The following is a 57671-nucleotide window of genomic DNA, read 5'->3' on the forward strand; positions in this document are numbered from 1 at the left end:
GGCCGATCATGCTGACCACCTGCCCGATCTCCGACGCCGCCGCGGCCAGCCGCTCGATCTGCTCGGCGGCACCGTCCACGTCGGCCATCGCCGAGGCGGAGACGCTGGCGGCGGTGGACACCTGCCGCGCGATCTCGGCAATGGAGGCGGACAGTTCCTCCGCCGCCGCGGCCACGCCCTGGATGCGCCCGTTGGTCTCGGCCGCGGCGTCGGCGACGATCATGGAACGCGACGCTCCCGTTTCCTGGCGGCGCGCCATGCCGTCGGAGGAGGCGTGGATGTTCTGAACGGCCTCGACCACCTGGGCGATGACGGCGGCGACCTCGCGCTCGAAGCTCTCGGCCATACGCACCTGCTCGGTCACCAGTTCCCAGGTGAGCAGCGGCCCCGTGTAGTTGCCATGCCGGTCGCGAATGGCGCTGACGCGCAGCTCCGCCACCTCGTCGCCGATGCGGATTCGGGTGGTGTGGGGCAGGCGCGCCGGGTCCTTCAGGATGGTCCGGGCACCCTGCGGGTGCTTGTGGAAGATGTCGATGCTCTGGCCGGTCACGCTCTCGGCCGGCACCGGAAGATGCGCCTCCAGCCGCTTCAACAATTCCTGGCTGGCCTTGTTCACGTAGGTGATGGTGAAGTCCGGTCCTTCCGCCATCATGACATGGGCCGCCATCTGGTCGAGCATCTGGCTCTGGCGGAAGGCGGCGGCCACCGTCTGCTTCAGCCGCTCCACGGCCTGGGTCAGGCGGGCCAGCTCGCCCCGCCCCGGCACGACCTCCACCATCACGGAATCGTCGCCTTCGGCAAGGCGGGTCATGGTGCCGGCCATGCGGGCGATCGGCAGCACCAGCCCGGCGTAGAGAAGCCCGAGCGCCACCGCCAGCACGGTCAGGCCGCCGCCGACCGCCGCCGCCAGCAGCGTGGAATAATGGGCCTGGACCGTCCGTGCCTCCGCCTCCTGGGCGTTCAGATCGGCCTGTGCCAGGGTGACGATCTCGTCCACCACCCGGCGGTGCGCCTCGTAGGCGGCCGAGACGGCCGCGTAGGCTTCGGCGCGGTCGCCGCGGTTCTGGGTCACCGCCGGCACCAGCCGCTCGTTGACCGCCTTGAAGAAGGCCCGCACGTGCCCGTCCGAGGTCCGCAGCATCAACTCGCCGATCCGCCCGGACAGCCCCGCCCCGGTCCAGAACCCGTGCCGGTCGGCGTAGTCCTTCTCCAGCGTCCGCAGCCGGGCGAGGTAGGGCTGGGCGGCGGCGCCGTCCGCCTCCTTCAGCTTCGTCGCCATCAGGTAGGCTTCGATCACATAGGCCGGCGGCGGCAGGATGTCGGCGATCAGATCCTTGCCCAGCACGATCCTGTCGTACCGGGATCCGTTTATTTCCGTCTCCGACTGCGCATGGTAGAAGATCGTCGCCAAGGCGATGAAAGCCGCGGCAACCATTGCCGAAAAACCGAGCAGGAATCGGATCGCCGGCCCACCCCTCAAGATCTTCAACACCTTCGACCCTCCATTCCGATCGGCGTCGGGGGCGGTGGCCTTTACAGCGAGGCCGGCCGCCTGGAACACGGAACTCTTGTCATGGATAATGAAAGGCGTTTTTTGAGGAAAGCGTAAAGTTCGCCTCTGCGTCACATTGTGCGGCCGTGACATCGCTGCGACCGGCGCTCCCGCTGGCCCGCAGGATCGCGCGCGGACGACGAGCGGGGGTGTCGGGGGACAGCCTCCGGATGAAATCCTGTGACGCTTTTTCGGGAGACAATCAAGAAAAACCGCGCGGCTCCGGCCGGGGCCTGTCGCCGCGGCCGTTCGTGCGCGTCGCCGTCACCGATCGGACGGCGGCACGCTCCCCGGCTTCGGTGCGATGCGCAGAACGGCGCCATCGGGGCGGGCGATCTCGACGATGGTTTCGAGCCGCACGACCCGGCGGTCGAGGTCGCGCATGTCCGTGGTCAGCCGTTCCACCGCACCGGCGACGGCAACGACCTTGCCGTTCAATTCGATGGCGGTCTTCAGCCCGGCGAGGATGTCCTTGATGGCGCTCACGCCGCGGACCGGTCGAGCTGCGCGCGCGTTTCGGCGATGCTCGCCAGGGCCCTGTCGAGCGCCGAAGATGCCTCATCGTTGCTGCGCTTGAGTTCGACGGCCAGTGCCTCCAGCTCCGCGAGCAGGGCTGCCTCCTCCGGATCATAGGCATCGACCGATCGGCGGACGAACTCGCCAACCGATACGCCCGCCTGCCGTGCCTTCTGTTCGAGGGTGGCTTTTTCCGTCGGCGTCATCAGCGTGATCACGCGCTCGGTGGCGGTTTCGATCGAAGGCATCCCATCCTCCATGATCATACCCTGTGCATGATCATGGGATATCCGGGCGGGAGGCGCAAGGTCCTCCCGCCCGGCCGGGTCACGGCGCGATGCGGTTGCGCAGCACGCCCTCCTCCAGCAGGATCCGCACGGTCCAGGCGGCGTTGGAGCGCATCTCCAGAGCCGCGGCGTCGGAGTGGAAGGCGTTGTGCGGGGTGATCACCAGACGCCCCTGCAGCCACGGCTCCCGCGCGCGCCAGGCGTCGATCAGCGGGTGCGGGGCGGGCGGCTCGCTGGGCAGCACGTCGAGCCCGGCGGCGGCGATCCGGCCGCTGCGCAGCGCCGTCTCCAGCGGGTCGAGCCCGGCCAGAAGCTCGCCGCGGGCGGTGTTCACCAGGATGGCGCCGGGCTTGAAGCGCTCCAGCCGCGCGGCGTCCAGCAAGCCGCGCGTCGTCCCGTCGAGCGGGCAGTGGAAGGTGACGATGTCGGATTCGGCCAGCAGCTCGTCCAGATGCCGCACGCGGGTGTAGCCGACGGCCTTTTCGTGCCCGGCCGGCTGGTGGGGGTCGTGGCCGAGGATGCGGTAGCCGAAGGGCTTCAGCCGGTTTACCACGGCGGTGCCGATGCGCCCCACCCCCACCACCCCCACGGTGGCCTTCGAGCCGCGGTGCAGCGGCGACAGCGTGTTGGTCTGCCAGGTCGCGCCGTAGGTGCGGGAGCGGGCGTCGTGCTCCCACAGCCGGCGTTGCAGCGACAGCAGCAGCGCCACCGCGTGGTCGGCCACCTCCTCGGTGCCGTAGTCGGGGTTGTTGGCGAATGGGATGCCGACCTCGGCCAGCGCCGCCACGTCCACCTTGTCGTAGCCGACCCCGAATCGGACGACGCCGCGGCAGCGGGTCAGGTGCGGGATGATGCGCCGGGTGACCGGGGCCCCCCACACCATCAGCGCATCCACCCGGGCCAGCCGCGCCGGGTCCATGGCGTCCTCCCGCCGGGTATCGAAGAAATCCACGTCTGCCAGACCCGCAAGGATCTCGGCTTCAATTGTTGGTGGACCCATCATATGGTCGGTGATCCCGACAACGAACCGCGCCGCGGTGTCCACGCCCGTCTCCGTCACGTTCCCTTCCCCTCTCGTCTTCGTTGGTGAGTGATCCGATGCCCCGACTGTACGCGCCCGACCGGCTGACCGCGACGCTCGACGCCATCCTCCGCGCGTCCGGCAGCTCCCCCGAGGAGGCGGCGACCGTCGCCCGCAACCTGGTGGAGGCCGATGCGAAGGGCCACGCCAGCCATGGCGTTTGCCAGATCGCGGTCTACATGACCAGCCTGGAACGCGGGCATCTGACCGCCAACCGCCACGCCCGCATCCTGCGCGACGACGCGCCGTTCCTGGTGGTGGACGGCGGCTTCGGCTACGGGCAGGTCATCGCGAAGGAGGCTACGGAGCTCGCGATCGAGAGGGCGCGCCGCGGCGGCGCCTGCATCCTGGCGCTCCGCCACGCCCACCACATCGGCCGCGTCGGTGCCTACGGCGAGCAGTGCGTGGCGGCCGGGCTGGTGACGGTCTGGTTCGTCAACGTGGTCAGCCGCCCGCTGGCGGCCCCCCAGGGCGGCGCCCGGCCGCGGCTGGGCACCAACCCCATCTGCGTGGCCGTGCCCGGCACCCCCGGCCACCCGCCGATGGTCCTGGATTTCGCCACCAGCGCCATCGCCGCCAACAAGTGCCGCGTCGCGGCGTCCAAGGGGGTGGAGGTCGCCGACGGCCTGCTGATCGACCCCGACGGGCTGCCGACCCGCGATCCCGCTGTGATGTTCCGCGAGCCGACCGGCGCCATCCTGCCCTTCGGCGGACACAAGGGCTATGGGCTGGCCCTGGCCTGCGAAATTCTGGCGGGGGCCCTGGTCGCCGGGCTGCCGGCCCTGCCGGAGAATCTGCGGCCGGGCCGGGTGGTCAACAACGCGCTGGCCTTCGTGCTCGACCCCGCCCGCGTCGCCGAGACCGGGTGGGAGGCGCTGGCCGATGCGGCACTCGATTACATGGAGGGCACGCCGCCGGCGCCCGGCACCGACCGCGTGCGCATCCCCGGCGACCCGGAGCGCGAGCACGCGGCCCGCGCCGCGCGCGACGGCATTGCGCTCGATCCCGACACCGAGGCGGCGCTGCACCGCTACGGCACCGCCTTCGGGCTGGACGTGCCGGGGCTGCTGGGCGTCGAGGGTGCGGCGTGACGGTGCGGCTGCGCGCCCATCACCTGCTGTGCATGCTGACCTATGTCGGCCGGGGCTACAGCCCGGCCTTCACCGCCAATTACGACCGGGTGCTGGAGCGGCTGGCAGCGGGGGAGGAAATCGAGCTGGTCACCGGCCCCGATGACATCTGTGCGCCGCTGCTGGACGATCCCGGCGCCCATTGCCGGCTCGACCGCATCCGTGACCGCGATGAAGCGGCGGCGCTTGCGGTCGGCGCCCTGCTTGGCCGCGCGATCCCGCCGGGCGAACGGCTCGTCCCGACACCGGTGCTTGTGGCGCGGCTGCGCGCGGCCTTCCGCGACGGCACGATCCGCGCGGCCTGCGCCGGATGCGAGTGGTCGGAGCTGTGCACGGCGGTCGCCGCGGCAGACTTCGCCGGGGCGCGGCTCGACCGTTCTACGGACCGCGTTTTGCGGTTTGGCCCGTCGGCGCCCCGGTGTCCGTGACGGCGCCGCTGGTGGGGCGGACGGACGCGCGATGCCCGGGCCGACCGTCCAGGCCGGGGATGCTGACGGGCGTCGCGGCGGCATAGGCGCTGCGGTCATCAGGGTCCGGGCGCCGGACGCGCAGATCGTTGCGCACATGGTCCACGCCGGACACGGACCGCGCAATGTGCTCAGCGATGCGCCCGGCATCGCGCTCGGCGACGGTGCCGGTCAGGGCGACGTCGCCACCGGTGCCCTGAACCGTGATCCCGGCGGCGTCGAGCCGCGGGTCTTCGGTCAGGCGGTCGTGCAGGTCGTCAAGGACGCGCGCGTCGGACCGGACATGGCCGCGCGGTCCCGGGCCGCGGTGGTCGCCGTTGGGCGTCATGCGTTCCTCCCGATGTTGAAGTCCCGACGGGTGCAACAGCGCCGCCGCCGGAGTGTCCCGGCCCCTCTTGACGGACGCCCGGTCCTCACCACATCCCGACGCTGCCGGCTTGCCCCTTGCGGGTCCGGCGTCGAACCCAGGCCGCGCCCGCGCGGGCGCGGCGGTGTCCTGCATGTTGCTCCACGGAGGATGTGTGCGATGCTGACGAACGACCTTTCCGCCCGGCCCCCGATACCCGCCTGATCGCCGCGGCCGGCGACCAACCCCATCGACGACGCCCCGGAACGGCCCGATATTCGGGCTGAACACTGTCGCGCGCCCAAATAAAGGCCAGGTATTTGCAAGAATAACCGAAACAAAATCTCTTGACTGCTCGTGACGCTTCGAATAAATCACGTGTCATCGACAGCGCCGCCCCGGAGCGGGGGTGCTGGAAGACCAGACGACATTCGCTTGACGCAAGGAGTGTCCCAACATGACGTTCAAACCACTGCACGACCGCGTGCTGGTGCGCCGGGTCGAGTCCGACACCAAGACCCGCGGCGGCATCATCATCCCCGACACCGCCAAGGAAAAGCCGCAGGAAGGCGAGGTGCTGGCCGTGGGGCCGGGTGCCCGCGACGAGTCCGGCAGGCTGGTCGCCCTCGACGTGAAGCCCGGTGACCGGGTGCTGTTCGGCAAATGGTCGGGCACCGAGGTGAAGATCGACGGGGAAGACCTGCTGATCATGAAGGAGAGCGACATCCTCGGCATCATCGAGGGTGTGGCCGAGCCGGCGCGCAAGGCGGCGTAAGGGGAGGAACCGGACATGGCTGCGAAGGACGTGAAGTTCTCGGCCGCCGCGCGCGAGAAGATGCTGCGCGGTGTCGATATCCTGGCCGACGCCGTGAAGGTGACGCTGGGTCCCAAGGGCCGCAACGTCGTCATCGAGAAGTCGTTCGGGGCGCCGCGGATCACCAAGGACGGCGTGACCGTCGCCAAGGAGATCGAGCTCGCCGACAAGTTCGAGAACATGGGCGCGCAGATGGTGCGCGAGGTGGCGTCCAAGACCGCCGATCTGGCGGGCGACGGCACCACCACCGCAACCGTCCTGGCCCAGGCCATCGTGCGCGAGGGGGCCAAGTCGGTGGCGGCCGGCATGAACCCCATGGACCTGAAGCGCGGCATCGACATGGCGGTCGAGGCTGTCGTGGCCGAGCTGAAGGCCCGTTCCCGCAAGGTCACCACCAACGAGGAGATCGCCCAGGTCGGCACCATCTCCGCCAACGGCGACCGCGAGGTCGGCGCCATGCTGGCGAAGGCGATGGAGAAGGTCGGCAACGAGGGCGTCATCACGGTGGAGGAGGCGAAGAGCCTGGAGACCGAGCTGGACGTCGTCGAGGGCATGCAGTTCGACCGCGGCTACACCAGCCCCTACTTCGTCACCAACGCCGACAAGATGCAGGTGGAGCTGGAGGATCCCTACATCCTCATCCACGACAAGAAGCTGTCGGGCATCCAGTCGCTGATCCCGGTGCTGGAAACGGTGGTGCAGTCCGGCCGCCCGCTGCTGATCGTCGCCGAGGATGTCGAGGGCGAGGCGCTGGCGACGCTGGTCGTCAACAAGTTGCGCGGCGGCCTGAAGGTGGCGGCGGTGAAGGCGCCGGGCTTCGGCGACCGCCGCAAGGCCATGCTGGAGGACATCGCCATCCTCACCGGCGGGCAGGTCGTGTCGGAGGAGCTGGGCGTCAAGCTCGACAACGTCACCATCGACATGCTGGGCCGCGCCGGCAAGGTGGTCATCACCAAGGACGACACCACCATCGTCAACGGCGCCGGCGACAAGGCGGCCATCACCGCCCGCGTCGCGCAGATCAAGGTGCAGATCGAGGAGACCACCAGCGACTACGACCGCGAGAAGCTGCAGGAGCGGCTGGCGAAGCTGGCCGGCGGCGTGGCGGTGATCCGTGTCGGCGGCGCCACCGAGGTGGAGGTGAAGGAGCGCAAGGACCGCGTCGACGACGCCGTGCACGCGACCCGCGCCGCGGTGGAGGAGGGCATCCTGCCCGGCGGCGGCGTGGCGCTCGCCCGCGCCGCGGCGGCGCTGGCCGGGCTGAAGCCCGCCAACGACGACCAGCGCGTCGGCATCGACATCGTGCGCCGCGCCCTGACCGCCCCGGTTCGGCAGATCGCGACCAACGCCGGTGTCGACGGCTCCATCGTGGTCGGCAAGCTGGCCGACAGCAGCGACTACGGCTGGGGCTACGACGCCTACAAGGGCGAGTGGGTCGATCTGGTGAAGGCCGGCATCATCGACCCGGCCAAGGTGGTGCGCACCGCGCTGCAGGACGCGGCGTCGGTCGCCGGCCTGCTGATCACCACCGAGGCGATGGTGGCCCAGTTGCCTGAGAAGAAGCCCGCGGCCCCGGCACCGGGTGCCGACATGGACTACTGATCGGGTCGGACGTTGGCAATGATCGGGGCCGTGCCGGCGGGCACGGCCCCTTTTTTTGGGGCCGTCACCCGGCCCGGACCTGACGGATGAAGCGGTCGACTTCGGTGGAGAGATGTTCGCTGTCGCGGAACAGGCCATCGGCGGCGCTCAACGCCTCCTTGGCCGCACTCCCCGTGCCTTCGGCCATTTCCCGCACGCCGCTCATGGTGCGGGAAATCTCCATGGTCCCGACGGCGGCCTGCTGGACGTTGCGGGCGATCTCCCGCGTCGCGGCGTCCTGCTCCTCCACCGCGGCGGCGATGGTGGTGGAGATCTCGTTGATCTGATCGACGACCGCGGCGATCTCGCCGATGGCATCCACCGCGCCGCCGGTCGCCTGCTGCATGCCGGCGATCTGGGCGCTGATCTCCTCCGTCGCCTTGGCGGTCTGGTTGGCGAGGTTCTTCACCTCCTGCGCCACCACCGCGAAGCCCTTGCCGGCCTCGCCCGCGCGCGCCGCCTCGATCGTGGCGTTGAGGGCCAGAAGGTTGGTCTGGCTGGCGATCGAGTTGATGAGCTGGACCACGTCGCCGATGCCCTTGGCCTGCTCGGCCAGGACCTGGATGCTGCGCGAGGTCTCCCCGGCGCGGGAGGAGGCGCGCTGCGCGACATCCGTGGCCTCGCCGACGCGCCGCGAGATCTCGCCGATCGAGCTGGTCATCTGCTCGGCCGAGGCGGCAACGGTCTGCACGTTGGCGGAGGTCTGCTCGGCGGCGGCCATCACCATGGCCGCGCGCGAGCGGCCGTCCTCGGCCATCTCGGTGAGCTGGCGGGAGTTGTCCCGCATGTGGCCGGCGGCGGACGAGACCTTAGCCACCACGCCGCGGACGCTGGTCTCGAAATCGTCGGCCATCCGACGCAGGGCGTTGCGCTTCTCGACCTCCGCCTGCTCCTGCGAGCGGCGCACCTCTTCCTCCATCGCCCGGGTGCGCGCCAAGCCCTCCTTGAAGACCTGGACGGCGGCGGCCATCCGTCCGATCTCGTCGCGCCGTCCGGCCGCCGGAACCTCCACCGCGGTGTCGCCGTCGGCGAGACGGGTCATCGCGGCGGTCATCGCCACCACCGGGCGCGACACGTTGCGGCCGATGCCCCAGGCGAAGGCGATGCCCAGCAGCACCGCGGCCGGCGTCAGCCCCAGCGCCACCGTTTCGGAGAGGTCGGCGGCCTCGGTCGCGCTGGTCCGCAGCGTCGCCTGATAGGCGGAGGTGGCCTCCCGCACCGCCTTCACCATCTCGCCGGCGCGGACGCCGAGCGGCGCCATCCTCTTGTCGCGCAGCGTATCCACCTGTTCGATGCTGCGCTCCAGGTCGCCAAGACCGGCGGCGAAGCCGCGCAACATCGTGCCAACGGTGGCCACGCGCTCTGCCTGTCCGGCGGCGAGCGGCATCGCCGCCAGTTCCGTGAAGGCGGTGTTGGCGGCGTCGGTGCGCTTGTGCACGGCGCCGAAGTCGAACTCCTTGTCACCGGCCAGGATGCGGAAGATCAGGGCGCGGGTGGTCCAGACATCCTCGGCGACCTGGGCGGCCTTCGCCACGGTGCCGAGTGTACCGGCCTCCAGCTCCGCGTTGCGGATCTCCAGCAGCGCGGCGCGCAGCTTGTTGCCGGCGTCGTAGGCGATGCTCTGGCGCAGCTCCTCCCGGCGTTTGCGCGCCGCCACCGTCTCCTGGAAGGCGGCTTCGTACTGATCGATCGTTGCCAGGATCTCGTCGATCATGCGCAGCGTCGTCTCGCGCGCGACGAAGCCCCTGGCCTGTCGCAGCTCGTCCCGGGCGGTGGCGAGTTCGCTGGCCAGGGTTCGGGCGTTCGCGTCGCCACCGGAATAGGTGAAGCGCAACGAGGCCATGCGGGCCCGCAGGACGGTGGCGTCAACCCGTTGCGTCAGTTCCACCACCATGCCCTGGTTGGCGAAGGCTTCCAGCCGGTCGTTGAGCGCCGCGGCGTCGCGCCAGGCGTTCACACCGAGCACCGCCAGCAGCAGCAGCACCGTGGCGAATCCCGCGGCGATTTTCTTTCCGATGGTCAGATGGCCAAACATCCCGTTCCCCCACGCGCGGCGGGGAGGCGATCCGCCGCATTGACATACGATAATATGCCGGAGATAGGCCATTTGGTATACGAAAAATGGGCCGACTCAATAAGACGAAAGTTCCTACAACCTGAACCGGATGGTCACGGGTTGTCGGACTCGGAGTGGCAACCGCGCCTGCGTGTGGTGCGGGACACAGCGATGGACAGGGATGGCGAGCCGCGTTCGGCTACCCCTCCGGCACGTTCCTCTCCAGCTCCTCCAGCCACACGCGCGCGTTGCCGTCGGACGGTGCCCGCCAGTCGCCGCGGGGGGAGAGGGAGCCGCCGGCGGTCACCTTCGGGCCGTTGGGCATGGCGGAGCGCTTGAACTGGCTGAAACCGAAATGGCGGGCGATGAAGACCTTCAGCCAGGACCGGATCTCCGCCAGCTCGTAGGCGCGCCGCTTTTCCACCGGATAGCCGGCGGGCCAGTCGCCGCGCGCCGCGTCCTCCCAGGCGTGCAGGGCCAGGAAGGCGATCTTCGAGGGGCGGAAGCCGTAGCGCAGCGTGTAGAAGAGGTTGAAGTCCTGCAGGTCGTAGGGGCCGATCTTGGCCTCGGTGCTCTGCAGCGCCTGGTCGGCGCCGGCCGGCACCAGCTCCGGCGAGATCTCGGTCTTCAGGATGTCGTCCAGGGTGGCCGAGACCTCGGGCGTGAACTGGCCGGTGTGGCTGACCCATCGGATCAGATGCTGGATCAGCGTCTTCGGCACGCCGGCGTTGACGTTGTAGTGTGACATCTGGTCGCCGACGCCGTAGGTGCACCAGCCCAAGGCCAGCTCCGACAGGTCGCCGGTGCCGAGCACGATGCCGTCCTGCTGATTGGCGAGGCGGAACAGGTAATCCGTGCGCAGCCCCGCCTGCACATTCTCGAAGGTGACGTCGTAGACCGGCTCGCCGCGGGCGAAGGGGTGGGCCATGTCGGCCAGCATCTGGCGGGCGGCCGGGCGGATGTCCAGCTCGGACTGGGTGACGCCCAGCGCCCCCATCAGGCGGAATGCGTTGCGCTTGGTGCCCTCGCTGGTGCCGAAGCCGGGCATGGTGTAGGCGAGGATGTCCGTGCGCGGCCGGTCCAGCAGATCGAAGGCGCGGGTGGCCACGATCAGCGCCTGCGTCGAATCGAGCCCGCCCGACACGCCGATGACGATCCGCCGCACGCCGGTGGCGCGCAGCCGCTGCACGAGGCCGGCGACCTGGATGTTGTAGGCCTCGTAACAGTCCAGCTCCAGCCGCTCGCGCACCGCCGGCACGAAGGGGAAGCGCGGGACGGAGCGCAGAAGTCCCACATCCGCGTCCGGCGGATCGAGCCGGAAGGACTGCCGGCGGAAGTTGGCGGCGCCCCCCTGGCCGCGGCGGTTGTCGTCGAAGGTGCCCATGCGCAGCCGTTCCTGGCGCAGCAGGTCCAGATCGACGTCGGCGACGGCCATCTGGGCACCGGCCGGGAAGCGCGGGCTTTCCGCCAGCGTCTCTCCGTTCTCGAAGATCGACACCTGCCCGTCCCACGCCAGATCGGTGGTGGACTCCCCCGCCCCGGCGGAGGAATAGAGGTAGGCGGCGAGGCAGCGGGCGGAGTGCGCCTTGCACAGCAGCCGCCGCGTCTCCGCCTTGCCGATGGTGATGTTGCTGGCCGACAGGTTGGTCAGCACCGTCGCCCCGGCCAGCGCCGCCTCCGAGCTCGGCGGGATGGCGACCCACATGTCCTCGCAGATCTCGGTGTGGATGGTGAGGCCGGGCACGTCTTCCGCCTCGAACAGCAGATCCGGGCCGAAGGGCACCTCCTGCCCGGCGAGGCGGATGGTCGATCCGCCGGTGCCCGCACCCGAAGCGAACTGCCGGTGTTCGTAGAATTCCCGGTAGTTCGGCAGATAGACCTTGGGCACCACGCCCAGGATGCGCCCGCGCTGCACCGCCACCGCCGTGTTGTAGACGCGCAGGCCCCAGCGCAGTGGCGCCCCCACCAGCAGCAGCGTCCGCAGTTCCCGCGACCCCTCGACGATCGTGTCGACCGCCCGCTCCACCGCGTCCAGCAGCGGATCCTGCATCAGCAGGTCGTCGATGGCGTAGCCGGACAGCGCGAGTTCCGGAAAAGTCGCCACCGCCACCGCGCGCTCGTGGCAGTCGCGCGCGACGTGCAGGATTTCCTCCGCGTTCGCCTGCGGGTCTGCCAGCGTGCAGCGAATGGTGCAGGCGGCAACCCGCGCGAAGCCGTGCCGGTGAATGGAGCGGAAGGTCATGGATCAGCCCGGATCGTCAGTCTCTGCCCACAACATAGCAGAGTCCGGGCGGTTCCGGGTGGGCGGACGTCAAGCCCGCCCCGGCCACTGCGCCCACAGCTTCAGCGCGCACACCGCCAGCGGCACCGCCAGCCCCGCCCAGCACACCCAGTGCCAGATCCCGTCGCCGAGGATGGCCGATGCCAGCCCGATGAAGGACAGCACGGCCAGCGCCACCGGCATGCTCCAGACGCCGCTCATGCCCGTGTCCCCTGCGTGCCGCGGGCCGTCATCCCGGCGACCGCGCGCGCCCGCGGTCGCTTCAGCCACACCACGAAACCGGTGACGGTGACCACGCCGGTCACGATGGTGAAGAGCGCCCACAGGATCTGCAGCGGCAGCCCGCCGTAATCGCCGAAATGGAAGGGGCCGGACAGCAGCAGGGCGGTGATGTACCAGGGCGTCTCGGCCGTCTCCACCACCTTGCCGCTCTCGGCGTCGACCAACGCCACGCTGAGGATGCGTTGGGTCAGCTCGGTGTGGCCGCGCACCACGACGCTGTAATGCCGGTCGCTGGCGTAGTCGTTGCCGGGATAGGCGATGAAGGCGAGATCCATGCCGGGGAAGGCGGCGGTACCGGCCCGCGCCACCTCGTCGACGCCCACCACCGTCCCCGCCCGCGGCTCGGCGGCGTGGCGGGCGATCAGCGACGCCATCTCGGTGTTCTGCCAGTAGCCGACGATCAGCGGCGAGAAGGACAGGATGGCGCCGGTCAGCCCGACCACGAAGGCCCAGACCAGCGTCGCGACGCCGAACAGGTTGTGCAGGTCGGTGTTGGCGATGCGCGTGTTGCGCCCGAAGCGCAGGATGCCGAAGGCCAGCTTCTTCATGAAGGGGCCGTAGACCACCAGCCCGCTGACCGTGCTGACCACGAACAGCAGCCCCATGACGCCCACGAACATCTGCCCGGCGAAGCCGGCGAACAGGTCGACATGCAGCTTGAGCAGGAAACCGGTCAGCGTCTCGGTCGGCTGCTTGAGGATCTGGCTGGCGCCGGTGTAGGCGTTGAGGACCACCCAGCGCCCGCCTTCGAAATCGCGGGCGCCGGGCGGGCTCAGATAGATGTAGCGGGCCCCGCGTTCCTCCGGATCGAAGGAGACGAATTTCGGCTCCAGCGCCGGGTCCTGCCTGTGCGCCGTGGCGACCAGCGTTTCCAGCGGCAGCGGCGCCTGCCCCTCCGTGAAGGAGGTGTCCAGCTCCTCGGTGCCCATCAGGTGCTCCACCTCGTGGTGGAACACCAGGATGAGCCCGGTGACGCAGAGGATCAGAAGGTTCACCGAACAGACCAGGCTGGTCCAGCGGTGGACCCAGCGCCAGGCGCGCAGGCTCGCGGGTGTCATGCTCCTCTCCCTACCAGCGGTAGCGCAAGCCCGCCACGACGGTGCGCTGGTAGCCGTAGGCGCACCAGTCGCCGTAGTAGCAGGAGGCCACATACTCCTTGTCGAACAGGTTCTTGGCGTTCACCGACAGCTCCGCGCCGGTGAGCTTGGGCGACAGCACGCCGAGGTCGTAGGTGACCGCGGCGTCGACCAGCGTGAAGGACGGCACCGAGAAGGTGTTGGCGGTGTTCTTGGTCTCGCCGGTGAAGCGCACACCGGCGCCGAGGCCGAGCCCGGCCAGAGCGGTGCCCTGCGGCATGCGGTACATGGCCCAGCCCGACGCCTGATGGCGCGGCACGGCGGCGAGCTGGTTGCCCTCCAGCCCGCTGTTGTCCTTGGTGTATTCGGTGTCGAGATAGGTGTAGGTGCCGATCAGATCGAGATGCTCGGTCACCCCGACCTTCGCCTCCAGCTCGAAGCCGCGCGAGCGGGCCTCGCCGGTCTGCACCGACAGGCCGGGGAACACCGGGTCCGCCGTCAGCAGGTTGCTGCGGGTGATCTCGAAGACCGCCGCGGTGAACAGGCTGTTGGTGCCCGGCGGCTGGTACTTCACGCCGAGCTCGTAGAGCGTGCCTTCCTCCGGGTCGAAGGGCTTCCCGGTGGCGTCGGTGCCGGACTGCGGCACGAAGGATTCGGCGTAACTGACGTAGGGGGCGACGCCGTTCTCGAAGACGTAGGTCAGGCCGGCGCGGCCGGTGAAGGCGGTGTCGGTCTGGCGCGTCTCGCCGAAGGCGGTGGTGTAGGTGGCCTTGGCCCAGTCGTGGCGCCCGGCCAGCGTCAGCACGAAACCGTTCCAGCGGAGCTGGTCCTGCACGTAGACGCCGTACATGTGGCCGTCGACGTCGGTGCGGTAGGTGGCCGGCGGCGTGACCGAGATGCCGTAGACCGGGTTGAAGACGTCGATCGACGGCGCCAGCCCCCATCCGAAGGTGTAGTTGCCGTTGATCCGCTGGTAATCGACCCCCGTCAGCAGCGTGTGCTGCACCGGTCCGGTGGTGAAGCGCCCTTCGAGCTGGTTGTCGAAGGTGTACGAGTTCAGCGTCTCGCGCGATGTGGCGGCACCGCGGTAGAGGGTGCGGTAATCGGGTGCCAGCCCATTGGCGTACAGGCTGTCGTAGGCCAGTTCGGTGTGGATCACCCGGCCGTTGAGGCGCAGCGTCCAGGTGTCGCTGAGACGGCGGTCGAACTCGTAGCCGAGGGACGACTGGCGGCGGTCGAACTTCTCGTAGTTCGGATCGCCGTCGTAGAAGTCGACCGGGATCTTGCCCAGCGGGTTCGCCAGCACCGTGCCCTGGGGCGGCACGCCACCGTAGGAGTTCGCCTTCGGGTCATGCTGGTAGGAGGCCAGGATGGTCAGGCGGGTGTCGGCGTCGGGCTTCCAGGTGAAGGCCGGGGCGATCGCGTAGCGCTCGTTCTCGGTCAGCTTGAACTGCCCGTCTTCACTCAAGCCCACGGCGGTCAGGCGGTAGAGGAATTTTCCCTCGCCGTCGATCGGGCCGGACAGGTCGGCCGTGCCGCGCCAATGGTTGTCGGTGCCGTACTCGATCCCGACCTCGTTCTGCGCCTTCGCCGTCGGCCGCTTGCTCACCTGGTTGATCAGCCCGCCGGCCGGCGACTGCCCGTAGAGCACCGAGGACGGGCCCTTCAGCACCTCGACCCGCTCCAGCAGATAGGGATCGATCTGCGGCGAGATGTAGTAGAGCGACTGCAGCTTCATCCCGTTGAGGTAATAGTCCGCGTCGAAGCCGCGGATCTTGAGCTGGTCGTAGCGGGTTGCCACCGCACCGCGCGTCTCCGGCGTGACGCCCGCGGTGTAGCGCAGGATCTGGTTCAGGGTCTGGGCGTTCTGGTCCTCGATCTGATCGCGCGGGATGACCGAGATGGACTGCGGCGTCTCCAGGATCGGGGTGTCGGTCTTGGTGCCGGCCGTCGCCCGGTTCGCCACATAGCCCGGCACCGGCGACAGCGCCGTCTCGCCGGTGCCGGTCACCGTCACCGCCGGCAGGTCGATCGCAGCACCAGCCGGTGAGGAGCTGGTGGATTGAGCGCCGGCCGCCACGGGCACCGCCACCCCGGCCACCGCCAGCATCGCGAACGCCGTACGCCGCCGGCTTTTGCCTTGCCCGATTCGGCCCCGCCCCATTCTGCCCCGATCCATATCTCTCCAAGTCCCCTATCTGAAGTGCGAGTCATTCGCATTTTTCTTCGTCACTATCGCAACTGCACATCATTCGCAAACAAAAAGTGGTGCGTCGGCAGGGATTGACCGTTCCGCCGGTTCGGGTGTTTCCATGGGGTCGGCACACATGGAACGGGGCATGATGGTCCAGCGCGCAACTGAACCAACGACCGCCGACGCGGATGGGGGACGTCCGGCGCTCAAGGCCCTGCTGCGCTATGGCACCGGTGTCCTGATCCTGCTTCTGCTGGGCGGCGCGCTGTGGGTGCTCGACCGCTGGCTCGACCGCTACAGCGTGGCCGACATCCGCGAGGCCCTGGGGCGAATCGGCACCGGCCAGCTCGTCGCGGCGTCGGCCGCGGCGGCGTTCAGCTACTGGCTGCTGACGCTCTACGACGTGCTGGCGCTCACCCACCTGCGCCGCCGGATCCCGTACCGGCGGGTGGCCTTCACCGCCTTCACCAGCTACGCCTTCAGCCACAGCCTGGGCTTCGCCAGCATCATCGGCGTCACCGTGCGCTACCGGCTGTACGCCCCCTTCGGGCTCAGCATGCTGGATGTGGCGCAGGTCACGCTGTTCGTCGTCACCACCTTCACGTTGGGTCTGGCGGTGGTGATGCCGATCGTGATGATCCTGGATCCGGGCTCGCTGAAGGCGCTGAAGGTGCCGGCGGACGCCGGCATGCTGCTGGGGGTCGGGGCGCTGGTCCTGATGTCCGGCTACGGGGTGGCCGGGGCGTGGCTGAAGCGGCCGTTGCGCCTGTTCGGCCACGACATCGCCTTTCCGCGGCCGGGGATCGCCTGCGGCCAGCTCCTACTCGGCCTGTGCGACCTGCTGCTGGCGGCGGGCGTGCTGTATCTCTGCCTGCCGCCGTCGGGGGCCGTCACCTACATGGACGTGGTGGTGACCTTCGGCATCGCGCTGGTGGCCGGCATCATCAGCCATGTGCCGGGCGGGCTGGGGGTGTTCGACGCCATCGTGCTGGTCAGCCTGTCGCCGGAGATGCCGGGCGGCGACGTGATGGCCGGGCTGCTGGTGTTCCGCATCATCTATTATCTGGCACCGCTGGTCATCGCCGGGCTGATGTTCGGCGGGCTGGAGGCGTTCCAGGCGCGCCAGCGGCTGGGCGACCTGTCGCGCGCGGTGTCGGCCACCATCAGCCCGCTGGTGCCGCTGGTGCTGGCCGGCTGCACCTTCATCGCCGGCGCCTTCCTGCTGTTCGCCCGCGCCACGCCCGACACGGAGCTGCCCGCCGGCGCCGACGAGTCGACGTTGCCGCTGGTGGAGATGTCGCACTTCTCCGGCAGCATCGCCGGTGTGCTGCTGATCCTGCTGGCGCACGCGCTGCAGCGGCGGCTGCGCTCGGCCTGGGTGCTGACGTTGCTGCTGCTGGCGGTGGCGTGCCTGTCCACCCTGCTGCGCGGCGGCGACGGGCGGGAGGCGATCGTGCCGGCGTTGATCCTCCTGGCGCTGCTGCCGGCCCGCGGCGAGTTCGACCGGCGGGGCGGCCTGCTGCGCCAGCCGCCGTCGCCCACCTGGTTCTTCGCGGCCGGGGTGGCGCTGGCGAGCGCCCTGTGGCTCGGCCTCTTCTCCTACAAGCACGTGGAGTTCAGTGACGAGCTGTGGTGGCATTTCGCGCTGCACGGCGACGCCTCCCGCTTCCTCCGTGCCTCGGTCGCGGTGGGGGTGATCGCGCTGGCCGCCGCGGTGATCCATCTCGTCACCGCGGCGTCGCGCCTGCGCCACCCGGACGCCCATGTCGATGATCCATAGAACGCCCGACACGGAACCGAGCACCATGCCCAAGCGCCTGCTTCTCGTCGCCCACGCTCCTTCGCCGAACACCGCGGCCCTGCGCGACGCGGTGTTGCGCGGCGCCGGGGCGTCGGAGATCGAGGGGGTGGAGGTGGCCTGGAAAGCGCCGCTGGAGGCGGGGCCGGAGGATGTGCTGGCCGCCCACGCCGTCATCCTCGGCACGCCGGAGAATTTGGGTTACATGAGCGGCGCGCTGAAGGACTTCTTCGACCGGGTCTATTACCCCTGCCTGGAGCGCACGCAGGGCATGCCGTACGCGCTGTATGTACGCGCCGGCAACGACGGCACCGGCACCTGCCGCGCCGTCGCCACCATCACCACCGGCCTGCGCTGGCGCGCGGTGCGGGAGCCGCTGGTGCTGCGCGGCGCCTGGGACCCCGCCTTCGCCGGCCACTGCGAGGATTTGGGGATGCTGCTGGCGGCCGGTCTGGAGGCGGGGGTGTTCTAGACTGCCCTCACGCCACCAGCGCCCGGCTGATCACCAGCCGCTGGATGTCGCTGGTCCCCTCGTAGATCTGGCAGACGCGGACGTCGCGGTAGATGCGCTCGACCGGGAAGTCGTTCAGGTAGCCGTAGCCGCCATGGATCTGGATGGCGTCGGAGCAGACCCGCTCCGCCGCCTCGGACGCGAACAGCTTCGCCATGGCGGCCTCCTTCAGGCAGGGCTCGCCGGCGTCGCGCAGGGACGCGGCGTGCAGCACGAGCTGGCGGGCCGCCTCCACCTTCGTCGCCATGTCGGCCAGCCGGAAGGCGATGGCCTGATGCTGGACGATGGGCACGCCCATGCTCTGCCGCTCCTGGGCGTAGCGGACGGCGTGGTCGAGGGCCGAGCGCGCCATGCCGACGGACTGGGCGGCGATGCCGATGCGCCCGCCCTCCAGGTTCGCCAGCGCCACCTTGTAGCCGCCGCCCTCAGGCCCGAGCATCAGGTCGGCGGGGATGCGGCAGTCCTCGAAGACGATCTGGCAGGTGTCGGAACAACTCTGCCCCAGCTTGTCCTCCACCCGCGCCACCTGGTAGCCGGGGGTGTCGGTGGGCACGATGAAGGCGGTGATGCCGCGCTTGCCGGCCGCCGGGTCGCTGACCGCGAAGACGATCGCCACGTCGGCGTTCTTGCCCGACGTGATGAACTGCTTGGTGCCGTTCAGCACCCAGTGGTTGCCGTCGCGCCGCGCGCGGGTCTTGATCGCCGCTGCGTCGGAACCGGCCTGCGGTTCGGTCAGGCAGAAGGCGCCCAGCATCTCGCCGCGCGCCATCGGCTTCAGGAAGCGCTCGCGCTGCTCCTCGTCGCCGAACTTCAGGATCGGCATGCAGCCGACCGAGTTGTGCACGCTCATGATGGTGGAGACGGCCCCGTCGCCGGCCGCGATCTCCTCGATGGCGAGCGCGTAGGCGACGTGGTCGGTGGCGGCCCCGTCATACGCCTCCGGCACCAGCATGCCCATCAGGCCGAGCCGGCCCATCTCGGCCAGCTCCTCCTTGGGGAAGGCGCCGGTGCGGTCGCGCTCCGCCGCGGTGGGGGCCAGCCGCTCCGCCGAGAAGGCCGCGGCCATCTCGCGCACCATCCGCTGGTCTTCCGTGAGGTGCATGTCCGTAACTCCCCTGTCCCTGCGGCGGCTACGCCGTTTCCTTGAACAGCTCGCGGCCGATCAGCATGCGGCGGATCTCGCTGGTGCCGGCGCCGATCTCGTAGAGCTTGGCGTCGCGCAGCAGGCGGCCGGTGGGATACTCGTTGATGTAGCCGTTGCCGCCCAGTGTCTGGATAGCCTCCAGCGCCATCCAGGTGGCCTTCTCCGCGGAATAGAGGATGGCGCCGGCGGCGTCCTTGCGGGCGGTCTCGCCGCGGTCGCAGGCCTTCGCCACCGCGTAGACATAGGCCTTGGCGGCGTTCATCACCGTGTACATGTCGGCCAGCTTGCCCTGCATGAGCTGGAACTCGCCGATGGGCTGGCCGAACTGCTTGCGGTCGTGGACGTAGGGGATGACCACGTCCATGCAGGCCTGCATGATGCCGAGCGGCCCGCCCGACAGCACGGCGCGCTCGTAATCGAGGCCGGACATCAGCACGTTGACGCCGCGCCCGATGCCGCCCAGCACATTCTCCTCCGGCACCTCGCAGTCCACGAACACCAGCTCGCCGGTGTTGGAACCGCGCATGCCCAGCTTGTCGAGCTTCTGGGCGACGGAGAAGCCCGTCATTCCCTTCTCGATCAGGAAGGCGGTGATGCCGCGCGGGCCGGCGTTCACGTCGGTCTTGGCGTAGACGACCAGCGTGTCGGCGTCTGGGCCGTTGGTGATCCACATCTTGGTGCCGTTCAGCACATAACGGTCGCCGCGCTTGTCGGCGCGCAACCGCATCGACACCACGTCGGACCCGGCTCCCGGCTCCGACATGGCGAGCGCGCCGACATGCTCGCCGCTGATCAGCTTGGGCAGGTATTTGCGCTTCTGCTCCTCGCTGCCGTTCTTGCGGATCTGGTTCACGCAGAGGTTGGAATGCGCGCCGTAGCTGAGTCCCACGGAGGCGGAAGCGCGGGAGATCTCCTCCATCGCCACCACATGCTCCAGATAGCCCATGCCGGCGCCGCCATACTCCTCCTCGACGGTCACGCCGAGGATGCCGAGGTCGCCCATCTTGCGCCAGAGGTCGGCGGGGAACTCGTTCTCGCGGTCGATGTCGGCGGCGCGCGGCGCGATCTCGTCGGAGGCGAAGCTGCGCACGCTGTCGCGCAGCATGTCCGCCGTGTCGCCGAGGTCGAAGTTCAGCGACGGGTACTGGTTGGGGAGCATGTCTCCGGTCCTCCTGGTCCTGTTCTTGTCGGCCGCGTCCTGTCAGCCGCGCGCGTCCTCGATGACCTTGCCGTCGTTGGGCAGGGACCCCGGCGGCACGAATTCCACCATACCCTTGAGCTTGGTGACCGCGGCCAGCGTTTCGCGCACGGCCGCCGCGAGCGCCTCGCCGGTCTCGGCCGCGTCGCAGCGCAGGGTCATGGTGTCGCTGGCGTCCTGACGGCCGACCACCAGCCGGGCGCGGGCGATCTCGGGATGGCGGCGCAGCACCTCCGCCACCTGGGAGGGGTGGACGAACATGCCCTTGACCTTGGTGGTCTGGTCGGCGCGGCCCATCCAGCCCTTGAGCCGGAGGTTGGTGCGCCCACAGGCGCTGCCGGCCGGCAGCAGCGCCGACAGGTCGCCGGTGCCGAAGCGGATCATCGGGTAGGCCGCGTTGAAGGTGGTCACCACCACCTCGCCGACCTCGCCGTCGGGCACCGGGTCGCCGGTGCCGGGGCGCACGATCTCGACGATCACCCCCTCGTCGAGCACGAGGCCGGAGCGGGCCGGCGTCTCGTAGGCGACGATGCCGACGTCGGCGGTGCCGTAGCTCTGGTAGACCTCCAGCCCGCGCGCCTCGTAGAAGGCGCGGGCGTCCGGCAGGTACGGACCGCCGGTGACGTGGGCGATCCGCAGCGACCCGGCGTCGAGCCCCAGCGCGTCCGCCTTCTCCAGGATGATCTTCAGGAAGTCGGGCGTGCCGATGTAGCCGCGCGGCTTCAGATGCGCCGCCACCTGGGCCTGCATCTCGCTGTTGCCGGTGCCGGCCGGGATGACGGCGCAGCCGATGGCGTGCGCCCCCGTCTCGAACATCGAGCCGGCCGGGGTCAGATGGTAGGCGAAGCAGTTCTGCACGAGGTCGCCGGCGCGGAAACCCGTGGCGAAGAGCGCGCGGGCCGACCGCCAGGGGTCGCGGCCGTGCGCCTCCGGCTCGTGGATCGGGCCGGGGGAGGCGAAGACGCGGGCGAGTTGCCCGATCGCGACCGCCGCCAGCCCGCCGAAGGGCGGTGCTTCCTTCTGGAGCGCCACCAGGTCGGACTTGCGGGTGACGGGCAGGGCGGCCAGGGCCGCGCGGTCGCGGACGGAGGCGGCCTCCACCCCCGCCAGCAGACGGCCGAAATAGGGGGCGTTCGCCTGGGCGTGCGCGATCTGGCCGGGCAAGGCGGCGAACAGGGCCGCCTCGCGCTCGTCGGCGCTGCGGGTCTCGAGGCTGTCGTAATGATCGGGCACCGGTGTCCTCCCTGGGCCGCGGGGGTTCAGATCCACCGCTTGCGGCGCTTGAAGCTCTTGAGGTTCTTGAAGCTCTTGCGCTCCTCGCTGCCGCCGCCGAGGTAGAATTCCTTCACGTCCTCGTTGTTGCGCAGCTCCTCGGCGGTGCCGTCGAGCACGACCTTGCCGTTCTCCATGATGTAGCCGCGGCTGGCCGCCTGGAGCGCCATGCGCGCGTTCTGCTCCACCAGCAGGATGGTGACGCCGAGGTCGCGGTTGATCTGCCGGATGATGGAGAAGACCTCCTTCACCATCAGCGGCGACAGGCCCATGGACGGCTCGTCCATCAGGATCAGCTTGGGCCGGGCCATCATCGCGCGGCCGATGGCCAGCATCTGCTGCTCGCCGCCCGACAGGTAGCCGGCGAGGCCGGTGCGCTCCTTCAGGCGGGGGAAATAGCCGTAGACCATCTCCATGTCGCGGCGGACGTCGCCGTCGCTGCGGGTGAAGGCGCCGAGCCGGAGATTCTCCTGGCAGGTCATGTCGCCGATGATGCGGCGCCCTTCCATCACCTGGAAGATGCCCTTGCGCACGATGCGGTCCGGGTCGATGCCGTTGATCCGCTCCCCGGCGAAGGTGATGTCGCCGCGGGTCACTTCGCCGTCCTCGGTCTTGAGGAGGCCGGAGATGGCCTTCAGCGTGGTGGATTTGCCCGCACCGTTGGCGCCGAGCAGGGCCACGATCTCCCCCTCCGGCACCTCCAGGCTGAGGCCGCGGAGCACCAGGATGACGTCGTTGTAGACGACCTCGATGTTGTTGACGGAGAGCAGCGGGGCCTTCGCGACACCGGGGACGGGTGCGGGGGAAACGGCTCCGGCGACGGCCGTGGCGGCGTTCGGCATGGGGCACCTGAAACGAAGAGTGGCGGGAGGGAGCCCCTCCCCACGCCCTTGCGGGGCGGGGAGGGGGCTCGGGGCGGGCTTACCAGCCCAGCCACTCCGGCTTGCGCGGGACCTCGACGGTGGCGATCTTTTCCATCTTGATGTTGCCGGCCTTGACCAGCTCGTCCACCGTGCCGCCGGTCTCGCCCTTCACGTTGGCGCGGTAGATGTTCACCTTGTCCATGCCGCGGTGATCGGTGTCGGTCCAGGTGGACGGCACGCACACGCCCTCCAGCCCGGCCGGGACCCAATCCTTCTTCTGGTACATGCCCTTGCGGATGTTCGGGCCGGTGACGCCGCCGTTCTTGGCGGCCCAGTCCATCGCCTCCTTCATGTAATAGGCCGAGCAGATGCCGGCGACGTAATGGACCGGGCGGTAGACGGTGCCGTTCGGGTCGGAGATCTTGGAAATCTCCTTCACCGTCTTCATGCCCGGCGCGTCGTCACCCCAGATGGTGGCGGTGCGCACCGGGAAGATCACGCCGTTGGCGGCGGCCCCGGCGGCCTTCGCCGCGTTCTCGTCCATGCCCCAGACATTGCCCATGAACTGGACGTTGGCGCCCACGGTCTGGCATGCCTTCAGCACCGAGATGTTGGAGCCGGCGGTGTTGCCGAGATAGGCGTAGTTGGCGCCCGCCTCCTTCAGCGTCAGGCACTGGGCGGTGTAGTCGCCGGGGGTCAGCGCGAACTGCACGGCCGGCAGTACGTCGAAGCCGAGTTCCTTCGCCAGTGCCTCGCCCGCCGCCTTGGGCGCGTTCGGGTAGGGGTGGTTGGCGCCCATGTGCACATACTTGGGCTTGCCCGAGCCGCCCTTCTTCTTCCAGTCCTCGGCCGCCCAGGTCAGCATGGCGCGCAGGCCGTCGGAGTAGGACGGGCCGTAGAAGAAGTTGTAGGGCGCCGGCTTGGAGCCGTGCGAGCCCTTGCCCGCCGGGTCGGTCAGGTGGCCGGAGTAGGAGCCGGAGTAGTAGGGGATCTCGTCCTTGCCGACGAAGCCGGTCAGCGCCTCGGTGTCGGCGGTGCCCCAGCCCTGGATGGCCGCGACCTTGCCGCTGCCCGACGACCACTTCTTGTACTGGCTGATGGCGCGCGGCGCCTGGTAGCCGTAATCGACCGTCTCGACATCCATCTGGGTGCCGCCGACGCCGCCGTTCTTGTTGAGATAGGCGAGCGCGTCGGCCACGCCCTGGCCGAAGGGCACGCCCACGTCCGAGGTCGCACCGGACTGGTCGGCGAGGTGGCCGACCGGGATCTTCTGGGCGTTGGCGGTGCCGGCGATGCCGAGCGTCAGCACGGCGGCGGTGGCGAGCAGCGCGGTCTTCATCGTCGCGGTCTTCGTCGTCATTGTGCGTTTCTCCCTGGGGTGTTCGATCGTTCGGGACACGGCCCGATGCCGGGTCTTCGTTCAGTGCGAGAAGGGGTAGAGCTTCCAGTACGCCTTGATCTGCTTCCAGCGGTGCGCCAGCCCGTCCGGCTCGAACACCAGGAAGAGGATGATCGCCACGCCGATCGCCATCTCGCGCAGGAAGGCGATGGCCTCCTTCAGGTTCAGCGCGGTGTCGATGGCGGTGCCCTGGAGGGCCGAGGTGACGGCCTGCATCACCTCCGGCAAAAGCACCATGAAGGCGGTGCCCATCAGCGACCCCATGATCGAGCCCAGCCCGCCGATGATGATCATCCCGAGGAACTGGATCGAGAACAGGATCGTGAAGCCCTCCACCGACACGAACTGCAGGTAGTGCGCGTACAGCGCCCCGCCGATGCCGGCGTAGAAGGACGAGATGCCGAAGGACATCGTGCGGTACTTGGTCAGGTTGATGCCCATGATCTCGGCGGAGAGATAATGGTCGCGCACCGCCACCAGCGCGCGGCCGTCGCGCGACCGCATCAGGTTGGTGGCCAGGACGTACATGACGACCACATAGACCAGCACCACGTAGAAGTAGGACTCGTCGGTGTCGAAGGCGAAGCCGAACAGGGTGAAGGGTTCGGCGATCGTTCCCGCCACACCGCCGGTGAACCATCCCGCCCGTGCGAAGAAGTCCTGCAGGATGTACTGCGCCGCCAGCGTGGCGATGGCGAGGTACAGGCCCTTGAGCCGGGCCGCCGGCAGGCCGAACACCATGCCGACCGCCGTGGTCATCACGCCGGCCAGCGGGATGGCGAGCGCCACCGGCACGCCGTAGCTGTTCGACAGCCAAGCCGAGGCGAAGGCGCCGAAGCCGAAAAAGGCGGCGTGTCCGATGGAGATTTGCCCGGTGAAGCCGACCAGGATGTTCAGGCCGAGTGCGGCGATGCCCAGATAGCCGATCTGGATGCACAGGTTCAGCCAGTACCGGTCCATGAAGAAGGGGCAGGCGAGCAGCAGCAGCACGCCCAGGATCGCGAAATTGCGGCTGGTGACGGTCGGGAAGATGGTGGTGTCCGACCCGTAGCTGGTCTTGAAGTCGCCGCAGGGGATGAGGCTGATGTTCGCCATGTCCGTTGCCTCACACGCGCTCGATGTCTTTGGTGCCGAAGAGCCCGTAGGGCTTGATCATCAGGATGATGATCAGGACGTAGAAGGGGGCGATCTCGTACATGTTGCCCCAATTCAGCCACTGGCTGTCGACGTAGTGGGCGAAGTTCTCCAGCACGCCGACGATCAGGCCGCCGATCACCGCCCCCAGCACGCTGTCCAGCCCGCCAAGGATGACCGCGGGGAAGACCTTGATGCCGAAGAAGGAGAGTGCGGACGACACGCCGTTGACCACGCCCACCGTGACGCCCGCCACCGCCGACACCATGGCGGAGATGGCCCAGCTCATGGCGAACATGTGGCGGACGGAGATGCCCAGCGACTGCGCCACCTGCTGGTCGAAGGCGGTCGCCCGCATGGCGAGCCCCAGCTTGGAGTATTTGAAGAACCAGCCGAAGCCGGCCATGATCAGAATGGAGATGACGAGGCTGGCGACATAGACCGTCTGCACGTCGAGCCCCAGGATGTTCGTCGTCGGGCTGGCGAAGATCGGCGGGAAGGGCTTGGCGAAGACGCCGAACATCCACTTCATCATCGCCTGGAAGAAGATCGACAGGCCGATGGTGACCATGATGACGGAGATGATCGGCTCGCCGATCATCGGCCGCAGCACCACCACCTGGAGCACGATCCCGAACACCAGCATGAAGGCCAGCGTGATCGGGAAGCCGATCCAGAAGGGAAGCTGCCAGCTGGTCAGCAGCCACCAGCAGGTCCAGGCGCCGATCAGCAGGAACTCGCCCTGGGCGAAGTTCACGATGCGGCTGGCCTTGTAGATCAGCACGAAGGACATCGCCACCACGCCGTACAGCGCGCCGACGATCAGCCCGTTGAGGAGAAGCTGGAAGAGCAAGGTCATGGGGAACGCTCCTCGTGGCGTCAGGCGGCGACCGGCTGGGCCTTGCGGACGGGTTCGGGCAGCAGCTCCACCACGCGCAGCGTGGTGCGGATGCGCTGCTTGGTGCCATCCTGGAAGGTGATGGTGGTGTCCACGTCGATCTCGGGCTGGCCGGCGTAGATGGCGTCCATGATGGTGCCGTACTTCTCCGCCACCACGCTGCGCCGCACCTTGCGGGTGCGGGTCAGCTCGCCGTCGTCGGCGTCCAGCTCCTTGTAGAGCAGCAGGAACTTGGCGATGCGGTGGTGTTCCGGCAGGGTGGCGTTGACCTTCTCCACCTCCGAGCGCAGCAGCTCGTAGACCTCGGCCTTCGACGCCAGGTCGGAGTAGGTCGTGAAGGCGATGCGGTTCTTCTCCGCCCATTTCGAGACGATGGGAAAGCGGATGCAGACGATCGCCGACAGGTAGGGCCGCCGGTCGCCGACGATCACCGCTTCCGCCACATAGGGGCTGAACTTCAGCTTGTTCTCGATGTATTGCGGGCTGAAGCGGTCGCCGTTGCTGGTGGTGGCGATGTCCTTGATGCGATCGATGATGACGAGATGGCCGTTCTTGTTGAAGAAGCCGGCGTCGCCCGTGTGCATCCAGCCATCGCGCAGGTCCGCCGTCGTGGAGGCCTCGTTGCGGTAGTAGCCGGTGAACATGTTGGGGTGGGTGACGACGATCTCGCCGACGCCGTGCTGGTCGGGGTCGATCACCTTCACCTGGATGCTGTCGTCGAAGGGCACGCCGACCGAGTCCAGATCGACGTCGCCGTCGCGGTGCACGGTGTAGGCGCCCATGGTCTCGGTCTGGCCGTAGATCTGGCGCATCGGCACGCCCAGCGCCTGGAAGAACTTGAAGGTGTCGGGCCCCAGCGCCGCCCCGCCCGTCGCCGCCGACTTCAGGTTGGTGAAGCCCAGACGGTCGCGCAGCGCGTTGAACAGGATACGGTCGGCCAGCCAGGAACGTTTCCCCTGCGCCAGCGCCTCCAGCCCCAGCTTCATGCCGTATTCGTACATGCGCTGCTTGAAGGGGGACGCATCCATGACGCGGGCGCGGACGTCGGCGGCGATCTGCTCCCACAGGCGCGGCGCGAAGAGCACGAAGCTCGGCCCCACCTCGCGGAAGTCGTTCATCATCGTCTCGGCTTCCTCGACGAAGTTCACGCGCATCCGCGACAGCGTGCCCATCCCCACCGCGTAGATCTGCTCCATGATCCAGGACAGCGGCAGAACGGAGACATACTCGTCCTCAGGCCCCTTGGGGTCCACCGACAGGTAGCTGGCGCAATGGCGCAGGATGCGCCCGGCCGGCAGCATCGCCAGCTTGGGGTTGGAGGTGGTGCCGGAGGTGGTGCACAGCACCGCCACATCCTCGCCGCGCGTCGCCTGCACCATGCTGTCGTAAAGGCCGGGCTGCTCGGCGTGCAGCGCCTCGCCCAGCCGCACCAGCTCGGTCGCGGACATCAGGCGCGGGTCGTCGTATTTGCGCAGACCGCGCGGGTCGGAATAGATGATGCGCTTCAGGGTGGGCAGCCGCTCGCCCAGGTTCAGCAGCTTGTCGACCTGCTCCTCGTCCTCCGCGAACACCACGTGCACGTCGGCGTAGGTGATGAGGTAGGCGACCTCCTCGTCCATGGCGTCGCGGTAGATGCCCAGGCTCATGGCGCCCATGGCGTGGGCGGCGATCTCGCCCATCACCCAGTCCGGGCGGTTGTCGCCGAGCAGGGCAACCACCTGGCCCTTGGCGACGCCGAGCTTGATCAGCCCCAGCGTGAAGGCGCGCACGCGCTCCTGGTACTGCGCCCAGGTGATGCTGCGCCAGATGCCGAAATCCTTCTCGCGCATGGCGACGTCGTCGGGGTGCTGGCGGGCGTGCAGCGCCAGCAGCTTGGGCAGCGTGTCGTGGACCGACAGGTCGGGCAGGGGGGGGATGGTCATCACGCGACCTCCTGCGCCGGCGCGGTCTCGTCCTCGTCGTCCTCGCCCAGATAGGCGCGCTTGACGCGCGGGTCGGCCAGCACCTCCTCCGGCGTGCCCTCGGCGATCTTCTTGCCGAACTCCAGCACCATCACGCGGTGCGAAATATCCATGACCACACCCATGTCGTGCTCGATCATGACGACGGTCATGCCCCACTCCTCGTTCAGGTCGACGATGTAGCGGGCCATGTCCTCCTTCTCTTCGAGGTTCATGCCGGCCATCGGCTCGTCCAGCAGGATCAGGTCCGGCTTCAGCGCCACCGCGCGCGCCAGCTCCACCCGCTTGCGCAGCCCGTAGGACAGGGTGCCCGCGACCGCCTTGCGGACGTGCTGGATCTCCAGGAAATCGATGATCTCCTCCACCTCGCGGCGGTGGGCCAGTTCCTCCTTGCGGGCACCGGTCAACCAGTAGAGCGAGCCGGTCAGGAAGTTGTTCTTCAGCAGGTGGTGGCGGCCGACCATGATGTTGTCGAGCACCGTCATGTGCCCGAACAGCGCCAGGTTCTGGAAGGTGCGGCCGATGCCCAGCGACGCCCGATGGTTGGGCGTCATGCCGGTGATGTCGCGGCCATTGAAGAACACCTTGCCGGTGGTCGGCCGGTAGCGCCCGGAGATGCAGTTGACCATGGAGGTCTTGCCGGCGCCGTTCGGGCCGATGATCGAGAACAGCTCTCCCTTGCGGATGGAGAAGCTGACGTCGGTCAGGGCCTGGACGCCGCCGAACCGCAGGGACACGCCCCTCGCCTCGAACATGGCGGCGCTGGCGGGCGTGTCGTGGCTCTGGTGCGTTGCGGCGGGCACGCCGGGCATGTCCTCCTCCCATTCAGTTTGTTGGGGCCCGACGATCGCGGGCTTTGGCCGTCGGGAAGGTCCACCATGTGGACCGTCAACCAACCGACGCGATCACACTACACGCAGATTGCCGTGGTTTTCAACACTGACATTCCGCCACTGCATGTTTTTTTCCGCGACAGGCCGCCGCAGGGTCCATATGATGGACCTTCATGAGCACGGACACCGACACCGCCCCATCCGCCACCGGCGGCACCCAGAGCCTGGAGCGCGCCATCGCGCTGCTGCGCGCGGTGGCGGCCCAGGCGCCAGACGGGGCGCGGCTGGCGGACCTCGTCGCGGGCTCCGGCCTGTCGAAGGCGACCACCCACCGGCTGCTGACGGCCCTCACCCGCGAAGGACTGGTCGAGCAGGACGCGCGCAGCCGCCGCTATCATCTGGGCGCCGACCTCGACGCGCTGGGCCAGCTGGCGGCGCTGCGTCACCGGCCGAAGGCACCGCCCGCGGTGACGGAGCCGGAGGAGCCGCCGGTGCGCGCCTCCGCCTTCCTGCGGCCGGACTACCGCGGCGACGCCATCCCGCTGGCGACGCTGCTGTGCGACCGCCACGCCCGCAACGACGGCGCCCGCGCCGCCTTGCTGCACGAGAGCGTGGCCGGCCAGACCACGGAGTTGAGCTTCGCCCGGCTGGCGCATGATTCCGCGCGCTTCGCCGCGGTGCTGGCCGGCATCGGGGTGGGCAAGGGCGACCGTGTGGCGGTGCCGCTGCCCAAGGGGCCGGAGCTGCTGATCACCGCGGTGGCGATCTGGCGGCTGGGCGGCGTGTTCCTGCCGCTCTTCACCACATACAGCCCGGCCGCCATCGATTTCCGGCTGAAGGACAGCCACGCGCGCGCCGTGGTGACCAACGGCTTCCTGCTCCACAAGGTGCCGCGCGACGGCAACGACCCGCTGCCGGTCGTGGTGGTGGAGGGGGACGAGGTGCTGGGCGGCGGCAGCGACGCCGTGCTGTTCTGGTCGGCGCTCCACGCCGCGTCACCGGTGGCGGAGGTGACGCCCTACCGTGACGGTGACGCCTTCGCCCTGATCTACACGTCGGAGGCGGAATCCAGCCCGCTCGGCGTCGGCCTGCCGGTCAAGGCGTTGGCCGGCATCGAGCAGTACATGCGCATCGGGCTGGACCTGCGCGACGACGACATCTACTGGAACATGGCCGACCCCGGCTGGGCCTACGGCACCTATTACGGGCTGATCGGGCCGCTGCTGCTGGGCCGCACCACCATCTTCTGCGACGGCCCCTACGACGTGCGGCAGGGCTACCGCATGATGACCAAGTTCGGCGTCACCAACCTGACCGCCGCGCCGTCGCAGGTGCGGGCCTGGCACGGGGCGGGGCCGGAGCGTGTGCCGGACCAGCTGGCGCTGCGCATCATGTCGGTGGTGGGCGAGCCGCTGCCGGAGGAGCTGATCGCCTGGGCCACCGGCACGCTGAAGGTGCCGCTGTTCGACCAGTACGGCCAGCGCGAGACGGGGATCGTCATCGTCAACCGCTACGACCTGGACGCCGCGACCCGGCCGGGCGAGGGCTCGCTCGGCCGTCCGATGCCGGGCTTCCGCGTCGTCATCCTCGACCCCGACGGCAAGGAGGCGCCGGTCGGCGGGGCGGGGGAGATCGCCATCGACACCGATCGCTCGCCGCTCTTCTGGTTCGAATCCTACATCAACGACCCCGACCGCACCGCCCGCCGCTTCCGCCACGGCCGCCGCTACTACCTGACCGGCGACTGGGCCTTCCTGGACGCCGACGGCAACATCCACTACCGCGGCCGGGTGTCGGACGCGGTGCTGATGCAGCAGGGCGGGTAGGGCGCTTCGCCCTTGAACCGGTGGCGCGGTGGGCCACATTGCGAATCGAGCCTTTCCGCAGACCGACCCCTTTGCCCGGCAACGGGCCGCAGCATCCGGCCCCACCCCGGCCCGCAACAGTCCGCATCGATGCGCGATGCACGCTTTCCCGGCGGCGTGGAACGCCGGTCGCGAGACGATTTCGACAGCATGATCATCGATCCCGAGCGCCGCGATTCGGCGCGGAACGCAAGGCGCGGCGGTCAACCGCCGCAGCGCCCCGAAACCGACGACGCATCCGGCGGCCTGTCCTTTCCCGACCTGCTGGAACCGGTGCTGGACGCGGCGGACGCCGACGACAACGCCTTCGACGAGGCCGTGAACGAGGTCGCCGAGGCGCTCGCCCTGTGCGAGGCGCTGGTGCTCGACAACGGCGGCCGGCCCGGTCATGGCGTCACCGACGAGGAAGCGGTGCTGAGCGCGCTCGACACCTACATCCGCGTCCTGCTGCATCTGGGGGAGGTGCAGGAGGCCGCCGACCTCGGCGAGGTGATGGAGCGCCTGCACAACGCCAACGAGCGGCGCCGCCGGCCCCGCAGGCCCTGAGCGAACCCGCTCAGCCGCCGCCGGCCGCGGCGAGCCGGCGCCGGCCATCGACGGAGAGGTCGGGGATCGTCGCCAGCACCGTGTCCTCGATCAGATCGCCGATCAGGCGCCGGCTCGCCCTGGCCTCGTCCACCGCCTGGCGCAACGCGCCGACATCGATCCGCTCCGCGCCGACCAGCGCGCGGACCCGCCGGCTGGCCGTCTCCAGCCCCGTCTGCAGGGCGGCGAAGCGCGCGTCCCTGACGGCGAAGGCATCGCGCATGCGCTGTGCGTCCTCCTCCGGCAGGACGCGGTTCGCACGCGCCAGGACCCGCTCCACCAACGGTCCCTCCGGCAGGGTCGGCCCGTGGTGCCGGTCGGCGATCAGCATGGCCCCCAGGAACAGGTTCAGCGCCAGCGAAGCGAGCGCCAGCAGGCGCAGCCATTGGACCGGGCGTTGCAGCAGAGCGGTCATCGGGCGGTTCCATCGAACAGGGTGGGCGGGTCGAAGGCGATCAGTCCGCCGCCGGGGGAGGGCGTCTCCGGCCGGCTGCCGGCAAGCCAGCCGAGCGTCAGCAGGGCCGCGGCCAGCGCGCCGGCCGTGCGCAGCCGCATGCGGCCGAGCAGGAGGCCGCGAAACGTCTCCCGCGGGGTGGCGCGCACGGCGCGCCCGACGGCGGCGACCAGCCGGTCGACCCGCGCCTGGTCCACCGTCACCGGCGGCCCCGCGAGCTGCCGGTCGAACGCCTCTTCCCGGGTCCACGCGGCGCGCAGGGCGGGGGAGGCGGCGATGCGGTCGCGGGCGGCGTCGCCGAGCCCGTCGGGCCAGCGGTCGAGGTCGGCGCCATGGGCGGCGAGCAGCCGCCGGACATCGTCGTCGGTCATGGGTCCTTCTCCTCCAGCAACGCGGCGCGCAGCGCCTGACGGGCGCGGGCCAGCAGCGAGCCGAAGGCCGTCGGCCCGATGCCCAGCGCCTCGGCCGCAGCCCGCAGGCTCAGCCCCTCCTGATAGAACAGCACCACGGCGAGGCGCTGGCGCTCGTTCAGCCGGCCAAGCTCGCGCGTCACGCGCGCGGCATCCTCGCGCTCGCCGATCAGGACCGTCGCGTCGGGGGCCTCGTCGGGCAGCGCCTCGTCGATCGGCTGCCAGCCCGGCCGCCGCCGCCGGTCGATGGCGAGGTTGACGACGATGCGCTGGAGCCAGGCAGTGAAGCTGGCGCGCCCGGGCTCCCAGCGCCCGGCGTGCTGCCAGACCCGCAGGAACGCCTCCTGCACCACCTCGTCGGCGTCGGACGGGTTGCCGGTCACCCGCTGGGCCAGCGCCACGGCGCGCCGCATGTGGCGGGCGGCGAGCCGGTCGAAGGCCGCGGCGTCGCCGTCGGCGACGCGGGCCATCAGCGCCTCGTCGCTGTCGGGTGCCGCCGCGTCCCGGCCGGCGTCCTGCGCGTCCGTCCCGTCCATCACCATCCACACCGGATCGCAGGCGGTTCCAGCCATCGCGGTCACTCCGCCAGCGCCGGCCGCGGTGCGGCGGCGCGCCGCCGGGCCAGCCGCTCCAGCGCCAGATAGACCACCGGGGTGGTATAGAGCGTCAGCATCTGCGACACCAGCAGCCCGCCGACGATGGCGACGCCGAGCGGCCGGCGCAGCTCGCCGCCGATGCCGGTGTCGAGCGCGAGCGGCAGGGCGCCCAGCAGCGCCGCCATGGTCGTCATCAGGATCGGGCGGAAGCGGACCAGCCCCGCCTCGCGGATCGCGGCGCGGGGGGAGAGGCCGTGCGTGCGCTCGGCCTCCAGCGCGAAATCGATCATCATGATCGCGTTCTTCTTCACAATGCCGATCAGCAGGATGATGCCGATCATCGCGACGATGGACAGGTCGCCGCCGGTGACCTGGAGCGCCAGCAGCGCCCCCAGACCCGCCGAGGGCAGGGTGGACAGGATGGTCAGCGGGTGCAGCATGCTCTCGTACAGCACGCCCAGCACCACATAGACGGTGATCAGCGCCGCCGCGATCAGCAGCGGCTGCGACGCCAGGGAGTCGCGGAACGCCTTGGCGTTGCCCTGGAAGCCGGCGCGGATGGCCGGCGGCAGCCCGGCCCGCTCCTCCGCCCGCCGCACCGCCGCCGTCGCCTCCCCCAGCGACACGCCGGGGGCCAGGTTGAAGGACAGGGTCGCCACCGGGAAGATCCCCTGGTGCATGATCGCCGCCGGGGCCGACACCAGCGACACCGAGGCGACGGCGTTCAGCGGCACCATGGCGCCGCCGCGGCCCGGCACGTACAGCTTCGCCAGCGCCTCCGGCCCGAGCTGGTCGGCGGGGTCCACCTCCAGCACCACCCGGTGCTGGTTCTGCATGGTGTGCATGGTGGAGACCTGACGCTGGCCGAAGCTGTCGTAGAGCACCGCGTCGATGGTCTGGAGCGCCACCCCGAGGCGGGAGGCGGCGTCGCGGTCGATGACCAGCCGGGTCTGGAGCCCGCCGTTCTGCTGGTCGTTGCCGACGTCGGTCAGCTCGGGCAGGGCGCGCAGCGCGTCCACCATGCGCGGCGCCCACTGGTTCAGCAGGGCCAGATCCTCCGTCTGCAGGGCGTATTGGAACTGGCCCTTGCCGGTGCGCCCGCCGACGCGGATGTCCTGCACCGGTTGCAGGAACAGCCGGATGCCGACCACCCGCGCCGCCCGGCCGCGCAGCCGGTTCAGCACCGTGTCGAGGTCGTCGCGCTGGTCGCGCGGCTTCAGGTTGATGAACAGCCGGCCGGAGTTGAGCGAGCTGCTGCCCGGCCCGCCGCCGATGAAGGAGCCCACCCCCTCGATGGCCGGGTCGCCGGCCACCGCATCCTGCATGGCACGCTGCCGGTTCGCCATGGCCTGGAAGGAGATGTCCGGCGGGGCGTCGGTGATGCCCAGGATCAGGCCCGTGTCCTGCTGCGGGAAGAAGCCCTTGGGCACCTGCACGTAGAGCCACACGCTGCCGGCGATGGTGGCGAGCGTGACCAGCAGCATCAGCCGCGGGCGCGCCAGAACCCCGTCCAGCGCGCGCGCGTGCAGCCGGTGCAGCGCGTCGAACCCGCGTTCCAGCCAGCGCGACAGGCGGCCCGGCGGGCGTGCCTCAGCCGGTGCCGTCACCAGATGGCCGCACATCATCGGCGTCAGCGTCAGCGACACCAATGTCGACACGAGGATGGCGACGGACAGCGTGACCGCGAATTCCCGGAACAGCCGGCCGACGATGCCGCCCATGAACAGGATGGGGATGAAGACCGCCACCAGCGACAGGCTGATCGACAGCACGGTGAAGGCGACCTGCCGGCTGCCGCGCAGCGCCGCCTCGATGGGGGGAACGCCGCGTTCGAGGTGGCGGACGACGTTCTCCACCACCACGATGGCGTCGTCGACCACGAAGCCGACCGAGATCGTCAGCGCCATCAGGGAGAGGTTGTCGAGGCTGTAGCCGAGCAGCCACATGGCCGCCACCGTGCCGGCCAGCGACAGCGGCACCGCCACCGCCGGGATCGCGGTGGCGGTGAGCCGCCGCAGGAACAGCGCCATCACCAGCACCACCAGCCCGGTGGTGACGGCCAGCGTGCGCTGCACGTCGGCGATGGAGGCGCGGATGGTCGGCGTGCGGTCGGTGCGGATGTCCACCCGCACGCCCGGCGGCAGCCAGCGTTCCAGCACCGGCATTTCGGCGCGGATGCGGTCCACCGTCTCCACCACGTTGGCGCCGGTCTGCTTCTGGACGGTGAGCAGCACCGCGCGCTTGCCGTTGTACCAGGCGGCGAGCCGGCTGTTCTCGGTGCCGTCGATGACCGACGCGATGGCGTCGAGCCGGACGAACGCCCCGTTGCGCTCCACCACCACCAGCGGGCGGTAGCGCTCCGCGCCGAAAAGCTGGTCGTCGGCGGCGATGGAGAAGCTCTCGCGGTCGCCCTCGATGCGGCCCTTGGGCGCGTTGGCGTTGGCCTGCGACAGGGCGGTGCGCACATCCTCCAGGCTGATGCCCATGGCGGCCGCGGCGGCGCTGTTGACGCGCACGCGCACGGCGGTCTTCTCCGCCCCGTTGATGGAGACCTGGCTGACCCCCTCGATCTGGCTGAGGCGCTGGCCGATCACCGTGTCGGCGAGGTTGAACAGGTCGCCGGCCGCCAGCGTGTCGGAGGTGACCGCCAGCACCATCACCGGCGAGTCCGCCGGGTTGATGCGGCGCAGGCGCGGCGGATTCGGCAGCTCCTTCGGCAGGTCGGCGCCGGCGGCGTTGATGGCCGCCTGCACGTCGCGCGAGGCGGCGACGATGTCGCGCTCCAAGTTGAACTGGATGACGATGGAGGTGTTGCCCAGCGCGCTGGTCGAGGTCATCTCCGACACCCCGGCGATGCGGCCGAGCCGGCGCTCCAGCGGCGTGGCGACGGAGGTCGCCATCGTCTCCGGGCTGGCGCCGGGCAGGGAGGCGGTGACCACCACCGTGGGAAACTCCACCTGCGGCAGCGGCGCCACCGGCAGGAAGCGGTAGGCGACGATCCCCAGCAGCAGCACCCCCAGCATCAGCAGCGAGGTGCCGACCGGCCGGTGGATGAAGGGGGCGGAGATGGTCATCGCCGCTACTCCGCCGCCGGCCGCCGGGCCGCATCGGGAAGCGTGGATGCGGGCAGGGTGACCCTGGCCGGATGTCGCCGCGCTCCGCGCAGCCAGGCGCCGAGCCGGTCCATGTAGAGATAGACGACCGGCGTGGTGTAGAGCGTCAGCACCTGCGACAGCAGCAGCCCGCCGACGATGGCGATGCCCAGCGGCCGGCGCAGTTCGGCCCCGGCGCCCTGCTCCAGGGCCAGCGGCAGGGCGCCCAGCAGGGCCGCCATGGTGGTCATCATGATCGGCCGGAAGCGCAGCAGGCAGGCGCGCTCGATCGAGCGCTCGGGCGACAGCCCCTCCGTCCGCTCGGCCTCCAGCGCGAAGTCGATCATCATGATCGCGTTCTTCTTCACGATGCCGATCAGCAGGACGATGCCGATCATGGCGATCAGCGTCAGCTCCTCCCCCGTGACCATCAATGCGACCAGCGCGCCGATGCCGGCCGACGGCAGGGTCGATAGGATGGTCAGCGGGTGGATGGTGCTCTCGTAGAGGATGCCCAGCACGATGTAGACGGCGACCACCGCGGCCAGGATCAGCCAGGGCTGGCTGGCCAGCGAGGAGCGGAACTCCGCGGCACTGCCGGTGAAGCTGGCGGTCACCGTGTCCGGCAGACCGATGGCCGCCGCCGTCTCCTGGATGGCCCGCGTCGCGTCGCCCAGCGCGTACCCATCGCCCAGATTGAAGGACAGGGTCGCGGCCGGGAACTGCCCCTGCCGGGTGATGACCAGCGGCGCCACCCCGCGCTCCATCCGCACCAGCGTGTCGAGCGGCACCACCCCGCCGCCGGTCGCCCGGACATGGAGGCGCGACAGGGCGGACGGGTCGCGCTGGAAGGCCGGTTCGGCCTCCAGGATCACGCGGTACTGGTTGGTCTGGGTGTAGATGGTGGAGACCTGGCGCTGGCCGAAGGCGTCGTAGAGCGTGTCGTCGATCGCCTGCGGCAGCACATGCAGCCGCGAGGCCGCGTCGCGGTCGATGCGCAGATAGAGCTGCAGCCCGTCCGGCTGCTGGTCGCTCGCCACGTCCGCCAGCTCGGGCCGGGCGCGCAGCGCGGTGATCAGCCGCTGCGTCCAGGCGGCGAGCTCGGCCGGGTCGGCGTCCTGGAGCACATACTGGTACTGGGTGCGGCCGACGCGGGCGTCGATCTGCACATCCTGCACCGCCTGCATGTGGACGGACACCCCCTGCACGTCCACGACCGCCGCCCGCAGCCGGGCGATGACCGCCGCCGCCGTTCCGCGCTGCCCGTGCGGCTTCAGGGCGACGGTGATGCGGCCGGTGTTGACGGTGGCGTTCACCAGCCCGGCGCCGACGAAGCTGCCGACCGCCGCCACGTCCGGGTCGCGCCGCAGGATGTCGGCGACGGCGCGCTGCCGCTCCGCCATCGCCTGGAAGGAGATGCCGGGGGCGGCGTCGACCACCGCGACGATCACGCCGGTGTCCTGCTGCGGCAGGAAGCCCTTGGGCACCACCGCGTAGAGCGCCAGCGTGCCGGCGAGCGTCAGCACCGCGACCAGCAGGGTCAGGGGCTGGTGCCGCAGCACGACCCGCAGGGTGGCGCCATAGCCGCGCTGCACCGCGTCGAAGCCGCGCTCGCTCCAGCCCCGCCGCCGCTCCTCCGGCGGCGGCTCGCGGCGCAGCAGCCGGGCGCACATCATCGGCGTCAGGGTCAGCGAGATCACCGCCGACATCACCACCGCCACAGACAGGGTGATGGCGAATTCGCTGAACAGCCGGCCGACCACCCCGCTCATGAACAGCAGCGGGATGAACACCGCGATCAGCGACACGGTCAGCGACACCACGGTGAAGCCGATCTCCCGCGCGCCGTCCACCGCGGCCACCGGCGGCGGCTTGCCCATCTCCAGATGGCGGTGGATGTTCTCCACCATCACGATGGCGTCGTCGACGACGAAGCCGGACGCGATGGTCAGCGCCATCAGCGACAGGTTGTCCAGGCTGAAACCGGCCAGCGCCATCACCCCGAAGCTGCCGATCAGCGACAGCGGCAGCGCCACGCCGGGGATGATCGTGGCGCGCACCGAGCGCAGGAACAGGAAGATCACCAGCACCACCAGCCCGGCGGTCAGCACCAGCGTCGCCTGCACGTCGGCGACCGAGGCGCGGATGGTCTCCGTCCGGTCGGTCAGGACGGAGACGGTGATCTGCGGCGGCAGGGCGGCCTGAAGCTGCGGCAGCAGGGCGCGGATGCGGTCGACCGTCTCGATGATGTTGGCGCCGGGCTGGCGCTGGACGTTCAGCAGCACCGCCGGCCGACCGTCGTGCCAGGCCGCGAGCTGGGTGTTCTCCACCGAATCCACCACGGTGCCGACATCCGACAGCCGCACCGGGCCGCCGTTGCGGTAGCTGACGATCACCGGCCGGTAGGCGGCGGCGGACGCGATCTGGTCGTTGGCGGCGATCGACATGGACTGCCGCGTGCCGTCGAAGCTGCCCTTGGGCGCGTTGACGTTGGCCTGGGTGATGGCGCTGCGGATGTCCTCCATGGTCAGCCCCAGCCCGGCGGCCACGGCGGGATCGACCTGCACGCGCACCGCCGGCCGCTGCCCGCCCTCCAGCCCGACATAGCCGACGCCCTCCACCTGCGCCAGCTTCTGCGCCACCAGCGTGTCGGCGGCGTCGCTGACCCGCTCCAGCGGCAGGCTGTCGGAGCTGAGCGCCAGCACCATGACGGGCGTGTCGGCCGGGTTGACCTTGCTGTAGGTGGGCGGGTTGGGCAGGCCGCGGGCCAGCGTGCCCGACGCGGCGACGATGGCCGCCTGGACGTCCTGGGCCGCCGCGTCGATGTCGCGCGACAGGGTGAACTGGATGGTGACGACCGAGGTGGCGAAGGAGCTGGTGGAGATCATCGAGCCGATCCCGGCGATCTGCCCGAGCTGGCGTTCCAGCGGCGCCGTCACCGTGGACGCCATCACCTCCGGCGAGGCGCCGGGGAGCTGGCTCGTCACCTGGATGGTGGGGAAATCCACCGTCGGCAGCGACGACACCGGCAAGGCCCGGTATCCCAGCAGCCCCAGCAGCAGCAGCGCCACCGTCAGGAGCCCGGTGGCGATCGGCCGCCGGATGAAGGGGGCGGAGATGTTCATGGCTTCGCCGCCACGCCGGGTGCGGAAGCGCCGGGAGCGGTGGCCGGTGCCGCACCGGGCGCAGTGGTCGACGCGGGCGGCCGCTCGACGATGGTGACCCGTGATCCGGGCTGGAGCCGGTACTGGCCGTCCACCACCACCCGCTCGCCGGGGGCCAGCCCCTCCTCGATCAGCGCCTTGCCCTCCTCGATGCGACCCACCTTGATGGCGCGCTGCTCGACCGTCTGCTCCGCGGTGATGACGTAGGCGTAGGTGCCCTGCGGGCCGCGCTGCACCACCGTGGAGGGCACGATGGTGGCGTTGCGCTTCGTCTCGGCCAGCAGCCGCACCGCCACGAACTGGCCGGGCCACAGCCGCTGCGGGTCGTTGGCGAATTCCGCCTTCATCCGGATGGTGCCGGTGCTGGAATCGATCTGGTTGTCGATGACGCTCAGCGTCCCCTCGCCGAGCGCGGCACGCCCCTCGCGGTCCAGCGCCACCACCCGCACGGCCCCGGCCGCCTGGGCGGCGAGGATCGCCGGCAGAGTCTTCTCCGGCAGCGTGAAGACCACGGCGATCGGCTGGACCTGGGTGATGCTGGCGATGCCGCCGGTATCGCCGGCGCGGACGATGTTGCCCTGGTCCACCGAGCGGATGCCGATCCGTCCGTCGATGGGGGCGGTGATGGTGGTGTAGCCGAGCTGCACCCGGATGCTGTCGATGCCGGCCTGGTCGGCGCGGATCTGCGCCTCGTACTGGGCGACCTGGGCGCGCTGGGTGTCCACCTGCTGGCGCGAGGCGTATTCCTTGAGGTTCAGGTTGCGCTCCAGGTCGCGCCTTGCGTTGGCGAGCAAGGCTTCGTCCTGCGCCTTCTTGGCCTCGGCCTGGGCCAGCTGCGCCTCGAAGGGGCGGGGGTCGATGCGGGCCAGCAGGTCGCCGGCCTTCACCGTCTGCCCCTCGCGGAAGGCCAGGAGCTGGAGTTCGCCATCCACCCGCACGCGCACGGTGACGCTGTTGAAGGGCTGGACGGTGCCGATCCCCTCCAGCCAGACGGGCATGTTCTCGCGGCCGACGGTGCCGGCCAGCACCGGCACGCTGGACACCCTCACCGGCGCTGCCGGGGGCGGTGCCGCCGCTGTCAGAAGGCGCTGGCCGCCGATGCCCGCCCCCGCCAGGAGGAGGGCGACCGCAAGCCCGCCCAGTGCCGCTTTCCAACCTCTGACCATGGCCGCCGATCCGTCCGCGATGACCCACCGGATCCCTATACGAAGCAGCGCAGGGGATTCGTCGGTGGGCGAGGGGAACTCCCCGTCAGGGCGCTCGGTTCTCCCTGGTCCGGTGGCAACCAGCGCGAGGAACGGCATGGACGGGGCGACACCAGAGGGCGGGGTGCGGCGTCAACCGACCATTCCCTCCCCCAAGCCGCCGGGCATGAGTTCGGTGCTGGAACGCAACATCGAGGCGCTGCACGCCCGGCGCCTGCGTGAGGAGCGCAAGGCGGGTTTCCAGGAGCGGGTGGCCGATCGCATCACCCGCTTCACCGGCAGCATGCGGTTCGTGTGGCTGCATCTCGGCGGCTTCGGCTTCTGGATCCTGGCCAATCTCGGCTGGATTCCGCTGGTGCCGCGCTGGGACCCGTCCTTCGTGGTGCTGGCGATGATCGCGTCGGTGGAGGCGATCTTCCTGTCCACCTTCGTGCTGATCAGCCAGAACCGCATGGCCGCGGCGGCCGACGAGCGGGCCGACCTCGATCTCCAGATCAGCCTGCTGGCCGAGCACGAGGTGACCAAGCTCACCGCCCTGGTCGCCGCCATCGCCGACCGTCTCGACGTCCGCACCGAGGTGGACGGGGAATTGGGCGAGCTGACCCGCAACGTCGCCCCGGAGGCCGTCCTCGACGAGATCGAGATCCGCAAGCCCAAGGAATGATGGCCGCGACCGACGATCCGGCTGGCCCAAGGCCCGCTCCATCCGCTATCAAGCGTGGGGTTGGCCGTGGGAGAGCGCCGTGGATGCTTTCGTCAGCGCGCTGGTGGTGTTCTTCGTGGTGGTCGATCCGGTCGGGCTCGTGCCGCTCTTCATCGGCCTCACCCAGGGTTTCGACGCGCGCCGCAAGCGGGTGATCGGCCTGCGCGGGGCGGCCACGGGCTTCGCGGTCATCCTGTTCTTCGCCTATTTCGGCGAGGTCGTGCTGAAGGCGCTGTCCATCACCATGCCGGCCTTCCGCATCGCCGGCGGGGCGCTGCTGTTCTGGATCGCCTTCGAGATGCTGTTCGCCAAGCGGGCCGAGCGAAAGGAGCGGGCGGCCGACGAGGCGCGCACCGACGACGAGGCGCACGACCTCGCCGTCTTCCCCCTGGCCGTCCCGCTGATCGCCGGGCCGGGCGCCATCACCTCCACCCTGCTGCTGATGGACCGCTACGGCGCCACCCTGGCCGGGCAGGGCGTCGTGCTGGGTGCCGCGGCCGTGGTGATCGGCGGCAGCGCCCTGCTGTTCCTGGTGGCCGACACGGTGCGCCGCCTGCTCGGCCGCACCGTCATCCACACGGTCAGCCGGGTGCTGGGCATCGTGCTGGCGGCCCTGGCGGCGCAGACGATCCTGTCGGGCATCACCGCGGTGTACCCGCCGGGCGTGCCATAGGGCGTTGCGGTCGAATCGGTCAACCCTTCGCCGTTTTCGGCCGCACGAGTGGGCCAGACATCGGCGAGCCCAACGTATCGACACCGATTCCGGCGATGCCCTAACGTGCAGTCATGATGGCCCAGGGGGTATGTTCTCGTCGTGCTTCCCACAAGATCATGAACTGATCCAACTCGCTCAAATGAGTCAATCCTGGTGGCACCGAAAGCTGCCGGTGTTGATTGTCGACAATCACGACATCGTGCGTCCGTGAAAATCGCGAACGAATTATATCAGTGGCATCCTTGCATTGTCCGCTGTGGATTTCGACGATGAGGTCCATGCGCTCCAGTGCCGGGAACTGTTCTGGATTCAACAAATCGATTTCTGCACCTTCAATATCGCAGAATATCAACGAACGCTGGCCTGCAAAATCTTCAAACATGCGTCCATCGAAGCGGTCTTTGATTGTGACACGGTCCTGGACAGAATTCAGATGCGCCATCTCCTTGCAAAAATGCTGCGCCCTCGGATCGATGTCATAGGCGTGGATCGATGCGGTCGGTAGGCGTCGAGCGAATCCGATCGAGTAGTATCCTTCCGCGCTTCCGATGTTGACGACGGCTTCATATTCTTTTCCACAAGCCCGCTCGATGTACGGATGCAGCGTGGATTCATAGGAACCGAACAGCTTTGGCAAGAAACAGCCATCAGAAACATCTTTCAATAGCTGCATCCCCTGGAACGGGCCGAGCTGCACCTTGAACTGATAATGATTGACAAAAAATTCCTTCAAAATCGCAAGCCGATAGGCTGCGCCGAGCAACAGGACGTCATAGGAACGGTTGAAATGGGGAGAATCGCTATCGATCAACTGACGCAACTTTGCGTCCACTTGTTGTCGCAATGGATCCTGGACCTGCATCAGATGCATCCTTGGGTGGAAGTTGCGCCATTGTAGCCTATTGCCATAGCGGCGCGCAAAGTGTCTTAAAGGGGCCACCCCGCGGTTACGTCGATCCCGAGAATATCGGCCATGGTTCCGGCTGCCTCGATCTGCGCTCGCAAATCGAGTTCGCGGTCGAAGCATGCTTGTACGTGTGCGCTGAGCGCGTCAGCCAAGGCAATCACCTGCGTACTTGTAAGTTCTACCTCGCAGTTCGGTTGCTTCCATCGATGTATCATAGCAGGTTTCTTTTCTGCCGTGCGGTACATACAATTCAGCAATAGCTTGGCTCGATCATCAGTCGCAACAAGTAGGCCGTCAACTTCAATTCCTGCACACTCACGCTGCCATCGCACCCTCGCTAGCTCGGCCAATTTTGCTGCTTTCACCGCTTCCAGTGGCCACGGCGATATCGTCCAGGTAACGCGCCACACACCATCGATCAGCGCAGGAGGATTCGGCGTAACCTGCGTCATGACCTCAATTGGTGCTGGGTCCACGATCACCCGGGCAAGTCCGTATGTTGCGAGGGTTTTGTCATCGATAGCGCTAGGGTCGTCGGACCAGGAGGTATTAGGGAACCGCTGGCGCAGGTCAGCCATATTCAATGGGTAGTCGCCAGTCACTATATTGATAAACATGCCAAATCCCCTTCATGTCCAGAATCGGATAAGAACCCGACCATTTGTGCCAAGCGCGTTATTTGGGCCATTCCCGCCACTACCGGCTCCATCGCGATCAGGGTCTGTGGCATTTCCAGGAACAGCACTATCTCCCACCAATGTGATGCGGTTGGAGGCCGTCAGTGTCGGGTGGACGTAGCCAGATCCGCCTGCTCCTCCATATGGTGGTTGCCCCTGAGTGTTGCCGCCAGATGCCCCGCCCCAATAGCCTCCACCGCCGCCGCCCCCACCGGGAGTGATGTTCGGGCCGCCGCCACCATTACCGTCACTTGCATTAATGTGATCACCGTCACCCGACCACGCTGTACCACCGCCTGCCGGTCCGCCACCGCTCGCCGTCCCCGATCCATTTGCCTGCGCATTGGAGCCTCCGCCGGCACCACCCCGATCATTGCCGGCACCGCCACCACCTCCAGCAGCAGCGATCAAGGTACCATTCAGGAAAATTTCCGAACGTGCCCCGCCCCCGCCGCACCCGCGTCCTCCGCTTCCCCTGCCGCCGTCGCCGAGTCCCGAGCCTGACAATCCGGCATCCGTTCCCAGTGCACATCCCCCAGCTGCGTAGGTCAGCACGTCGCCAGGAGCGAGGGTAGTTTCGGCGTAAGTGTAGCCTCCAGCACCGCCAGCGACACCGAAACGAGCAGCACCACCACCACCCCACATCTTAATTTTTGCAATGCACGCGTGCATCACTGTAAAACTTTGAGTGGCGTTTGTTGTCGAGTTGATTGTCCATCCTGTTTGCGAAGTAGAGCCAAATTGTGGTATGCCGCTCCTCCAGTATAGTCCTCCAGACCAAACATTTTCTCCTTGCTGCCTTATAAACACGAACTTTGTAATCATGTTTGGGGTCGAGTTGAGAGACGGCGCGGTTCCGCCGTCCCATTCAATGCTCTCTCCAGAGGACGTTGCCCACGCGACGATTCGATTTCCCTCGGCGTCCATTTTCAGATCGATAACAAGCGTCAAAACCTGATTCTCTGCAAGAACAACTGAAGGGAGTGTCAAAGTCGTACTTGTATTAACGGTGTAACGTTGAATAGATCGATTAGTTAGAGTAGTTGCAGCGCCTGTCTCAATACGTGAAGTGGTGGTTTGATAAGCGGGCCCGTCGATATTTATAGAGGTTACAATGACAGAGCCTGTAAAAACATGTTGACCCGCAAAATATTCAAGAGTTCCGCCGCTCATTATTCCATTGCCACCGGATGCCAGTATACGGGCGTCGAAATCAGTAGGGGTCGTTCCGGAATGAAAATCGATGTGGGGCGTGCTTGCATTGCCGTCTGTTCGTCCAATCTCAACAGCGCAATTGGAAGGGCCATTCAACGTAAGGCTGCTTCCGCCGTTGATTACAAGAGGATCGGCCGGGTTGAAATTCCCGCTGTGCCAGACCGGGTTGCCGTTGACCTTCAGCGCCCCGGCACCGGCGGTGACGCTCGTGCCATCGCTGAACTTTATGGACGCATCACTCAGGGGCAGGACCAAATGGCCATTCTGGTCGAAGGTCGCCGACACCGAGTGCCGCACGCCGCTCTTGTGGGTGACGACGTCGACCACGTCGTCGGCGCCGTTCTGGCGGAAGCGGAGGTGGGCGCCGCCGCTCGCGCCGACCTCGATGTTGCCGAAGCGCGTCGTGCCGACAAGGGCGTTGGCGGTGACCACGAGGTTCCTGTTGGGATCGATGCGCAGCGCTTCCGTCTCGGCACCGGCGGCGTAGCGGAGGATCTGGAGGAACCCCCCGTTGGCGTTCGGCGTGAGGCGGTAACCGTCCGCGGCGTTCGACTGCTCCAGATGCAGGGCCGCGGCGGTCGGGGTCGTGGCCTTCACCGACATCATGGCACCGGAGAACGCGAAACCGGCGCTGGTGAGATCGATGGACTGGTCATAGCCGGTGATGGTGATTCCGGCTGTCCCCGTGCCCACCCGGCGCAGATGGAAACCATCCGCGTTGACCATGAACATCGACGCGGGTGCGTCCGCGATGCGCGTGTCGCCGACGGTGCCCTTGTGCTCGATGTTGTAGGTCAGGCGACCGCCATTCAGCCCGTTTCCGGGCCAACCCTGAAGCACCGTGTGGTCGCCCAGCCGGATGTGCTGGTGATTTCCCTTGAGCCAGATCGTGGGGGTACCGAACTCGCCCCAGGTGAAGGAGGCCGTGCCGGTGTAGGTGTTCTGCGCGGCGAGCTGGGGCAGGGCGGACAACTGCACGCCATCGAGCAGATCGGCATCCAACCCCGAGCCTGAGCCGTCATTGCCCGCGTGCCAGACGGTGTTGTTCTTGTAGGTCAGGCGGTTCAGGTCTACGGAGAGCGTCGTCGTCCAGACGATCGGGTCTCCCGCGTTCTTGCCGACACCCGATGCCGAGCGGTGGAAGAGGCTTCCCCCGTTGCCGTCGCCCGTGACATGCAGGGTGAGCGCCGAGGCATCCTCGCCGGGGGTCGCGAAGGTGGGCGAGGTTCCGCCGGCCGTCCCCCAATACCAGTGCGAGCGACCGGTTCCATCCTGTTGCATCCACGACGCCGGCCCCGCCGGCGTGCTTCGCGAGAGGCCCGCGTTGGCGTTGATCGTCTGGTGGAAGGTGGTGGCGCCGGAGAACGTATTGGCGCCGGAGAAGCTGTTCGCTCCGGTGAAGCTGTTGTTGTCGGCAAGACCGGACTTCTGGCCGAGTGCCGTCGTCATGGTCGTGGCGAAGGAGGGGTCGTTCCCCAACGCCGCGGCCAGTTCGTTGAGCGTGTCCAGGGTTGCGGGCGCGCTGGACACCAGCGCCGCCACCTCGCCGCGGACGAAGGCCGTGGTCGCGATCTGGGCGGTGTTCGTGCCGGCCGCCGCGGTCGGCGCCGAGGGGGTGCCGGTCAGGGCCGGCGACGCCAGCGGGGCGGCTGCCAGCACCGTTCGCGCTGCCGCGGCGTCCGCTGCGGTGATCACGCCGACCATCGGCGCCGCCAGCGCCGACGGCGCGCCGGAGCCCGCGGCCGTGCGCCCGATGACCGTGTTCGGCGCCACGTCGGCCATGGTGATGCTGCGGTTCGCGGCAAGCGAGCCGCCGCCGGTCAGCAGGCCGGTGCCGGTGACCGTCGTGCTGGTGGCGGCCTTCTGGGCGAGTGCGGCATCCACCTCGGACTTGGTCCAGGCGTCGGTGATTCCGAAGCCGGCCAGGGTCGTCGGGTTGCTGCCGGCGGTCACCCGGCCATAGGCGTCCACCACCACCTGCTTGTAGCCGCCGGGAGTCACGCCCGTCGCCGTCAGCTCGAACTCGTACTCGTTGTCGAGCGCGGTGATTCCGATGCTGGCGGAGGCACCGGCCTTCGGAAACTTGACCGGGTTGATGATCGACAGCGTCTTGGTGATGTTGTTGAACCCGAACAGGAGCCGGGTTCCGGCCAGTTCCAGCCGGTCGCTCGGATTGCTGGCGGCGACGTAGTTGGCGCCCTGGGAAAAGACGCCCCAGGTGTTGCCGCCGACGATGGTGGCGGCCTGGTCGGCGAAGCTCTCGGCGGCGCCGGCCCAGTGGCGGGAGGAGAATTTCCCGGGCTCGACCTCGGTGTTGGGCTGCGCCTCGGCCCATTGCTGGGCCTTGTTGATGATCGCGCCCACATTGGCGGCGGTCGCCGACGCGGCGTCGCGCGCGATCTCGGCCCCGGTCTTGGCGTCCAGTGCCGCTTCCCGGTGGTCGGCGGCGGTCTGGGCGGCGGCGGCGGCGGACTGGGCGCTGGTGGAGGCGTTGGCGCTGGCGTCGGTCGCGTTGCTTGCGGCGGCGCTCGCAGCGGTCGCGGCGTTGGATGCGGTATCGGCGGCGCCGGTCGCGACCGTCGCCTTGTTCGTCGCGGCCTGCAGCGCCGCCGCCGCACCCTCGGCCGCGGTCTCCGCCGCGATCTCGGCCTGCTGGGCCCCCGCCCGCGCCGTATCGGAGCTCAGCGCGGCGGCGCTGGCGGCGGAGGAGGCTGCGCTGGCTTCGGCCGCCTTGTCCGTCGCCACACCGGCCCCCTCCGCCGCCGACGCCGCCGAGCCGGCAGCGGCGTCGGCCTTCTGGCCGGCGGTGGTCGCGGCGCCGGTGGCCGTCGTGGCGGCGTCGGCGGCGTCGGTCGCGTGCTTCCTGGCGCTGTAACCCGCCCCTTCTACCGGCCCGTCCATCCGCTCGGCCCATTGCTGTGCCTTGTCGCGCGCAGCCGAGGCGTCCGCCGCCCTGGTGGTGGCCGTGGCGGCGGCTGTGGTGGCCTCGCCGGCCTTCGTGGTCGCGGTGGACGCGGCGCTCTCGGCGGCGACCTTGGCGGCGTTGGTGAGCGTCTTGTCGGCGTCGATGCCGGCCCGCGCGGCCTGGGCCGCGGCGCGCTCGGCGACCGTCTGGTCGCGGATGGTCTCGGTCGCGGCCTTGGCCTGAGCCGCTTGGCCGGCCTGCGCCGTGGCGTCGGCGGCGGCGGCCTCGGCCCCGGTCCGTGCCGTTTGTGCCGCGGTGCTGGCGGCAGCGGCCTGGTCGCGGGCGCTCGCGGCGGCGGCGGCTGCGGCCTCCGCCCGCTCGGCCTCGTCGGTGATGGTGCCGACGATGGTGGCCGCCTGTTCCGCGTGGTGGCGCGCCGAATACTCATCATCGACCACGGGGCCGTCGGTCTTGGTGGCCCACGCCCGGGCCTCGTCGCGGAACGCGGCGGCGGCGATCACCGCCTCGCCGATCTGTGGTCCCGGACGCCACGCACCGTCGTCGAAGATGTAATCGACATAGGCCTCGTCGCGGACATAGACCCGCCATCCCTCGCGCGGTTCGATGAACTTCCAGACGTCGTTGTCCCACACGGCGATCCGGTTCGTCTGGCCGGCCCAGATCCCGGTGGCGCCGGCCGGGACGATGTAATTGACCCGTTCGGAGGGTGTCGCCGGCGGCGCCGTGGCAACGCGGCTCTCGATCACGTTCAGGCCGGTGTCCTGCTCCACGATGGCCTGTTCGATGCGCAGCACCGCCTGTTTCCACAGCTCGGCGGTGTCGATGTCGCCGTAGCCCGGATAGGGGATGTTGTAATAGGGGGTGAAGTCCCGGTTGATGACGTAGGCCTGGGCCACGGCCGTGGCGCCGGCGTAGGGTGCGGACAGCGTCAGCTGCGTGTCGCTGTCCACCGCGGCGACGGTGTAGGTCACACCGGACTGGCGCAGGGAGAAGGTGTGGCCGGGCAGCACCGGGCGGTCGGTCTTCCAACCCGTGCCGCTGCCGGTGACGGTCGTGGCGCCCTGGGTGACGGTGACGCTGCCTACGCGATATTGGGACATCACAGGCTCTTCGGTCTGGAGTTGGTCACACCGGGTCGGGCCAGGGCAGCTCCGCCCTGATCCGGTCGAAATCCGCGTTCATCGCCGTCAGCTTCTCCGGCCGCCCGTTGGCGTGGTCCTGGATCGCCTCGGCCTGGGCGTGCAGCGGCCACAGCTTCAGGTACCGCTGGCGCCGCAGGGCGGCGACCTGCTCGCGGGACAGGGTCAGGGCGATGCGCACGTCACGGTCTCCTCGAACGGCAGATGGGGGAACTGGTCGATGACGACGCGGTAGGCACCGGGATAGGCACCGACCAGCTCCAGCCGGCCACCCTCGACGATGTGCGCCGTGCCGTTGATGGTGACGGTGCAGGGATCGGGAAGCAGGATGGTCGCCACGTCCTGGCCGTCGGCGAGGATCGTCGTCTTGTCGAAGCCTGGCAGGGCGGGGCGCGGGCGCACGACGGCGAAGCCGCCGGACAGGTCGACGTAATCGGCGTTGATATCGGCCGTCAGGCCGTCCAGGCGTTCGCAGCCCGCCACGGCTTGATGGTCGAGTTCCACCGGCGAACAATGCCCGGTCTGCACGACGCGGCCGGTGGCCGGGTCGTAGTGGATAAAGGGGACGTGTCCGAGCTCGCCCATCTTCTCTTGGTAGGTGGGTCGCTCGGTCGTAAGGGTCGTGCGGGTGACGAAGTCGGGCCTCATTTGCGCAGCTCCACGGCGCTGATCGCACAGAAATGGTCGCGCGAGTAACCCCAATACTCATGGGGGTTATTGGTTGACCAACTATGGACGCCGGGACCCGGTGTCTCGATCCACATGTAGCCGATGCTGGTCGGCCTCCACTCGTAAGTGATTGAGTTGTTTTCGTTGCCTCCAAAGCCCGTGATGACTTGAAGAAAGGCACCGCGCACAGCGCTCAGCAGCACCGGCTTGCCGACCGTCCATAGGGCTACCGACGCGCTATACGTGCCCTGCGCGGCCGACATGTTCGACGTCGCGAAATCCTCGATCTTTTGGCCGTTGACGGTCAGGTCGCGGATGTTGGCCCGGTCGATGGCCGCGAAGCCGATCTTGGCGTTGGTGACGGCCAGATCGTCGATCTGCGCCTCGCCGATCACCCGCAGCGCCAGCCGGTCGCGGTCCACCGAGCCGGCGATGAGCTGCTGGGCGCTGATCGTGTTGGCGGCGATGTGGGTGCCGGTGATCTGCTCGGCCTCGATGTGCCGGGCCAGGATCGTTCTGGCGCCGATCTGGTTCGCGGTGATGGAGCCGGTCACGATCCTTTCGCCGTCGATGATCGTGCCGCCGTAGTTGGCGATGACCATCGAGCCGCCGTGATAGGTGGCGAGATGGATGCGATCGTTGCCGTAGGCCTCCTGGGTGTCCTGCGTGGCCTGCAGCACTCCCTGGCCCTTGACCCAGAACACGTAGGCGTAGCTCCAGCCGACCGGTGTCCCGCCGGCCGGCACGTTCACCCGCGCGTGGCCGCCGTCGTCCCCCATGTGGAGGATCGAGCCGGCGGTCCAGGAGATGGTGTTGTTGGTCTTGTTCGCCGTGAACTCCAAGCCCTGGACGGTCACTCCGCGCGCGCCGATCATCAGCTTGTTGGCGCTGATTGTGTTGGCACGGATGACGCCGCCGTTGATTTCGGTGCTGTTGGGCCCGGCCCGCCAGTCGCCCAGCGTCACGCCGCCGGCGATCTTGATCTTGCCGGGCTCGATGGTGGTCGAGAGCTGGTTGATCCGCGCCGCCGGATCGCCGGAGTTGGCGATCCCGTCGATCGTCGTCACGCCAGCGGAGGTGCTGACCTGCACCGAGCCGGACAGGATCGACCCGGCTTTGATCTTCGAGGCGTCGAGCTCGCGGATGTGCGCCGTGTCGATGATGCCGTTCTCGATCTGTGCGGAGCGCGTGACGACCCTGTTGGCCGACAGGTGGTCGGCGGTGATGGCGCCGGCCTGGATGGCGCCGGTCGTCACGCTGTCGGCGGCGAGGTGCCCCGCCCTGATCTCGCCGGCCAGGATGTGGTTCGAGCGGATCTCGTTCGCCGTGATGTGGCGCGCCTTGATCGCGTTCTGGCCGATCTGGGTCTCGGTGATTTCGCCCGGCAGCTCGTCGAGCTGGATCGCGGGTTCCCACTCGCTTCCGTTCCAGCGGTGGAGCCGCATCTCCGGCAGCTTGTAGAACAGCTGCACCGGCCCTTCGGGCGCGCCCGCGGGCAGCGCCGTGCCGAAGGGGATCGGGCCGAAATCGTCGGGGAAGTCGGGGATCTGCAGGCTGGCGGTGGTGCCGGCCACCCGCTCGGTCCAGTCGCCGGCGTTCTTGCTGGTGTCCACCGGCCGCAGCCAATAGGTCCGGGTCACCCCCGGCTCCAGGCCGGAGCGGTCGAGCACCGAGCGCTGGCCGGCGGCGCCCGGCACCGTGCCGATCCGGGTCGCGTTGTCGCGGTCCTGATCGACGCTTTCCCACACCTCCGCGTGGTTGTAGTCGGGGTCGGACGGGTTCGTCCAGCTCAGCCAGAAGCCGCGGAAGGATGCGTCCAGGCGGGTGGCGGTGATCGGGCCGGGCGGCTTGTCGTCGCGCGCGGCCACGATGGTGGCGATCTCGCTCTCGGGGCTGTAGTTGGCGCTGCTGTCGTTGGCGCGGACCCAGACGTCGTAGCTGACGCCCGCCACCACGCCGTCCCAGGTGTAGGATGGCTCGCGCGTGTAGACCCACTGCCAGGACAGCGGGTCGTCCTCGGTCTGGCGGATGCCGGCCTGGAACTCGGCGAAGTCGCGGGCGGTGGAGACGTTCCACTCCGCCTTGATGCGCACCCGGCCGTCCTCGCCCACCCAGCTCGTGAGCGCCGGTTTTTCGGGACGGTCCGGCGGCTCGAAATCGGCCTGGAAGGCCGCGGCGACGTAGATGGGCGCGGCGACGACCATCTCGTCCGGACCGAAGGCGTCGTAGTGGCCGACGCGGATATAATAGCCGATGTTCGGGTTTGCCGGGATGACGAAGCCGTCCTGCGGACCGTTGGCGGCCTGGTGGTCCTTGTCGAGCGGGAAATCGCTCGTCTCCGACTGCCAAACCAGCGTGCCGGCGAAGTCGGGGTCGGTGGGCAGCCGGAAGAAGACATGGATCGCGCCCACCGCGCCCGAGACCGTCAGCCCCGCGGGCAGCGGCAGGGGTGGGTTGTAGACCTCGAGCCGTGTCGGCCGGCTCTCGCGCCACAAGGTGTCGCGGATCGTCACCTCGATGATGATGCGGCGCCGCGCGTGGGCACGGCCGAGCTGGGCGCTGTCCTGCCGGTTCGCCTCCAGCGTGTAGCGGAATTCGGGCCGTGGCGAATGTTCGGTGCGCAGCAGCCGTTGCGTGACCGGGTCGAATATGCGGACGGCGTAGTCCCGGAAGCGCGGCTCGGTGCGCCCGGCGCCGGCGCCCGGCTCGTTCGTCGGCTCCCAGGAGGTGTCGGGAAAGTTGGGGCGCCAGGTGAAGACCGGGTCGCGGGTCACGAAATTGGTGTCGGTGCCGCGCTGGTCGACCTGCAGGTGGCTGATGAAGAGGTCCGGGATGGTTTCCCAGCCCTGCGCCGTGATGGTGATGGTGACGGGCCGCGAGCGCATGCCGTTCCAGGCCGTGGACCGCAGCGTGAGCGTGTAGTCGCCGAGCTCCGCGTCGTCGATGTCGTAGGTCGTGACGGTCTGCAGCGTCACCGACCGCTGGGTGCCGGTCGGCATGCCGATGGTGAGCAGATAGCCGTTGAGGTAGGGATGGGATGGCGCCGACCAACTCACCGTCAGGCGCGACCGCGGCTGGCCGTTCCGCATGTAACGGTTTTCCGACGCCGTGACGTTCGTCGGCGCCGGCATGTCCTCGCGCGGCCGCTGGTAGGGGGGCGGAGCCAGCGTGACGTTGCGCTCAACCCGCTCGTATTTGGTGACGTCGTGGAACAGCGCCGTCACTTCGTAGATGTTGGGCTGCGTCTCCTTGATCGCCATGACCCGGAAAGGCCGTGGTGCCAGGTCGCTGCCGGTCAGCGCCCACATCGCACCCGGAATCGGGGGCGTGGAGAAGGCGGTCTCGATGTCGAGCTGGCTGACCTTGCCGCCGGTCCCGGCGGTCGTCACCCTGCGGCTTTCGATGCGGCCGTCCGGCAGGGTGACGGAAATCTGATAGGTCTCGCTCACCAACAGGTCGACCGCCTCGTCGAGCGTCAGAAGCCGCCCGGCGGCATCGATCTCGACGAGCCGTCCGCCGTTGCGGGCCATGGCGTAGGAGGGGTCGGCGACGTGGATGATGTCGCCCGGGCTGATGTCGGCGTGATCGTAGGACGCGGAATAGGTGACCGTTTCCGTCTGGTGCTGTTCGCTGTCGAGCATCCAGAGGCCGAGGCGGCGGGCCTGGCTGCGGCGGGTGCAGCCGAAGGCGCGGATTTGGCCGGTCTCGCGCCAGCCGTATTTCTGGATCAGGTCGGGGTTCTCGACCACCTCGACGGCCGGCTTGTAGCCGTCGTCCGGGTCGTTCCATTGGACCAGCGCGACCGAGTGGCGCGCCTTCAGGGCGGTTCCGGAATAGGAGAAATCGCCGCCGATGACATTGGCGGGGGTGACGAGCTTCACGGCGTCGGCCGGCATGTCGGCGCGCGCGAAGATTTGGCCGGACGACCAGTAGACGAGGCCCCGGAAGGTGCTGGCGATGGCCTGCACCACGGTGTAGGCCTCCTCGCGGGCGCCGATCACGCCGTTGAAGGTGAAGCGGGGCTCCAGCTCCTCGGTGCCATCGTCCTTGCGACGCCCGCTCGGCACCAACCCGTCGCAGTATTGGGCAATCTCGTAGAGCGACCATTTGTCGGTCTGCCCCGGCGCGATCGACCCTCCCAGTCCATAACGGGGATTGGTCAGGATGTCGTAAAGAATCCAAGCCGGGTTGTCGGTCCAAGCGAGCTTGAAGCTGCCATCCCAGATGCCTTGGTATACTCGCGTCTCCGGATTGTAGTTGCTCGGGACCTGGATGATCAGGCCCTTCACGTCGTAGGCGCGCTGCGGAATCTGGTTTCCGAACTGCTCCGCATCGACGGTGATGCCGATCAGCGCCGTGTCGGGATAGCTGAACAGGCCGTCGGTGATGATCGTGTAGCTTTTCCAGTGTGTCTCGTTCTGTTCGGCAACCTGGGTGCTGTCGGCGGTGATGCGGCTGACCCGGATCTCCCACCCGTCCGTATCGGGCGGCAGGGAGACGCGGTAGGCGCGTTCGTAGGTGCTGGTCGTCTTCCCCTCGATGGTGTCGCTGATCTTTGTCTCCCAACCGGTCTTCGACCGTCCGCGGACTTCGATCTTTATCTCGACCTTGCTTCCATGCATGTCACCGTTGCTGGGGTCGGTCCGGTTCAGGCTGGGGATCGAGATGGTGACGCGCACCGCGGTGGCCGTCGCGTCGTCGATGGCGCGGACCAGCGGCTTTTCGAAGAGGATTTTGGCGTCGACCTTCACTTCGGACTCGGCAGCGGGGAAGCCGGTCACCGGCTTCTGGTCCGGAAGGCCTTTGCATTCGACCCACGATACGCCGTGGAAGTTGTCGGCGTTGTCGGGGCCTTTGATCGGCGTGGAATCGAAGAAGATCGACTGTTCCTTGTTCACCAGCCCCTGGATCGGTCCTTCGCCAAGGACGTCGATCACCCGCGCCGTGGCCTTCGATCGCAGCGTGTTCGGATCCTCTTGCGCCGCCCGGCCGCCGCCGCCGCCCTTCTTGCCGCCACCTCCGCTGCCGCCGACCCCTCCTCCGCCGTTATCGCTGGCGCCGCTTCCGTCGCCATGGGCCGAGCCGTCGTTTCCCTCACCGCCGCCGGTCTCCGGAACGGTGCCGTCGTCATCGGGCTCGGGCGGCGGAAGCGACTGGCCATTGTGGCGGATCACAACCTCGGCGGCCTTGCCGACGAGCCGGCCGTTGGTCCCCACGGTGCGCACGGAGAAACGGCCGCCGTTGGGATCGGTCAGCCGGAACTTCATGCCGCGGGCGGTTTCGACATTCACCACCTGCTCGCCGTTGGTGACGGAAATCACACCATTCGGCCAGTAGAGGGTGCCGCCGGAGATCCCGTCGAACTGGAAGCCGGAGTTGGGGGTGGCGGAGGTGATCTGCAGACCGTCGGTGGTGACGCCGTTCAGCGGGACGGCGGATGCGGCGGTGACGCTGGGCGGTTTCTCCTGGACGGACTCGTCCTGCTCGGTCTCGATACCGGCGCTGACGACCACCGAGCCCGTCTTGACCCGTCCGTAGATGAGCGGCACCGTGCCGCCCTGCTCCTGGGTGTTCACCGCGCCTTCGAACAGGAAGGAGGGCCGGCGGTCCGCCGGCTCCAGGCTGGCCGGCGCCTTCGGCTGGGGCGACATCAGCTGGGCGACGCCGGTGAGCGACATGGTCAGCCCGAACTGGGCGACCGTGCTCCAGGAGATGAAGCCCTTGCCGAGCGCGGCACCGACGCCCGTGAGGTCTCCCGCGAGCAATGGTGTCATGGCGCCCGACGCGCCGATGGCGACCGCCATCAGCGCCACCCCGAGGATCACCTTGGCCCCGCCCTTGCGGCCGGCCCCGCCGACGACCGGCACGATGTGCAGCGCCTTGGTGCCGAGCCCGATCTCCAGCATCTCAAGGTCCAGATCGAGTCCGGTCCGCCGGTCGCCGCGGATCACGCGGTAGTGGCCCTCGCGGATGTGCTTGAGAAAGCGGCCGGGGAAATTCGCCTCCAGCGCCCGCAGCGCCTCCACCGGCGACTCGACGTACAGGTCGAACGACGCGCCGAACTCGCGCCGCAGGGCGCCGTAGAGGAAGACGTTAGCCATGGAAGACCTTCTCGTGGCGCACCCAGCGGACGATCATGCGGCTCCACGGGCCGATCGGCTCGTGGCGGCTGAGGCGGTCCTGGAGGTGGTGCAGGATCAGGGAACCCTCCCGCAGCACCCCGGCGTGGTTGGGAACGGGCGAGCGGACCTGGGCGAAGAACACATCGCCAGGGCGCGCCTGGGCCGGATCGATGGTGACGAAGCCGGCTTGGCGGAAACCGTCCAGGTACAGGTTTCCGCCCTTCGACCACCATTCGTCGTCGCGGGGGAAGTCCGGCAGGGCGATCCCCAGCTCCAGACGGTGGAAATCGCGGACCAGCGAGTAGCAGTCCTGGACACCGTGGATGAAGCTGCGCCCCACCAGCGGGGCGATCGGCACGCCGTCCCCCCACACCACCGGATCGGAGCAGGACCGGCCGTCGGTCGGCACGATCACCCACGGGACGGCGGTGTCGAGCTGCGCCTGCATGTCGGCACGGCTCGGCCAGGGCATGATGCGCTCCTCCTCCGGGTCGCTCTCCCGGTAGGGGTGGGAGTGCACGATCGCGTCGAGGGCGCCCTCGTGGCAGCGCATCACCTCGTCGGGGATCAGAAAATGCCGCATCGGGTCGGCGGCCACATTGGCAAGCCGTTGATATTGCCCGCCAACGACGACGCCGCAGCATTCCCTCGGGAATTCGGCGAGAGCGTGCGCCTTCATCGCCGCGATGCAGGATGGCGCGAACATCAGGTACGGATCCTCGCGACGCCGGGAAAGGCCCGTGTGGGCAGCACCTCGGTCGCGCCGAAGCGCGCCTTGCAATCCGACAGGCGCTTGCCGCACCGGTCGTCGGCCGCGATGTCTGTTGTTTGCCCGTTGGGCCGGAAATATTTCCCGCCGGTGTAGGGGCAGGTCGCTCTCCCATAGTCGAAGGAGCTTCCGGTCCAGACGCGGTAGGCGTGGGTGCAGGCATCGCGCAGGATGTGACGGCCGGGAAGCAGGCGGCCCTCCTGGTCCATGGCGGCGCTCAGCTCCCATTCCACCATGGTCTTGGTGTGCTTCACCTTGCGCTCGATCCGGTAATGGTCGATCGGGAAATGCGCGCTGCTGTCCGCCTCCGGCCGACCGTCCAGGAAGCGCTCGAAGGTCCGGATGCGGATGAGGGTCGCGCCCAGCAGATCGTCGTAGGAGCCGACCAGCGCGGAGAAATCGCGGTTCACGTTGGCCACCCGGATGTTCGGGGTCGGCAGTCTGCCGGTGCCGCTCCACTCGAACCCCTCGGTCTGCAGGTCGAAGGGCATGTAGAGCTGGCCGCCGAAGGACACCGGCGTGCTGTCCGCGGATCCCTTCAGGAAGTGGATGACGCCGGCGCCCACATTGGTGGCATCGAGCCGGAAGAGCACGACGTAGGGGCTGGTGGCGAGTTTCTGCGCTTCGGCGGCCAGTTGGGGGATGATGCGGTCGGTCGTCATGGCCCGAACACCTGCTCGAAGGTGGCGCTGAGGCTGGCCAGTTCCCCGTTTTTGGTGCGTTCCCACGCCTGGCAGACGAAGGAGCGCGTTACCAATTCTCCCGGTGGCGTGTACAGGAATCGGTCCACCGCGCGACGAGCGTGCAGGAAGGACACGATCTCATCGATCTTGGCGACCGGGCCTTCCCACTTGAATTCGTAATTGTAGGCGATGTGGTTGATGCCGTCCGGGGCACGCTGGATATAGCCGTCGCCGAACTCGGCCTTCAGGAGCTTGATCCGGGGCTTCTGGGTGAAGCCGACCAACGGTGCGAGCGCCGGCTCGAAGGTGGGGGGGAGTGCCATGGTCACCTCGGAAGCGATCGGTGGAAACGGGCGGGGGCCGAGCGATGGGAGCGGCCTAGGACCTCAGCATCCCGCCCGGGCGCATCTCCCGCCGCATCTCCTGAAGCACCAGCCCGCGCATCTCGTCGTGGAGCTGCCGGCCGATCTGGTCGGCGAGGTCGCGGTTCTGCTCCGGCGTGCCGGCCGAGCCGGCGACCGTGATGTTGACGGTCTGGTTGAACTGCTGGCTGCCGACGCCGCCCAGCGCCTTCATCTGCTCGGGCGTGAAGACGCCCTCGCCACGGCGCAGGATGGCCGGCACCTCGTCGGACTGAAGACCGGGGAAACCGCCCTCGTGGAAGCGCTGGGCGGTGGCGAACAGCGCTCCGCGGGACGGTAGCTGATCGGCCCCGATGATGCCGCCGGTGTGCGCGATCTTGAAAACGTCGCCGATCCACGAGATGGCCTTGCCCAGGATCGAATTCACCCCAGTCTTGATTAGGCCATTCACGATCGAATCAAAAAAATCCTTCCATTTGACTTTTCCCTTTGTAATAAACTCTGTCATCTTGTTCGACAAACCGTCGAGCCATCCGGCGGATAGCTTGTCTATTGCGTCTTTGAAATTGGACAATTCTTTCAGTTTGTTCGTGAATTGCGAATCTTCCTTCTTTTCCTCTGCTGGCTTGCCGATTGAGGCCGTTGCCTGGACGCGGGCCCCTTGACCGGCCGCGGCGAC

The 57671-nt window shown here is 68.7% G+C and carries 45 protein-coding genes (1 of these 45 running past the window's edge); 10 read left to right on the forward strand and 35 right to left on the reverse strand.

Annotated elements, in window-relative coordinates; genetic code table 11:
* From HL658_RS31850 to HL658_RS31865, 4 genes are all read right to left on the reverse strand, one after another.
* Positions 1-1492, reverse strand: a 1492-nt coding sequence (locus HL658_RS31850; RefSeq protein ID WP_180287701.1) for a HAMP domain-containing protein, incomplete at its 3' end; no start/stop codon positions are given.
* A gap of 324 nt (positions 1493-1816) precedes the next feature.
* Complete coding sequence (locus HL658_RS31855) at positions 1817-2038, reverse strand: hypothetical protein (RefSeq protein ID WP_180284896.1); 222 nt, start codon at positions 2036-2038, stop codon at positions 1817-1819.
* The gene (locus HL658_RS31860; protein ID WP_180284895.1) at positions 2035-2316 is read right to left on the reverse strand and encodes a plasmid mobilization protein; all 282 of its coding nucleotides are present in this window, start codon (positions 2314-2316) and stop codon (positions 2035-2037) included. Before HL658_RS31860 ends, HL658_RS31855 begins: the two co-directional genes overlap by 4 nt.
* 79 nt (positions 2317-2395) lie before the next feature.
* On the reverse strand, positions 2396-3415 hold the full coding sequence (locus tag HL658_RS31865; RefSeq protein WP_343055399.1) for a C-terminal binding protein: 1020 nt from the start codon (positions 3413-3415) through the stop codon (positions 2396-2398).
* 38 nt (positions 3416-3453) lie between these two features.
* Here HL658_RS31865 and HL658_RS31870 point away from each other — a divergent pair, with 38 nt between their 5' ends.
* Both HL658_RS31870 and HL658_RS31875 read left to right on the forward strand, forming a co-directional pair.
* The gene (locus tag HL658_RS31870; RefSeq protein WP_180284894.1) at positions 3454-4527 is read left to right on the forward strand and encodes a malate/lactate/ureidoglycolate dehydrogenase; all 1074 of its coding nucleotides are present in this window, start codon (positions 3454-3456) and stop codon (positions 4525-4527) included.
* Entirely contained in the window at positions 4524-4994 is a 471-nt protein-coding gene (locus tag HL658_RS31875; RefSeq protein WP_180284893.1) for a DUF1284 domain-containing protein, read from the forward strand. Before HL658_RS31870 ends, HL658_RS31875 begins: the two co-directional genes overlap by 4 nt.
* Here the strand turns inward: HL658_RS31875 and HL658_RS31880 are convergent.
* A complete protein-coding gene (locus tag HL658_RS31880; RefSeq protein WP_246338114.1) occupies positions 4945-5361 on the reverse strand; it encodes a BON domain-containing protein in 417 nt (138 codons plus the stop codon). The two genes, HL658_RS31875 and HL658_RS31880, sit on opposite strands and share 50 nt — an antisense overlap.
* Before the next feature lie 475 nt (positions 5362-5836).
* On the opposite strand from HL658_RS31880, the gene groES reads away from it, so the two are divergent.
* Together groES and groL are read left to right on the forward strand one after the other, a co-directional pair.
* Positions 5837-6154 carry a co-chaperone GroES gene (gene groES, locus HL658_RS31885; protein ID WP_180284891.1) on the forward strand — a complete coding sequence of 106 codons (318 nt, stop codon included), beginning with the start codon at positions 5837-5839 and terminating at the stop codon, positions 6152-6154.
* A gap of 15 nt (positions 6155-6169) precedes the next feature.
* Entirely contained in the window at positions 6170-7795 is a 1626-nt protein-coding gene (groL, locus tag HL658_RS31890; RefSeq protein WP_180284890.1) for a chaperonin GroEL, read from the forward strand.
* A 64-nt stretch (positions 7796-7859) separates the two neighbouring features.
* Here groL and HL658_RS31895 read toward each other — a convergent pair whose 3' ends face one another.
* The 5 genes from HL658_RS31895 to HL658_RS31920 form a co-directional block, all read right to left on the reverse strand.
* A complete protein-coding gene (locus HL658_RS31895) occupies positions 7860-9869 on the reverse strand; it encodes a methyl-accepting chemotaxis protein (RefSeq protein WP_246338116.1) in 2010 nt (669 codons plus the stop codon).
* 220 nt (positions 9870-10089) lie between these two features.
* Positions 10090-12132, reverse strand: coding sequence for an NAD(+) synthase (locus HL658_RS31905; protein WP_180284889.1), 2043 nt, complete (start codon positions 12130-12132; stop codon positions 10090-10092).
* 69 nt (positions 12133-12201) lie between these two features.
* Positions 12202-12372, reverse strand: a complete 171-nt coding sequence (locus HL658_RS31910) for a hypothetical protein (protein WP_180284888.1) — start codon at positions 12370-12372, stop codon at positions 12202-12204.
* Positions 12369-13511 carry a PepSY-associated TM helix domain-containing protein gene (locus HL658_RS31915; RefSeq protein ID WP_180284887.1) on the reverse strand — a complete coding sequence of 381 codons (1143 nt, stop codon included), beginning with the start codon at positions 13509-13511 and terminating at the stop codon, positions 12369-12371. The genes HL658_RS31910 and HL658_RS31915 overlap by 4 nt, the downstream gene beginning before the upstream one ends.
* 10 nt (positions 13512-13521) lie before the next feature.
* A complete protein-coding gene (locus HL658_RS31920) occupies positions 13522-15693 on the reverse strand; it encodes a TonB-dependent siderophore receptor (protein ID WP_246338118.1) in 2172 nt (723 codons plus the stop codon).
* A 175-nt stretch (positions 15694-15868) separates the two neighbouring features.
* Here HL658_RS31920 and HL658_RS31925 point away from each other — a divergent pair, with 175 nt between their 5' ends.
* On the forward strand, positions 15869-17503 hold the full coding sequence (locus tag HL658_RS31925; RefSeq protein WP_246338120.1) for a lysylphosphatidylglycerol synthase domain-containing protein: 1635 nt from the start codon (positions 15869-15871) through the stop codon (positions 17501-17503).
* Positions 17504-17528: 25 nt separating this feature from the next.
* Positions 17529-17993 (forward strand): flavodoxin family protein, encoded by a 465-nt coding sequence (locus HL658_RS31930; RefSeq protein ID WP_180284885.1) that lies wholly within the window; start codon positions 17529-17531, stop codon positions 17991-17993.
* Between the two features lie 7 nt (positions 17994-18000).
* Here HL658_RS31930 and HL658_RS31935 read toward each other — a convergent pair whose 3' ends face one another.
* From HL658_RS31935 to HL658_RS31975, 9 genes are all read right to left on the reverse strand, one after another.
* Positions 18001-19134, reverse strand: a complete 1134-nt coding sequence (locus HL658_RS31935) for an acyl-CoA dehydrogenase family protein (RefSeq protein WP_180284884.1) — start codon at positions 19132-19134, stop codon at positions 18001-18003.
* 28 nt (positions 19135-19162) lie between these two features.
* Complete coding sequence (locus HL658_RS31940; protein WP_180284883.1) at positions 19163-20335, reverse strand: isovaleryl-CoA dehydrogenase; 1173 nt, start codon at positions 20333-20335, stop codon at positions 19163-19165.
* A gap of 42 nt (positions 20336-20377) precedes the next feature.
* Positions 20378-21607 (reverse strand): AMP-binding protein, encoded by a 1230-nt coding sequence (locus tag HL658_RS31945; protein ID WP_180284882.1) that lies wholly within the window; start codon positions 21605-21607, stop codon positions 20378-20380.
* Between the two features lie 26 nt (positions 21608-21633).
* Positions 21634-22488 (reverse strand): ABC transporter ATP-binding protein, encoded by an 855-nt coding sequence (locus HL658_RS31950; RefSeq protein ID WP_246338122.1) that lies wholly within the window; start codon positions 22486-22488, stop codon positions 21634-21636.
* A 79-nt stretch (positions 22489-22567) separates the two neighbouring features.
* On the reverse strand, positions 22568-23869 hold the full coding sequence (locus tag HL658_RS31955; RefSeq protein ID WP_246338124.1) for an ABC transporter substrate-binding protein: 1302 nt from the start codon (positions 23867-23869) through the stop codon (positions 22568-22570).
* A 60-nt stretch (positions 23870-23929) separates the two neighbouring features.
* The gene (locus tag HL658_RS31960) at positions 23930-25003 is read right to left on the reverse strand and encodes a branched-chain amino acid ABC transporter permease (RefSeq protein WP_180284881.1); all 1074 of its coding nucleotides are present in this window, start codon (positions 25001-25003) and stop codon (positions 23930-23932) included.
* Between the two features lie 10 nt (positions 25004-25013).
* On the reverse strand, positions 25014-25901 hold the full coding sequence (locus tag HL658_RS31965; protein ID WP_180284880.1) for a branched-chain amino acid ABC transporter permease: 888 nt from the start codon (positions 25899-25901) through the stop codon (positions 25014-25016).
* Between the two features lie 20 nt (positions 25902-25921).
* Positions 25922-27862, reverse strand: coding sequence for a long-chain fatty acid--CoA ligase (locus HL658_RS31970; protein ID WP_180284879.1), 1941 nt, complete (start codon positions 27860-27862; stop codon positions 25922-25924).
* Entirely contained in the window at positions 27862-28713 is an 852-nt protein-coding gene (locus tag HL658_RS31975; RefSeq protein ID WP_425485402.1) for an ABC transporter ATP-binding protein, read from the reverse strand. The genes HL658_RS31970 and HL658_RS31975 overlap by 1 nt, the downstream gene beginning before the upstream one ends.
* A 194-nt stretch (positions 28714-28907) precedes the next feature.
* Here HL658_RS31975 and HL658_RS31980 point away from each other — a divergent pair, with 194 nt between their 5' ends.
* Positions 28908-30560, forward strand: a complete 1653-nt coding sequence (locus HL658_RS31980; RefSeq protein WP_180284878.1) for an AMP-binding protein — start codon at positions 28908-28910, stop codon at positions 30558-30560.
* Positions 30561-30749: 189 nt separating this feature from the next.
* A complete protein-coding gene (locus tag HL658_RS31985; RefSeq protein WP_246338125.1) occupies positions 30750-31145 on the forward strand; it encodes a hypothetical protein in 396 nt (131 codons plus the stop codon).
* Positions 31146-31155: 10 nt separating this feature from the next.
* Here HL658_RS31985 and HL658_RS31990 read toward each other — a convergent pair whose 3' ends face one another.
* Genes HL658_RS31990 through HL658_RS32015 form a run of 6 tightly spaced genes read right to left on the reverse strand, consistent with a single transcriptional unit; the run spans position 31156 to position 40066 of the window.
* On the reverse strand, positions 31156-31599 hold the full coding sequence (locus tag HL658_RS31990; protein ID WP_180284877.1) for a periplasmic heavy metal sensor: 444 nt from the start codon (positions 31597-31599) through the stop codon (positions 31156-31158).
* Complete coding sequence (locus tag HL658_RS31995) at positions 31596-32009, reverse strand: hypothetical protein (RefSeq protein WP_180284876.1); 414 nt, start codon at positions 32007-32009, stop codon at positions 31596-31598. Before HL658_RS31995 ends, HL658_RS31990 begins: the two co-directional genes overlap by 4 nt.
* Entirely contained in the window at positions 32006-32620 is a 615-nt protein-coding gene (locus tag HL658_RS32000; RefSeq protein ID WP_246338127.1) for a sigma-70 family RNA polymerase sigma factor, read from the reverse strand. The genes HL658_RS31995 and HL658_RS32000 overlap by 4 nt, the downstream gene beginning before the upstream one ends.
* Positions 32621-32625: 5 nt before the next feature.
* Entirely contained in the window at positions 32626-35718 is a 3093-nt protein-coding gene (locus HL658_RS32005; protein WP_180284875.1) for an efflux RND transporter permease subunit, read from the reverse strand.
* Positions 35719-35723: 5 nt separating this feature from the next.
* Positions 35724-38861 (reverse strand): multidrug efflux RND transporter permease subunit, encoded by a 3138-nt coding sequence (locus HL658_RS32010; RefSeq protein ID WP_180284874.1) that lies wholly within the window; start codon positions 38859-38861, stop codon positions 35724-35726.
* The gene (locus HL658_RS32015; RefSeq protein WP_180284873.1) at positions 38858-40066 is read right to left on the reverse strand and encodes an efflux RND transporter periplasmic adaptor subunit; all 1209 of its coding nucleotides are present in this window, start codon (positions 40064-40066) and stop codon (positions 38858-38860) included. Before HL658_RS32015 ends, HL658_RS32010 begins: the two co-directional genes overlap by 4 nt.
* Before the next feature lie 205 nt (positions 40067-40271).
* Between HL658_RS32015 and HL658_RS32020 the strand changes: the two genes are divergently transcribed.
* Together HL658_RS32020 and HL658_RS32025 are read left to right on the forward strand one after the other, a co-directional pair.
* Positions 40272-40769, forward strand: coding sequence for a DUF1003 domain-containing protein (locus tag HL658_RS32020; RefSeq protein ID WP_246338129.1), 498 nt, complete (start codon positions 40272-40274; stop codon positions 40767-40769).
* Between the two features lie 79 nt (positions 40770-40848).
* Entirely contained in the window at positions 40849-41481 is a 633-nt protein-coding gene (locus tag HL658_RS32025; RefSeq protein ID WP_343055400.1) for a MarC family protein, read from the forward strand.
* A gap of 100 nt (positions 41482-41581) precedes the next feature.
* On the opposite strand, the gene HL658_RS32030 is transcribed toward HL658_RS32025, so the two are convergent.
* The 10 genes from HL658_RS32030 to HL658_RS32075 all read right to left on the reverse strand — a co-directional run.
* The gene (locus tag HL658_RS32030) at positions 41582-42385 is read right to left on the reverse strand and encodes a 50S ribosomal protein L11 methyltransferase (protein ID WP_180284871.1); all 804 of its coding nucleotides are present in this window, start codon (positions 42383-42385) and stop codon (positions 41582-41584) included.
* 65 nt (positions 42386-42450) lie between these two features.
* The gene (locus tag HL658_RS32035) at positions 42451-43008 is read right to left on the reverse strand and encodes a DUF4376 domain-containing protein (RefSeq protein ID WP_180287702.1); all 558 of its coding nucleotides are present in this window, start codon (positions 43006-43008) and stop codon (positions 42451-42453) included.
* Between the two features lie 51 nt (positions 43009-43059).
* Positions 43060-48348: a DUF2793 domain-containing protein gene (locus tag HL658_RS32040; RefSeq protein ID WP_180284869.1), complete on the reverse strand. Its 5289-nt coding sequence runs from the start codon at positions 48346-48348 to the stop codon at positions 43060-43062.
* A gap of 25 nt (positions 48349-48373) precedes the next feature.
* Positions 48374-48568, reverse strand: coding sequence for a hypothetical protein (locus tag HL658_RS32045; protein ID WP_180284868.1), 195 nt, complete (start codon positions 48566-48568; stop codon positions 48374-48376).
* Positions 48553-49035: a hypothetical protein gene (locus HL658_RS32050; protein WP_180284867.1), complete on the reverse strand. Its 483-nt coding sequence runs from the start codon at positions 49033-49035 to the stop codon at positions 48553-48555. The genes HL658_RS32045 and HL658_RS32050 overlap by 16 nt, the downstream gene beginning before the upstream one ends.
* Positions 49032-55157 carry a TipJ family phage tail tip protein gene (gpJ, locus tag HL658_RS32055; RefSeq protein WP_180284866.1) on the reverse strand — a complete coding sequence of 2042 codons (6126 nt, stop codon included), beginning with the start codon at positions 55155-55157 and terminating at the stop codon, positions 49032-49034. Before gpJ ends, HL658_RS32050 begins: the two co-directional genes overlap by 4 nt.
* Positions 55150-55884 carry an NlpC/P60 family protein gene (locus HL658_RS32060; RefSeq protein WP_246338131.1) on the reverse strand — a complete coding sequence of 245 codons (735 nt, stop codon included), beginning with the start codon at positions 55882-55884 and terminating at the stop codon, positions 55150-55152. The genes gpJ and HL658_RS32060 overlap by 8 nt, the downstream gene beginning before the upstream one ends.
* The gene (locus HL658_RS32065) at positions 55884-56609 is read right to left on the reverse strand and encodes a phage minor tail protein L (RefSeq protein ID WP_180284865.1); all 726 of its coding nucleotides are present in this window, start codon (positions 56607-56609) and stop codon (positions 55884-55886) included. The genes HL658_RS32060 and HL658_RS32065 overlap by 1 nt, the downstream gene beginning before the upstream one ends.
* Positions 56606-56953 carry a phage tail protein gene (locus HL658_RS32070; RefSeq protein WP_180284864.1) on the reverse strand — a complete coding sequence of 116 codons (348 nt, stop codon included), beginning with the start codon at positions 56951-56953 and terminating at the stop codon, positions 56606-56608. Before HL658_RS32070 ends, HL658_RS32065 begins: the two co-directional genes overlap by 4 nt.
* A 55-nt stretch (positions 56954-57008) precedes the next feature.
* A protein-coding gene (locus HL658_RS32075; RefSeq protein ID WP_180284863.1) for a phage tail tape measure protein crosses the window boundary here: on the reverse strand, positions 57009-57671 show its 3' portion. Its footprint extends 252 nt past the window's final position; 663 of the gene's 915 nt are visible here — the last part of the coding sequence; its start codon lies beyond the right edge, outside the window; it ends in the stop codon at positions 57009-57011.

Origin of the sequence: Azospirillum oleiclasticum, from assembly GCF_013423485.1 — a bacterium.
GTDB classification, from domain to species: Bacteria; Pseudomonadota; Alphaproteobacteria; order Azospirillales; family Azospirillaceae; genus Azospirillum; species Azospirillum oleiclasticum.

Excerpts from the sequence above, each read along its gene's own strand:
- HL658_RS32000 (WP_246338127.1), bottom strand. The coding sequence starts at position 32,620 with ATGGCTGGAACCGCCTGCGATCCGGTGTGGATGGTGATGGACGGGACG.
- HL658_RS31955 (WP_246338124.1), bottom strand. The coding sequence starts at position 23,869 with ATGACGACGAAGACCGCGACGATGAAGACCGCGCTGCTCGCCACCGCC.
- HL658_RS31960 (WP_180284881.1), bottom strand. The coding sequence starts at position 25,003 with ATGGCGAACATCAGCCTCATCCCCTGCGGCGACTTCAAGACCAGCTAC.
- HL658_RS31915 (WP_180284887.1), bottom strand. The coding sequence starts at position 13,511 with ATGACACCCGCGAGCCTGCGCGCCTGGCGCTGGGTCCACCGCTGGACC.
- HL658_RS32065 (WP_180284865.1), bottom strand. The coding sequence starts at position 56,609 with ATGACGACCGACCGCATCATCCCCCAACTGGCCGCCGAAGCGCAGAAA.
- HL658_RS31870 (WP_180284894.1), top strand. The coding sequence starts at position 3,454 with ATGCCCCGACTGTACGCGCCCGACCGGCTGACCGCGACGCTCGACGCC.
- HL658_RS32020 (WP_246338129.1), top strand. The coding sequence starts at position 40,272 with ATGAGTTCGGTGCTGGAACGCAACATCGAGGCGCTGCACGCCCGGCGC.
- HL658_RS32050 (WP_180284867.1), bottom strand. The coding sequence starts at position 49,035 with ATGAGGCCCGACTTCGTCACCCGCACGACCCTTACGACCGAGCGACCC.
- groL (WP_180284890.1), top strand. The coding sequence starts at position 6,170 with ATGGCTGCGAAGGACGTGAAGTTCTCGGCCGCCGCGCGCGAGAAGATG.
- HL658_RS31935 (WP_180284884.1), bottom strand. The coding sequence starts at position 19,134 with ATGCACCTCACGGAAGACCAGCGGATGGTGCGCGAGATGGCCGCGGCC.
- HL658_RS32005 (WP_180284875.1), bottom strand. The coding sequence starts at position 35,718 with ATGACCATCTCCGCCCCCTTCATCCACCGGCCGGTCGGCACCTCGCTG.
- HL658_RS31910 (WP_180284888.1), bottom strand. The coding sequence starts at position 12,372 with ATGAGCGGCGTCTGGAGCATGCCGGTGGCGCTGGCCGTGCTGTCCTTC.
- HL658_RS31860 (WP_180284895.1), bottom strand. The coding sequence starts at position 2,316 with ATGCCTTCGATCGAAACCGCCACCGAGCGCGTGATCACGCTGATGACG.
- HL658_RS31965 (WP_180284880.1), bottom strand. The coding sequence starts at position 25,901 with ATGACCTTGCTCTTCCAGCTTCTCCTCAACGGGCTGATCGTCGGCGCG.
- HL658_RS32010 (WP_180284874.1), bottom strand. The coding sequence starts at position 38,861 with ATGAACATCTCCGCCCCCTTCATCCGGCGGCCGATCGCCACCGGGCTC.
- HL658_RS31880 (WP_246338114.1), bottom strand. The coding sequence starts at position 5,361 with ATGACGCCCAACGGCGACCACCGCGGCCCGGGACCGCGCGGCCATGTC.
- HL658_RS31950 (WP_246338122.1), bottom strand. The coding sequence starts at position 22,488 with ATGCCGAACGCCGCCACGGCCGTCGCCGGAGCCGTTTCCCCCGCACCC.
- HL658_RS31925 (WP_246338120.1), top strand. The coding sequence starts at position 15,869 with ATGATGGTCCAGCGCGCAACTGAACCAACGACCGCCGACGCGGATGGG.
- HL658_RS32035 (WP_180287702.1), bottom strand. The coding sequence starts at position 43,008 with ATGGCTGACCTGCGCCAGCGGTTCCCTAATACCTCCTGGTCCGACGAC.
- groES (WP_180284891.1), top strand. The coding sequence starts at position 5,837 with ATGACGTTCAAACCACTGCACGACCGCGTGCTGGTGCGCCGGGTCGAG.
- HL658_RS31985 (WP_246338125.1), top strand. The coding sequence starts at position 30,750 with ATGATCATCGATCCCGAGCGCCGCGATTCGGCGCGGAACGCAAGGCGC.
- gpJ (WP_180284866.1), bottom strand. The coding sequence starts at position 55,157 with ATGGCTAACGTCTTCCTCTACGGCGCCCTGCGGCGCGAGTTCGGCGCG.
- HL658_RS32060 (WP_246338131.1), bottom strand. The coding sequence starts at position 55,884 with ATGTTCGCGCCATCCTGCATCGCGGCGATGAAGGCGCACGCTCTCGCC.
- HL658_RS32040 (WP_180284869.1), bottom strand. The coding sequence starts at position 48,348 with ATGTCCCAATATCGCGTAGGCAGCGTCACCGTCACCCAGGGCGCCACG.
- HL658_RS31920 (WP_246338118.1), bottom strand. The coding sequence starts at position 15,693 with ATGGGGCGGGGCCGAATCGGGCAAGGCAAAAGCCGGCGGCGTACGGCG.
- HL658_RS31970 (WP_180284879.1), bottom strand. The coding sequence starts at position 27,862 with ATGACCATCCCCCCCCTGCCCGACCTGTCGGTCCACGACACGCTGCCC.
- HL658_RS31895 (WP_246338116.1), bottom strand. The coding sequence starts at position 9,869 with ATGTTTGGCCATCTGACCATCGGAAAGAAAATCGCCGCGGGATTCGCC.
- HL658_RS31940 (WP_180284883.1), bottom strand. The coding sequence starts at position 20,335 with ATGCTCCCCAACCAGTACCCGTCGCTGAACTTCGACCTCGGCGACACG.
- HL658_RS31905 (WP_180284889.1), bottom strand. The coding sequence starts at position 12,132 with ATGACCTTCCGCTCCATTCACCGGCACGGCTTCGCGCGGGTTGCCGCC.
- HL658_RS32015 (WP_180284873.1), bottom strand. The coding sequence starts at position 40,066 with ATGGTCAGAGGTTGGAAAGCGGCACTGGGCGGGCTTGCGGTCGCCCTC.
- HL658_RS31980 (WP_180284878.1), top strand. The coding sequence starts at position 28,908 with ATGAGCACGGACACCGACACCGCCCCATCCGCCACCGGCGGCACCCAG.
- HL658_RS31975 (WP_425485402.1), bottom strand. The coding sequence starts at position 28,713 with ATGCCCGGCGTGCCCGCCGCAACGCACCAGAGCCACGACACGCCCGCC.
- HL658_RS31930 (WP_180284885.1), top strand. The coding sequence starts at position 17,529 with ATGCCCAAGCGCCTGCTTCTCGTCGCCCACGCTCCTTCGCCGAACACC.
- HL658_RS31995 (WP_180284876.1), bottom strand. The coding sequence starts at position 32,009 with ATGACCGACGACGATGTCCGGCGGCTGCTCGCCGCCCATGGCGCCGAC.
- HL658_RS32030 (WP_180284871.1), bottom strand. The coding sequence starts at position 42,385 with ATGCAGGTCCAGGATCCATTGCGACAACAAGTGGACGCAAAGTTGCGT.
- HL658_RS32070 (WP_180284864.1), bottom strand. The coding sequence starts at position 56,953 with ATGGCACTCCCCCCCACCTTCGAGCCGGCGCTCGCACCGTTGGTCGGC.
- HL658_RS31990 (WP_180284877.1), bottom strand. The coding sequence starts at position 31,599 with ATGACCGCTCTGCTGCAACGCCCGGTCCAATGGCTGCGCCTGCTGGCG.